Here is a 56,233-nt window from a genome sequence, read left to right as displayed (position 1 = left end):
GGCAAGCCGATGCTGGAGGGCGGGGGAGACCTACTCCTGGCAGGCCACGGCAGGTATATCGGCACGGGCGGCCAGTCGGTGTTCCGGGCGAAGGGCCAGGACTGGCTGGCGTACCACTACTACGACGCGGAGGACGAGGGCACGCCCAAGCTGGGCCTGAACAAACTGCACTGGACGGCCAACGGCTGGCCGATCGCCCTCTAGGGGCGCGGGGCTGTGTCCGATATGCGGCTCCGCCGCGCGGGCGCGACCAGCCCCCACGACCCGCAGCCGCCAACGATTCAGAACCACCCCCTTGGAAAGGCGAACATGCACACCGCCCGTTTCACCCTCGACCCCGCCTTCACCATCGGCGAAGTCAACCCCCGCCTCTTCGGCAGCTTCGTAGAACACCTCGGCCGCTGCGTCTACACCGGCATCTTCGAACCCGACCACCCCACAGCCGACGAGAAGGGCCTGCGCCAAGACGTCCTGAACCTGGTCCGCGAACTCGGCGTCACAGCCATCCGCTACCCCGGTGGCAACTTCGTCTCGGGCTACAAGTGGGAGGACTCGGTAGGCCCCGCAGAAGACCGCCCCCGCCGCCTCGACCTCGCCTGGCACTCGACGGAGTCCAACCGGTTCGGCCTCGCCGAGTACATCGACTTCCTCCGCAAGGTCGGCCCCCAGGCCGAGCCCATGATGGCCATCAACCTCGGCACCCGGGGCGTCGCGGAGGCCCTCGAACTCCAGGAGTACGCCAACCACCCCGAAGGCACGGCCCTCTCCGACCTCCGTGCGGCCCACGGCGACAAGGACCCCTTCGGCATCCGGCTCTGGTGCCTCGGCAACGAGATGGACGGCCCCTGGCAGACCGGCCACAAGACGGCCGAGGAGTACGGCCGTGTCGCCGCCGAGACGGCCCGCGCGATGCGCCAGATGGACCCGAAGGTCGAACTGGTCGCCTGCGGCTCCTCCAGCCAGTCCATGCCGACCTTCGCCGAGTGGGAGGCGACGGTCCTCAAGGAGACGTACGACCTCGTCGACTACGTCTCTCTCCACGCCTACTACTGGCCGGAGAACGGTGACGTCGACTCCTTCCTCGCCTCGGCCGTCGACATGGAGTCCTTCATCGAGAACGTGGTCGCGACCGCGGACCACGTGGGCGCGCGGCTCAAGTCGAAGAAGAAGATCAACCTGTCCTTCGACGAGTGGAACGTCTGGTACCTGCCGGAGTGGGAGGAGCACGCCAAGTCGCTGGAGGACTGGCCGGAGGCCCCCCGGCTCCTGGAGGACAACTACAGCGTCATGGACGCGGTCGTCTTCGGCTCGCTCCTCATCGCGCTGCTGCGCCACGCCGACCGCGTCACCGTCGCCTGCCTCGCGCAGCTCGTCAACGTCATCGCCCCGATCATGACCGAGCCGGGCGGCCCGGCCTGGAGGCAGACGACGTTCTTCCCCTTCGCGCAGGCCGCCAAGTACGGCCGCGGCGAGGTCCTGGACGTCCGGGTGGACTCCCCGACGTACGAGACGAAGAAGTACGGCGAGGCCGACCTGCTGCACGCCACGGCCGTGCGCGCCGAGGACGGCACGGTCACCGTCTTCGCCGTGAACCGCAGCCGCACCGAGGCCCTCCCGCTCGAAGTCGCCCTGAGCGGGCTGGACCTGACGAACATCGTCGAGCACAGCGCCCTCGCGGACGCCGACCCGGACGCCCGCAACACCCTCGACGACCCCGAGCGCGTCACCCCGCACCCGGTCGAGGGCACGGCGCTGAAGGACGGCCGCCTCACCGCCGTACTGGAACCGATGTCCTGGAATGTGATCAGGCTGGGCTGAGGGGTTCTGGAGCGGAGACACGCTTCTCTGAGACGCGCGTCTCTGTATTCGGACACGCTCAGCCCGCCCTCAGTTTGATGCCCTAGAGTCCGGTCCCGTCCAGCCATCCCTACCAACCCGGTAGGAAACCTCGGAAAGACGGGACCGGCCGCATGCGCACGCTGATACTGCTCGCCCTCGCCGGCCTCGGGGCCCAGCTCGTGGACGGCAGCCTCGGTATGGCCTACGGCGTGACGTCGACGACGTTGATGCTGGCCATGGGCACCAACCCGGCCGCCGTCTCGGCCACGGTGCACCTCGCCGAGATCGGTACGACGTTGATGTCGGGCGCCTCGCACTGGCGGTTCGGGAACGTCGACTGGAAGGTCGTGGGGAAGATCGGCGTCCCCGGCGCGATCGGTTCCTTCCTCGGTGCGACCGTCCTGTCGAAGCTGTCGACCGACGTGGCCGCGCCGCTGATGTCCCTGATCCTGCTGGGCCTCGGCGTGTACGTCATGTCCCGGTTCACCTTCCGCGGCCTGCCCAAGGACCGGATGGGCCTGCCCCTGCGGCGCCGCTTCCTGACCCCGCTCGGCCTGGTCGCCGGATTCCTCGACGCGACCGGTGGCGGCGGCTGGGGGCCGGTCGGTACGCCCGCACTGCTCGCCTCCGGGAGGATGGAGCCGCGCAAGGTCATCGGCTCGATCGACACCAGCGAGTTCCTGGTGGCGGTCGCCGCGAGCCTCGGTTTCCTCTTCTCGCTGGGCTCGCAGGGCATCGACTTCACGTGGGTCGCCGCCTTCCTCGTCGGCGGGCTGGTCGCCGCGCCGATCGCCGCATGGCTGGTGCGCATCCTGCCGCCGCGGATCCTGGGCTCGGCGGTCGGCGGCGTCATCCTCGTCACCAACGTCCGCACGCTGCTGAAGAGCGACTGGATCGCGGCGTCGGGAGCCACGTCCGCCGTGGTGTACGTCGTCCTGTACGCGCTGTGGGCCGCCGCCCTGGCGTACTCGATCCGCGCCCACCTGAAGGAAGGGAAGGCGGCCGGGACCGAGGCCGCCGAGGAGCGGCAGCCCGTCAGCGCCTGACCGATCGGTCCGGGGGCTTCGACCGATCGGTGTCAGTCGGTGCTGACGCCCACTGTCAAGGTCGCCTTGTAGCCGTCCGAGACGCTGTCGCCGAGCGCGGTCAGGGTCAGCAGGCCGGAGGACGCGCCGCCGTCGTCGTAGATGCCGTCGTTCTCCAGCAGGGTCTCGGGCGTGGTGTTCTCCGTGTACGGCGAGGTCGCCTGGATCTCCGTGTTGATGTCCTGGTCGAAGAAGAGCTGCCCGGTGTGAATGATCTCGCCGCCTGTGTACGAGTCATCGGTGAGCGTCACGTCCGTGTGCACCCGCATATGGACGTGGACCGCGCGTGAGACGTAGTGCCCCGGCCAGATGGACGTGATGCCGCACTGGCCGCTGTCGTCGGTCATCTGACCGCCGCGCAGGAACTTGCCGTTGTCCTCCTCCTCGTGGCCGTTTCCGCCGACGAAGCCGGAGTACTCGCCGAGGTGGTCGCAGTGCCAGATCTCCAGCAGGGCGTTCGCGAGCGGCGCGCAGTCGTTGGAGACGTCGACGACGGTGAAGGTGTACTGAACCTCGAAGCCCTCCTTGTCCTCCCGGATGTCCTCGCGCACGAGGGCGCCTTCGAGGGAGTACGGACCCTCGGTGACCTCGGCGTTGAGGACGCAGACGCCGTCCGTGGCGGAGGTGGAGGCCTCCGTCGCGGCGGTGGTCGACGTGCCGCTCTCCTGGGTCGTGGTGCCGGTCGTGGTGTCGGCCGACGCGAGGCCGGCGACCGCGAGGCCGCCCACCGCGGCGACGGCGCTACCGCCGATCAGGACGCGCCGGCGCCGGACCCCGGGGTCCTTGCGGTGCCGGCTCGGCTGTTGCTCACTGTGTTCCGAGTGGTGCTCTGTGTTTCCCGTCATGTGAAGGAAATTAGGGGCCTGGCTGAGGAACGGCTTAATGTGCGGCTGTGAATGAGCTGGGGATGGATCGCTCAACTCGGTTGTAAATGGCTGGAGTTCACCCTGGCCGACCCTCATGGGGCTCCCTACGATTCCAACGCCTCCGACCTTCACAGGAACCTCACTCTTTCTTCAAAGATTCAACGAGGCGAGGCAGGCCGAACGGATCGAGGCACAGCCACCCCCCAACCCCAGGGAGAGATCCATGGCGCGTAGATCCATAGCACGTAGACCCATGGCACGTGGGCTCCTGAGATATCTGCTGAGCGGCGGCGCGCTGGCCGCTCTGCTCACCGCCGCGCTGCCCGCGCACGCGGCCCCGTCCTCGGCGGGCGGGTTCGACGACCCGCCGCCGGACAAGATCATCATCAAGGTCGCCACGGTGAACGGCTCCGGCTGTCCGCAGGGCACCACGGCGGTCGCCGTCTCGGAGGACAACACCGCCTTCACGGTTACCTACAGCGACTACCTCGCCCAGGCCGGCGGCAACTCCGATCCCACGGCGTTCCGCAAGAACTGCCAGCTCAGCCTGGTCGTGCACGTCCCTGGCGGCTTCACCTACGCCATCGCCAGCGCCGACTACCGCGGCTTCGCCGCCCTCCAGCCCGGCGCGAGCGCCATCCAGCGAGCCTCGTACTACTTCCAGGGCTCCCCGAACACGCAGTTCCGCAACCACCCCTTCAGTGGCCCCCTCAACGACAACTGGCAGGCCACCGACGAGACCGACTGGGCCCAACTGGTCTGGGCGCCCTGTGGAGTTCAGCGCAACTTCAACATCAACACCGAGCTGCGGGTGAACCTCGGCTCGTCGTCGCCGAGCAAGGTCAGCTTCATGACCATGGACTCGACGGACGGGGACATCAGCACGGTCTACCACATCGCGTGGAAGGAGTGCCCGGGCAAGTAGCCCCTGCGTGCGGGGCGCGTGCGTCGCGGGGCGCATGCGTCGCGGGGCGCATGCGTCGGGCCGCGCCCGCTGGATGGCAGCGGGCGCGGCCTGTTCGTCGCTCCTCGGCGTCAGATCAGTTCTCCACCCCCAGGGTCAGCGTCCCCGCGTAGCCGGCCGACGGTGAACTGCCCAGCGCGGTGAGCGTGAGCAGCCCGGACGCGGCGCCTCCGTCGTCGTAGATCGAGTCCTGGGCGAGGGTGGTGCGGGTGACCGTGTTGGCCGAGTACGGCGACAGCGCGGCGACTCTCGTCGTGATCGCCTCGTCGAAGAAGAGCTGTCCGGTGTGGAGTTCCTGGCCGCCCTCGAAGGAGCCGTCGTCGGTCAGGGTGACGTCCGTGTGCACCTTGATGTGGATGTGGACGCAGCGGCCTCTGTACCACCCCGGGTAGACGGTGGTGATCCTGGCGACGCCGCTGGAGTCGGTCAGGATCCCGCCGCGCAGGAAGGTGCCGTTGTCGGGCTCGTCATGGCCGTTGTTGCCGACGAAGCCGGAGTACTCGCCGAGGGCGTCGGAGTGCCAGATCTCGACGAGGGCGTTGCCGAGCGGAGCGCAGGTGTCGTCGTCGACGACGGTGAGGGTCAGCTCCAGCGGGAATCCCGTCTTGTCCTCGCTGATGTCGGCGCGGACGAGCTGTCCGTCGAGGTAGTAGGGGCCTTCGGTCATCTCCTTCGTGAGGGTGCAGACGGCCGCGGCGGCGACGGGGGCCGTGGTGGCCGCCTCGGCTGTGGGGGCTTCAGGCGCGGCGGCGGCGACGGCGAGGGTGGCGGCCGTGGCGCCGGTGGCGATCAGTACGGTGCGGCGCCTGATCCGGGTGGGGGTTGCTGCCTCTGCTGTGCCTGTTGAAGATGAGTCTGTCATGGACACGGCACCGTAGGGAGGGATGCTGTTGATGGGCTGTCAGTTCGGCAAAGTGAATGTTCGTCAAGTTCGTTGTGCGACATCGTGGGCCCCGGCCTCTTTCCGGACGGGCGCGCGGACCTCGTCGTCTGCAACCCGCCCTGGATTCCGGCCCGGCCCACCTCCAGCGTGGAGCAAGGCGTCCACGACGCGGGCGGCGGCATGCTCCGCACCTTCCTGGACGGACTCACAGCCCATCTCGAACCGGGGGGGGTGAAGGCTGGCTCATCCTGTCGGACCTGGCCGAGCACCTCGGACTCAGGACGCGCGGCGAACTGCTGGCCGGCATCGAAGCGGCGGGCCTGCGCGTGGTGGACAGAACCGACACCAGGCTGCGGCATCCACGAGCGAGGGACACCGCCGATCCGCTGCATGCCGCCCGCGCCGCGGAGATTACGTCGCTGTGGCGTCTCGTCGCGAACTGACGTGACGGTAAGCGTCGATGTTTCGACTCAGATCGAAGGCGGGTGCGGGTGTGGTGCGCGGATCGCAGGCTGGTCGTCGTACGCACGACAACGGGGAAAGGAAGCACCTCATGTCCATCATGCCCCTCCGCACGCGCCGTCTCGGCCTCGGTCTGGCCGCCGTCGTCGGCACCGCCGCCATGCTGGCGATTCCGACGTCCGCCCAGGCGGCCGGGGACCCGGCCACCTGGCCGTGCGACCCGTCCGAGTTCTGCATCTACCACGACGCCCAGGGCGGCGGCGCGCACTACTCGCTGTCGGACGGCGTGTCCAACCTGGGCCAGCTGGCGGGCGGTCTCAATGACCACGTGTGGTCGGTGAAGAACATCTCCGGCGACGACTGGTGCCTGTACCGGGATGCCGACCACGAGAACGAGATCCAGGTGATCCTGGACGGTCAGGCCATCGACCTCGCCTCGCCCGTCCGGGACCAGGTGACCTCCGTCGAGGAGTGCTGAGGGCCCAATTTCGCGCCCCTTGAGCGTCCTTGAGCGCCCCGCCGCACACGGTCGTGCGGCGGGGCGTCGGTCTTGGCGAGCGCCGTGCGTCTGTGGGCGACCCCGTGACTTCTGAGGGTGCCAAGAGGCCGGGAACGCCGCAGCATGTGAGTGCAGACCGAACGGGGATGGCTCATATGGCGGTACGTATTCACTTCACCGACGCAGACCTCGCCCAGATCAGGCTGGCGCCGGCGCCCGATCCCATGTGGGAGGCGCTGCTCAGCATGCACATGCTGCAGACCGACACCGGGGCGGCCGTCTTCGGCGGCTGGCGGCGCAGAATACGCCGCGAACTGCCCGCAGATGTACGCCCGTTGCTCCGACTCGCTCCACCCGTCGGCTACTCGGCGGACTTCCTCACCCCGACGGCCGGCACGGGCGGCCTGGACGCCGGGGTCGGCGCCCTGCTGTCGACGCCCCGGGGACGGTTCCGCGGCGACCTGCTGGAACTGTCCCGCGCGGGCCGGGGCCTGCCACCCTGGGCGAGGCCGCTCGCCGACGGCGACAAGGAGGCCGTCGCCCATCTGGCGCGCTCGTTCCGGGGGTACTTCGAGACGGCGCTGGCGCCCTGGTGGGGCCGGGTGCGGGCCCGCTTCGACGCCGAACGCGCCATCCACAGCCGGTACTTGGCCGACGGCGACCACGGCGACCAAGGTGACCTCGGCGGGTTGTTGAGTACGCTGCACGCCGGTCTGGTCTGGCGGAAGCCGGTCCTGGAGGTCACGGGCGTGGGCGCCGACCGGGACGTACACCTCGACGGGCGCGGACTGCTGGTCCTCCCGTCGTACTTCTGCTGGCGCAAGCCGACGCTGCTGAGGGATCCGGCGCTACCGTGCGTCGTGGTCTACCCGATGACGCACGGGACGATGCTGGGCGGCGGCGCGTCCGGGCTCCGCTCCTTGAACGCCCTCCTCGGACGTACCCGCGCCGGGATCCTCGAACTGGTCGCGGACCACGGGCTGACGACGACCGAGCTCGCCCATGACGCGGGGATCTCACCGGCGACGGCCAGCCATCATGTCGGCGTTCTGCGGAAGGCGGGGTTGCTCAGCACGTGCAAGGCGGGGAAGACCGTACTGCACTCGGTCACGCCGTTGGGGATGGCGCTGCTGGACGGACGTGCGTGAGGAACTCCGTCCAGGTGGTGGGGGAGAGGGTGAGGTGGGGGCCTGCCCGGTGCTTGGAGTCGCGGACGTGGATGGTGTGGGGGCAGGTGGCGACCTCGACGCAGTCGTCGCCGGATGCGCTGCTGTAGCTGCTCTTGAACCAGGTCATCTCGGACGTGCTCATAGGTCTCCTCGCATCCGCTGCAACAGGCTCATGGAGTCCTTCGGGGTGAGAGCCTGTGAACGCATCCTGGCATACCGGCTCTGGAGCACGCTGACCAGTTTCCGGTCGGAGATCAACTGTCCGCTCTCCTGCCCTTCGCAGTAGGCGAACCACTTGTTGTCAGGGGTTTCCAGAAGCCGCATGGGGCCCTGAAGCCCGGCATGCGACTCCTGCACGAGGGGGATGACCTGGATCTCGATGTTCCGTAGCTTGGCGATCTCCAGTACGTGGTCGATGAGTTCGCGCGTCACGTCCACCCCACCTGTGCGCCGTAGGAACAGGTGCTCTTCAAGAATGAAACTGAACGCGGTGTTCGGCCGCTCCCGCAGTAGTTGCTGTCGCTCCGCTCGTGCGGTCCAGCGTTCCTCGATCTGTGCGTCGTTCAACGGCGGCAGTTGGTCGGCGGCCAGGGCCTCCACGTAGGCCTTCGTCTGCAACAGTCCCGGAATCATTCGGCATTCGTACGTGCACAGCGTGACGGCCGTTGTCTCCAGCAGCGCCCACCGCCGAAACCACGCCGCCAACCCCGGCTGCCGAGCCAGATGCTTGGCCGCGTTCCGTACAGCCCCCGTATTCCCCAGCACCCCCTCCGACCGTTCCGGGAACGTCGGATCCGGCATTCGCCGCCCCTGCTCCACCGAAGCCACGGTGTGTTTGGACAGCCCCACCAGATCCCCGAACTCCTCCCGGCTCAGCCCCGCATGCTCCCGCAACGCCTGGACGACCGCCCCGAACGTCCGCAGACTGTCCGACGACTCCGGCTCGCCACCCGTACCCGTACCCACCGCACCATCGACCACAGTCGGCCACCTCCCGCACACATGGTCACGGTCAGTCACGCGTACTGTCCAGCCCGTAACCGCGTACGCTCGCGCAGCGTACGCGCCGCTCACCTGGTGAACTGCCTCCCGCACCCGCCAGATTGGGCCCATGCCCGCACCTCACACCCCCCAACCCCCGCTCACCGTACGTACGTTCACCCAGCGCCTCAGCGCCACCCCGCGCGGCGCCCGCCTCGCCCGGCACCTCGCCCTGACCCAACTCCACGCCTGGGGCATCCCGCACGGCAGCAGGGCCTCCGACGCCGTCGCCGTGATCGTCGCCGAGCTGGCCGCCAATGCCGTCACCCACGGCCGCGTCCCCGGACGGGACTTCGAGCTGCGTCTGTCGCTCCCGACGGGCAGCATCCGTATCGAGGTCAGCGACACCCGCGCCGAGACCTGGCCGCCGAAACCCGGGGACGTACGACCTTCGTGCCCCCTCGACGAACACGGCCGAGGCCTCGTCCTCGTCGAGGCGTTGGCCGACCGGTGGGAGGTGGTGGACCGAGAGACGGCGCCCGGGAAGACCCTCCGTGCCGAGGTGGACTTGCCGGGGTGGCTGTCGCTCAACGGCGTGGGCCAACCGGCTTAGGGCCAGAGCCCGTCCAGCCGCAAGCGCACGGCGTACAGCCCCTCGGGACTTCCCACGACGAGCAGCCCCTCGGGAGTCAGGGCGAGCGCGCCGCAGGAGTGCAGCAGCGGCAGGACGCGCATCCGGCCGGAGAACACATGCCACAGGTGGACCTCCGCGTCGCTCCAGGCGACGGCCAGCACCGGACCGACGGAGGTGTCGGCCGCCGCGAGCGCCGTGGCCAAGGACCCGCGCTGCTCCACGGGGACCGGCATGGGATCGCCCGAGGTCTCCCACAGTCGTACCGAGCCGTCGAGCGCCGCACTGAAGGTGAGCGTCAGATTGTCGGCGGCGATGTGGAGGCAGACGGCGGCGGTGACCGGCCGCTCGTGCACGCGGCAGGAGAGCGGGGTGTCCTGATACTCGCTCAGAGACCATGTGTGGAGGCTGCCGCCTTGGTCGCCGACGATCGCGTACGGGCTCTGCGCGCCGCCGCTGCCGAGTGCGGTGACCTGGGATCCGTCGTCGGCGAGGGCGGCCGAACCGTGGTGCTCCGCGATCTGGTCGAGCATGAACCCGGCGATGGGATCGTCCTCGGGTGCGAGCGGCAGCAGCGCACCGGTCTGGTCGAGCAGCAGCATCGCGTGGGCGTCGCGTGGAGCGACGGAGACGGGGCGGGCGGAGGGCGGTGAGCCGGTCGCTGCGGCTGCGGCTGCGGATGCGGATGCGGTGCCGGTGTCCATGTCGTACGTCCGGATCCGCCCCGTGACGTCGGCCGTCAGCAGGTGTCGTTCGTCGTCGCCCGGCGCCGGTGCCAGCGCGGCGACCGGGAGATCGGGCCGGGCCCACACCGCCGACCACCAGTGGCGTTGGGCGAGGGGGCGCAGGAACTCGGCCAGGGCCGCGTCCGTACCCACGGCGGCGGCGTGCAGCAGGGCGGCGCGCTCGGCGCTGTCGGCGTGATGTGCCGTCAGCTCGGGGGCGGCGCGCTGCCACACCTCGCGGAGGCGGCCGGGGGCCGGGATACGCGTGTCGGCGAGCGTTGCGGTGAGCGCGGTGGCCGAGCCGTGCACCAGGAAACCGGGGTCGGCCAACAGGCCGCGTACGGCGGCTCCTTCGCCGTCGGCGTCGGCTCGCAGGGCTGCGTCGAGGATGTGACGGTGGACGGGGGCGGACGCCTGGGACCAGTCGGGCCGGCCGTCGGGCGTGCGCGGGACGGTCGCGGCAAGCTCCGCGAACGAGTGCTTCCCGGGGCTGGGGCTCTGTTGGCCGCCGGGCACGACGGTGGGGTTGCCGCCGCCCAGGTCGATGATCTCGGCACCGTCTGCCCCGTCTGCGGGCAGCAGCCCGGAGTCGCCGATCTCCACGGCGGCGCGGAGGTGGGGGAGTTCCAGCAAGGGCTCCAACAGCTCGGCGACCAGGGTCGCCGGTGCCGCCGCCGGCAGATCCGCGGGACCCGCCCCGGACCGGTGCAGATCGGCTACGAGCAGCAGCAACGGCCGCTCGTCCCGGCTCACCCGGTCCAGCAGACGCGCGGGGGAGAGGGGGCCGTAGCCGAGCTGGCGTCCCAGTTCCCAGGCGCAGGTCTGGGCGGTGAGTCCCTCGGTCAGGAGGGTGGCGTGGACGGTGGGACCGGCGGTCGTCCGTGGCTGTCCGGTCGCGGTCGACCCGGTCGACCCGGCCAGGAACCAGGCGAGCAGATGGCTCTTGCCGCTGCCCTCGGCACCCCGCACCAGCAACAGCCGGGACCTGGCCCCGCTGTCGTCGGCCGCCCAGGCGAGCAGCTGCTGCCCGGCGGCCCGCTTGTCGTCGTCGAGCGGCGGCCAGCCGGCCATGTCCGGTATGGCGGTGTCTACGGTCATGGTGAGCTGCTCCCCTCTTCTCGCGTCCCGGGTGTCCTACTGCGGCGGCTGCTCGGCCGCCTCGCGCAGCAGCCGGATGCCCTCGGCACGGGAGTCGGCCGTCTCGCCGTAGGGGAAGTTGTGCGTGAGCTGCGCCTCGGGGAAGACCTGCCCGAGCCACAGTGAGCAGTAGTGGCCGGGCATGAAGCAGGCCTCCAACTCGGTGTGGATGCGCAGTACTTGCTCCGGCGCGACACCCGCGGCCCGCAGCCGGTCCCAGAGCCGCTCCTCCGGGTGGATGCCGATGTCGCCGGCCTGCGTGACGATCTGCTTCTCGCCCTGCCCGTCGACGATCTCGAACGCGGTGAACCACTCCGCGCTCGCGGTGTCCCTGATGTCGTCGAGAACGAGCGGCCACCAGTTCTCGCGCCCCGCGAAGGCTTGGGGGTCGATGCCCCGCAACCGTTCCTCCAGCTCGGCGTACGCGGCGGCGGCCTCCCGCGGCTGGTCGGTGCCGACGATCACGGCGAGGGCCCGGTCGAGCGCGGCGAGCGACTCGGCGAACGCCTCCGGAGCCGCGTTCACGAACCTCAACTCCTCGTTCCAGTCGAGGAGTACGGCGTGCACGACGCCCTCGGGGTCGGCGCAGATCTCGAACCCCCGGTCGAAGCCGAGCCGCGCCCACTGCAGGCACTCCTCCCGCACGACCGTACGCCCGACGGACTCCGCGAACTCCTGCAGCAGGACGGCGTCGTCGTGGGCGGTGGCGAAGTACGGCCCGACCTGGACGGGCACGGAGACCTCCGCGAGGCGCCGCACGCTCGGGACCGCACCGGCCGCATCACCGACAGCCTCCTGCCGGAACTGCCGGACGCTGCCTGCGGGGACTGTCATGGGTAACTCCGCCTAACCAATGGACTCGTACACGTTCGAGAGAACAACATCCCACGCGGGCATGCGAGGCGCGTCCTCGGCCTCCCAGTCGAACGCCTCCGACCAGGCGGGCTCCACCCCCTCGAAGGGCAGCGGGTCAGCCCGGGCCATCCGTTCCCGCAGGGACATCGCCACACCCTCCGAGTCGGGGATCTCGTCGGACACGGTGAAGTCGTAGTTGGGGCGCTCGACTTCGAGCAGGTAGATGAAATAGACGAAGGAGTCGAGACTCTGGTTCAGCGGATGTGCCCCGTACTCGCCGTCCGGTAGGCAATACACCATCCCGGACACGGGGTCCAGGGCCACACAGTCGTAGAAGATCGACCCGATGACGAGCCAGTTCTCCCAGCCGTTCGGCATGTTCTCGTAGTCGGAGGAGTAGCGAAGCTCCGCACATCGGCGAAACCGATTCGGGGTCTCTCCCTCGAAGAGCGCTCCGTCGACCAGGAAAAAGGAAGCCCGGTCGTCCGGCAGGCCGACGCCCGTCAGGATCGCGCGGGCCGACTCGTGGAGGCAGGCGGGGAGGCCGTCCTCCTTCACTCTGATGATCTTCCTGGGCGGAAAGACCGATTCCAACATTGAGCGGTTGACGAGCCGATGCATTACCTGTCCATTAACTGCGTGTGGCGGGCTATCACGTCTTGGGATAGGCGACATACTCAAGAATGTTGTGCCAGCGGGAATGGCTCACTCCCAGAGCCTCCGGATCGATCGCGCTCATTTGGTAGATCTGGAACTCGTCCCCCGGAAGGCAGTAAACGACACCCGTGACTCCGTCCAGGGCGATGTCGTCGTAGGGGGATCATCCCGACCCGATCGACTCGTGGACTTCGTGGAGGACGCGCTCCCAGGTCGGCATGGGCGGCGCATCGTCGGCCCACCAGTCGAACGTTTCCGACCAGGCGGGCTCCACCCCTTCGAAGGGAGCGGGATCGGCCTGGATCATCAGCTCTCGCAGATGTACCGCAGCACCGTCGGAGTTGGAAACGTCGCTCGAGACGTCGTAGTCATAGTTGGGGCGCTCCACTTCCAAGAGGTAGAGGAAGTAAGCGAGAGTGTCGAGGTTCTGGTTAAGCACGCGTACTTCTGGGTGACCGTCCGGCAGGCAGTAGAGCGTTCCGGTAGCGGGGTCCAGAACCACGGCGTCGGACAGAATCTCTCCTAGGACAATCAAGTTTTCCGCGCCATCTGGGAGGCTCTCAAAAGGGGTGAGGTCTATATCCCGACCCAGCCTCAAACCGTCGGGTGACTCGCTTTCGATGAACCCGACGTCGATGAGAAACCAGGCACTCCGGACCCTGGGGAGTCCGATCCCGGTCAGGAAAGACTTTGCGGCCCCCTGGAGGTTCGAGGGCAGCCTGTCATCGCTCGCTCTCATGAGCCGCATTGAGGGGAATGCTGATTCCATCATCGCGCGGTCGACGAGCCTGGGCACCTTAGTAAAGCGACTCGTAGACATTGTGCAGAACGCGATCCCAGGTAGGCATGTGCGGCGCATCATTGGCTTCCCAGTCGAACGCCTCCGACCAGCCGGGTTCTACCCCCTCGAAGGAAACCGGATCAATGCGGATCATGCTCTCGCGAAGATGCGCAGCGACCCCCTCCGAGTCAGGAATTTCCTCAGATACCGCGAAATCATAATTTGGGCGTTCGGTCTCGAGTAGGTACAGGAAATAGGCGAAAGAGTCGAGGCTCTGGTTGAGCATGTATACCGTTACGTCATTGTCTGGCAAGCAGTACACTGCCCCGGATGCGGGATCCAGAATCACGCCGTCGTAGGGAACCTCCCCGAGAATTATCCAGTCAGCCCCCTCCTTCGGCATGTTCTTGTAGCGAGAGAGGTGATTGATTTCCCGACACAGCCGTGGTCCGTTAGGTGATTTTTCTTCAATCAGTCCCGGATCCATCATGAACCAGGAGTTCCTCAGGCGCGGGAGACCAACCTCTGTGAGAAACCGGCGGGCGGACTCATGAAGTCCGGAAGGGAGCTTGTCTGCCTTTAGTCGGACAATCTTTTCCGGAGGGAACACAGATTCCATCATCGCGCGGTCGACGAGTCGAGACATGCTTACTCTCTTGTCTGCTTGGCCAGGTTTTCCTGCGACCGTACAGAGTAGCCGAGCGTGTGGCGTACGGTCAATTGTGGCTCCGCTTCTTCGGGTTGAGGCCGTTGAGGTATTGCTCCATCTGTGCGTTCCCTTGTTTCTTCGAATCTTCAGTCGCGCCATATTCAACGGTATGGGAAACTTGCACGCTGTCTGGAAGGTGATGTGACATCCATGCGCTGCAGTCCCTGGCGCCACTCCCTGTTGTGCATGGTTCTCGCTCGGTATAGAGCTCAGTCATTCTGTCGGTTGCGCCAGCATCTAGAAAAGGTATCCCCACCTGTCGCTCTGAATGCTGACCGGGAAACTTACTGCGCCCGACAAGGATGAATCCGTCCTGATCGCCTAGTTGTCCATATCTCGCTGCAGCATAGTTCCGACTGCTGAATTTTCCTTTTCGATACTGTCCATAGTCCCTGTTGGCCTGCCGTGCCAACTGCGTGGCCTGTGACAGATCGGTGCTTCCGAATTCGACCTGCTGTGACGGCTTCTTATGCCGAACTTCCGGCAGTGCATAATTGACTGCCTTCCTGTCCTCGACGAAGCCTTCACTGTCGAGCCGGAGTGGGCCAAGCCGTGCCCGGTCCTCGTCGGTCAGATCCTGGTGTCCCGCAGAGGTGAGGCGCGTAACCCTGCCCTCGTCGTCGACGTGGAAGACAGGGGTGTTCCCATGTGACGTCTTGCTGATGCTCTGCAGCTCGGTCGCGATGTCGTCGTCGTTGGACCGGTGACGCTTGGCCATCTTGTTCAGGCCGTTGGTCATGTTCTCGTCGAGGTGCTTGGCGGACCGCTTGACGCCCTTCTCGATGCCGTCGATGACCTGGTCCAGCATGGCGTTGGCGGCGTCGGCGATCGGGTCCTTGCCCTTGGTGCGGCCGTGTGTGGACTTGGCTCGGGAGAGTTTGCCGCCGGCGCCGTCGCGGATCTTGCCGCCCGCGCCCTTGAGTTGGGTGCCCGCGCGGTCGTAGGAGGCGAGGTCCATGCTGAACTGGCCTCCGCCTCCGCCCAGATCGCCCATGCCGCCACTGGGACCGTTCGCGCTGGCCAGCTGCATTGCCCCGCCCGACTTGGCACTGTCAATGCCCGCGTCCAGGCCGTCCTTGCCCGCCTTTGCGGTCTGGCTGAGGTCGACGCCGTTCTGTACGCCGAGGGCGTTGCCGCCCAACTGGACCACCAGGTCGCCCGCCATGGAGCCGATGGCTTCGTAGACGGGGCCCATCGCGACCTCGATCACCCGTGAGGCGACCTCCTCGCACACCTCCTGGAAGATACGTTTGACCGCGACCCGGGTGACCTGGGTCGCCGCCAGACCACCCAGCGCCGACAGCCCCAGGGTGACCGTGGACGCGGCGATCGCCGCCGCGATCTCGGCCGCCAGGATGCCCAGTTGCGTGATGGCCGCCAGCTTGGCGCCCTCGATCAGGACGGCCACCCCGTCCAGCGCGGTCGCCGCGAGCCGGCCCGCTTCGGCGAGGTTGGACAGGTGGATGTCCTTGACCTTGCTCCAGTGCCGTTCGAGCGCCTGGACGGCCAGGCCCTCGTTGGTCCCGATCAGGTCGGCGATCGCCGCGTGGGCGTCGGCGGCGCCGTCATCGATGTCGGCCGCGAACTCCCGCATGGCCTGGGCCATTTCGCGGTAGTCGTCCTCGTCGACGTTCGGCCAGTTGACGCCTATCAGATCAAGGGCCTCGTCCAGATAGCCCGGAAGAGTGACACCCGCAAGAACCCCCGTTCGAAACCTACTTGAGGGAACGTAACTTCGAACGGCCGGTACCAGCAAGCTCGTTCAGGCGCTCTGGACTTGTTCTGTGACATCAGTGATGCAGGGCACCCGTGTGCGGCGCGGCCGTTGCTGTGTGGGCCATTGACGCGCAAGTGATTCGATTCTACGTTCCCGTCCGAAGTGACGATCGTTGTTCGGTATACGGAACAGGAGCGTCCCCCCATGAGCCGCACGAGCCCCATGAGTTCCACGAGCCGCAAACGCACCGCACTCCTCGCCCTCCCCGCCGCCGTCCTCCTCGCCCTCATCCCGTCCTCGGCGTCGGCCTACCCCAACCCCGGCCGGGTCACCGGCTCCGTCGTCACGCACGACCCGTCGATGATCCGCACCTCGTCCGGGCAGTACCTGCTCTACGCCACCGGCGGCGGCATCGCCAACAAGACGTCGTCGGACCGCACCGCCTTCAGCGCGGGCGCCGACGCCTTCGGTAGCCGCCCCGGCTGGTGGTCGACCTACTCCTCCGTGCCGGAGGCCTGGGCGCCGGACATCTCGTACCAGGGCGGCAAGTACCTGATGTACTACTCCGTCTCGAAGTTCGGCTCGAACACCTCCGCCATCGGTCTCGCCGGCTCCACCACCGGTCAGCCGGGCAGCTGGACCGACTACGGCACCGTCTACACGTCCAGTTCCTCAAGCGACTACAACGCCATCGACCCGAACCTCTTCGTCGACGGCGACGGCAAGTGGTGGCTGTCCTTCGGCAGTTGGTGGACCGGCATCAAGATGATCCAGATCAACCCCTCCACGGGGAAGCAGCTGTCGTCCAACACCACCCGGTACTCGCTCGCCTCCCGCCCGACCGGCACCAAGGCCGTCGAGGCCCCCTTCATCGTCAAGCGCGGCAGCTACTACTACCTCTTCGCCTCGTACGACACCTGCTGCGCGGGCACCAGCAGCACCTACAAGGTGAAGGTCGGCCGCGCCACCAGCGTCACCGGGCCGTATGTCGACAAGAACGGCGTCTCGATGATGAACAACGGCGGGACGCCGGTCCTGGAGTCGCACGGCAGCGTCATCGGCCCCGGCGGGCAGTCGATCATGAATGACGCCGACGGGGACCTGATCGTCTACCACTACTACGACGGCAACGACAACGGCACGCCCAAGCTGGGCATCAACCTTTTGAACTGGAGCACCGGATGGCCCGTCGCCTACTGACCCTGCTGGCGGCCCTGCTGCTGGCCCTGTCGCTCGGGCAGCCGTCCGCGAGCGCGGCGTCCTTCACCAACCCGGTCAAGACGCAGAAGGGCGCCGACCCCTGGATCTCGTACCACAACGGCAACTACTACCTGGTGACGACGAGTTGGACCGACGTCATCACCATCCGCAAGTCCACCACCCTCGCGGGCCTGGCCACCGCGCCCAGCGTCCAGGTGTGGAAGGGCGACGCGGCCTCGCGGTGCTGCAACATCTGGGCCCCGGAACTCCACTTCATCAACGGCCGCTGGTACCTGTACTACGTCGCCGGGCAGAACGTCTCCGACTACATCCCGACCCAGCGCACCCACGTCCTGGAGAGCGCCGGCTCCGACCCCATGGGGCCGTACACCTACAGGAACCAGCTCAACTCGGCCTGGATGCTGGACCCGACGGTCGCCACCATCAACGGCCAGCTCTACCTCTTCGGCAGCGCGAGCGGCGGCACGCAGAACCTCGTCGCGGCCCGGATGTCCAACCCGTACACCCTCGCGACCGGCTTCTCCACCGTCTCCACGCCGACCTACGACTGGGAGCGCAACGGCACGGTCAACGAGGGCCCGGAGATCCTCCAGCGCGGCGGGAAGACCTTCCTCATCTACTCGGGCAGCGGCTGCTGGACACCCGACTACAAGCTGGGCCAGCTCACTCTGACGGGCAGCGACCCGCTCTCCGCCGCCTCCTGGACGAAGAAGTCGACGCCCGTCTTCCAGCGCAATGACGCGAACGGGGTGTACGGGCCCGGCCACAACGGCTTCTTCACCTCACCCGACGGCACAGAGAACTGGATCGTCTACCACGCCAACGACTCCGCCTCCGACGGCTGCGACAACGGCCGTACCGCCCGCGCCCAGAAGTTCACCTGGAACTCCGACGGCACCCCGAACCTCGGCACCCCGGTCCGGCTGGGCGCTGCCCTGACCGGCCCGTCCGGTGAGCCCGCCACCGCCTCCACCACGTACACGATCACCAACCGCAACAGCGGCAAGTGCCTTGACGCGGCCGGGAGTTCGACGGCCGACGGTGCCAACGTCCAGCAGTGGTCCTGCAGCGGCGGCAACAACCAGAAGTGGCGCCTGGAGGACCTCGGCGACGACACCCACCGCCTGGTGAACGTCGCCACCGGCAAGGTCCTCGACACCGAGAACTGCTCGTCCGCCGACGGCGCCGACCTGCGCCAGTGGTCCTGGCTCGACGACACCTGCCAGCGCTTCCGGTTCATCGCCACGGACGGCGGCTACGTCCGTATCGCCAACCAGGCGACAGGCAAGGTGGCCGACGTGGCGGACTGCGGGACGGCGGACGGGGCGGACGTACGCCAGTGGAGCTGGTTGGGCAACAACTGCCAGCAGTGGCGCCTCAACCCGGCGTAGGACAGCAAACCAAGGGGCGCGGGGCCGTATTCGATTTGCGGCTACCGCCGCGTGGGCGCGACCAGCCACAACGAACCCGCAGTCGCCGAAGCACCCGCGCCCTCTACGGCGAGAAGGCGCTACCCGACCTGCCCCATCCCCGCCGCATTGGGCCAGCTCTGACTGTTGGGCCACCCGGTCGCCGGGGCGGGGGTCAGGCCGGGCCCCGTGGTACCCCGAACCTGCGCGGCCGTGAGCCCACCCCGGGCCGGCACGCCCGGCGGCGTGGGGCTGGGCATCGCCGCCGCGGCGGGCGCCATGGGCGACGGGAACGGTGCCGGAGCGGCGGGGGCGGGAGCGGGCATCGGTGCCACCGGAGCCGGCATCGGCGCCACCGGAGCCGGCGCCGGCATCGGTGCCGGAGCGACGGGCATCGGCGCCGGCATCGGCATCTGCGCGGCCGCGGCCGCCGGCTGCGGCTGGGCCGCCGCGGGCATCCCGGCACCGACACCCATGGCCTGAGCGGCGAGGCCCTGCATGCCCGCGCCGTTGGTGGAGCCGACCAGCCGGTCCACGGCCGCCGTACCCGAGCTGTAGTTGGTCCCTGTACCCAGCTCGGGTACGGCGGCTCCCCTCCTGGTCCCGTAGAGCACCTGTTCCAGGCCGGACACCAGGCGACGCACGTCCACCTGGGGGCGCACCACGAGTCGCAGGAAGCGGCTGGACGAACCGATCTTGTTGCCGCACTCGCGGACCAGGATGCGGTGCTCGGTGAGCAGCCGGTCGCGGACCACGGTGCCCTCGGCGCCCACGGGGAGGCGCACGAAGAGGAAGTTGCCCTGGGACGGGTACACCGTCAGACCGGGCAGCGAGGAGAGCTGGCTGGCCATGTCGAGGCGGTCCTTGCGCACCTGATGGAGGCTCTGCGCGTACTCGGCGCCGTGGTTCTTGAGCATGAACACCACGTGCTCGGCGAAGGCGTTGAGGTTCCACTTCGGCAGCATCGAGCGGACCATCCCGGCCAGCGCCGGGTTGGCGACGAGGTAGCCGAAGCGGATGCCGTGCAGGCCGAAGTTCTTGCCGAGGCTGCGGAGCACGATGACGTTAGGGCGCAGCATCGCTTCCTGCACGACCGACGGCTCCTGCTCGGCGTCGGCGAACTCCAGGAACGACTCGTCGATGATGACCAGGTCCAGGTCGGCCATCGCGTCCATGAACTGCACGAGCGCGTGCTTGTGGAGGTAGCCGCCGTCGGGGTTGTTCGGGTTGCAGATGACCGCCACCCGGGTGCCCCTGGCCCGGATGAACTCGGCGTACTGGGCGAGGTCCAGGGCGAATCCGCTGGACTCCTGGAGCGGGAACATGTCGACCCGCTTGCCGGTCTCCATCGGCTGGTCGGTCCAGCGGCCGAACGTGGGGACGGGGATGGCGAGGGACTCCCGGACCATCAGGTGGTCGATCCAGGTGATCAGCTCCGTGGAGCCGTTGCCCATCGCCACGCACTGCGGCGGAAGCTGGAGCAGGCTGCACAGCTCGGACGTGATCGTGTCGGCGCTGCTCGGGTAGTACGTGATGATGTCCCGCAGCCGCGACGCCATGTCCTGGAACATCTCCGGCGTCGGGAAGTACGGGTTGCAGGGGATACAGAAGTCGACCGGACCGGCTCCGTCGCCGCCCTCACGCGTCAGCGCCGCCATCGACGGGCTGTGTGCCGCGGTACTGCGGAACAGCGAGGTGACGTTGTCGGCCATGGAACCTCCGTATGAGGGCGGGCCCGGCGGGGACGACCGGGCCCGTCGTCTTGGGTGGCCCGCGCGGGGGAGCACGGGCCGCCCATACATACGGAGGCTGGGGTGGCGCTGTTCAACCACTGAGAAATCGGTAAGAACTTGTGTGCCACCTGTGAAGAACCGTCAGAAGGGGCGGGTCAAGGGTGTTGCGAGGCCTCAGCGGCTGAACGAGTGCACCGTCGTCGAACGGTACGTCTGCCCAGGTCGCAGTAGCGTCGACGGGAACGACGGCTTGTTCGGCGAGTCCGGGAAGTGCTGCGTCTCCAGGCACAGCGCGTCGCCCTGCCGGTAGGTGCGGCCGGACGGGCCGACGAGGGTGCCGTCGAGGAAGTTGCCGGAGTAGAACTGCAGGCCCGGCTCGGTGGTCGCCATCCGCAGGGTGCGGCCCGAGGACGGGTCCTTCAGGGTCGCGATCCACTCGGGGCGCGGCGAAATGCCCTTGTCGAGCACCCAGTTGTGGTCGATGCCCTTGCCGTACAGCAGCTGCTGGTCGGCTTCCCGCAGGTCCTCGCCTATTCGCTTGGTGCGGCGGAAGTCGAAGGGGGTGCCCGCGACGGGGGCCAGCTCACCGGTGGGGATGAGGCCCGAGTCGACGGGGGTGTAGCGGGACGCGGCGATCTTCAGCTCGTGGTTCTCGATCGTGCCGCTGCCCTCGCCGGCGAGGTTCCAGTACACGTGGCTGGTGAGGTTGACGACCGTGGCCTTGTCGGTGGTGGCCTCGTAGTCGATGCGCCAGTCGCCGTGCCGGGTGAGGGTGTACGTCACCTTCACCTTGAGCGTGCCCGGGTAGCCCATCTCGCCGTCGACCGACGTGTAGTACAGGTACAGGCCGACGTCCGAGCCCTTGGTGAACGGCTCGATGTCCCACACGTGCTTGTCGAAGCCCTTGGCGCCGCCGTGCAGGCTGTTCACGCCGTCGTTGACGTCGACCTGGTAGGCCTTGCCGTCGATGGCGAACTGGCCCTTGCCGATGCGGTTGCCGTACCGGCCGATCAGGGCGCCGAAGTACGGGCTCTTGGCGACGTAGTCCTCGATGTTGTCGAAGCCCAGGGAGACGTTGGCGAGTCGGCCGCGGCGGTCCGGGATCTCCAGCGACTGCACGATGCCGCCGTAGGAGAGGACCTTCATCCGCGTGCCGCCGTTCGCCAGCGACCAGCTGTGGACCTCCGTGCCGTCGGCGAGGGTGCCGAAGAGGGACTTCACCGGCGTATTGCCTCCGTCGCTGAAAAGAACAGGGCCCCGCCTTCCGGCGGGGCCCTCCTGCTGTACTTACGAACCGACCTTGCGCTTGTTCCATACGTCGAACCCGACCGCCGCGAGCAGCACCAGGCCCTTGATGACCTGCTGCCAGTCGGTGCCGATGCCGACGAGGTTCATACCGTTGTTCAGCACGCCCAGGACCAGGCCACCGATGATCGCGCCGAGGACGGTGCCGACGCCGCCGCTCATGGACGCGCCGCCGATGAACGAGGCCGCGATGGCCTCCAGCTCGAAGTTGAGGCCGGCCTTGGGAGAGGCCGCGTTGAAGCGGGCGGCGAAGACCAGACCCGCCAGGGCCGCGAGCATGCCCATGTTCAGGAAGACCAGGAAGGTGACCTTCTTGTCCTTCACACCCGACAGCTTGGCCGCGGGCAGGTTGCCGCCGATCGCGTAGATGTGGCGGCCGATGATCGCGTTGCGCATCACGTAACCGAAGCCCACGAGCAGCACGCCCAGGATGAGCAGCACGATCGGGGCGCCCTTGTAGCTGGCCAGCAGCATCGTCAGCGTGAGGATCGCGGCGCCGAGCGCGATCAGCTTCAGCACGAAGAGCTTGAAGGGCGGGACGTCCAGGGAGAACTCCTGCTGCCGGCGGCGGTCCCGGAACTCCTGGAAGACCACGAACGCGATCATCGCGAAGCCGAGCAGCAGGGTGAGGTTGTGGTAGTTGGTGTTCGGGCCGATCTCGGGCAGGAAGCCGTTGGAGACCTTCTGCAGACCCTCGGGGAACGGGCCGAGCGTCTGGCCCTCCAGGAAGATCTCGGTGAGACCGCGGAAGATCAGCATGCCCGCGAGGGTCACGATGAAGGATGGTATGCCGCCGTACGCGATGAAGAACCCTTGCGCGGCACCCGCGAGGGCGCCCATCGCGAGGCAGAGGATCACGGCGATCGGCCATGGCATGTCGTTCTTGACCATGAACACGGCCGCCATCGAGCCGACGAACGCCGTCAACGAGCCGACGGACAGGTCGATATGGCCCGCGATGATGACCAGCATCATGCCGATCGCGAGGATCAGGATGTAGCTGTTCTGCAGCACCAGGTTGGAGACGTTGCGCGGCAGCAGCAGGTCGCCGTCGGTCCACACGGCGAACAGCACCACGATCAGGCCGAGGGCGATCAGCATGCCGTACTGCCGCATGTTGCGGCGCATACCGTCCAGCACCAGCTGGAGCAGGCCGTCGCCCGTGGCCCCTCCGCTCTTGCCCGGCGGCGCGGGGGCCGGGGTCTTGGCGGTCACATCCGTGCTCATCGGGATACCTCTTTGTCCTTTGTCATCTGACGCATCAGCGATTCCTGCGAGGCCTCGGCCCGCGAGAACTCACCGGTCAGCCGCCCCGCGGCCATCGTGTAGATGCGGTCACACATGCCGAGCAGCTCGGGCAGCTCGGAGGAGATGAAGACGACCGCCTTGCCCTGGGCCGCCAACTGGTCGATGACCGTGTAGATCTCGTACTTGGCACCGACGTCGATGCCACGCGTCGGCTCGTCCAGGATCAGCACGTCCGGACCCGCGAAGATCCACTTGCTGAGGACGACCTTCTGCTGGTTGCCGCCGGACAGCTTGCCCACCGGCTCGAAGACGGTCGGCGCCTTGATGTTCATGGACTTGCGGAAGCCCTCGGCGACCTGCCGCTCCCCGTGCTCGTCGACCACGCCCCGCTTGGCGACCTTGCCCAGCGCGCTGAGCGAGATGTTGCGGTTGATGGTGTCGATGAGGTTGAGGCCGTAGTGCTTGCGGTCCTCGGTGACGTACGCGATGCCGTGCTTGACCGCCTCGGGGACGGACTTCGTACGGATCTCCGTGCCGTCCTTGAGGACCGTGCCGCCCGCGTACCGGCCGTAGGTGCGCCCGAAGACGTTCATCGCGAGCTCGGTGCGGCCGGCGCCCATCAGGCCCGCGATGCCGACGATCTCCCCGCGCCGCACGGACAGCGACACATCGTCGACCACCTTGCGCTGCTGGTCGATCGGGTGGTGCACGGTCCAGTTGCGGATCTCCAGCGCGGGGGCCGCGCCCTTCTCCGGCTCGTGCGGGGTGCGGTCGGGGAAGCGGTGCTCCAGGTCCCGGCCGACCATCCCGCTGATGATCCGGTCCTCGGTGGTCTCCGCGGCCTTCACGTTCAGGGTCTCGATGGTCTGGCCGTCGCGCAGGATCGTCACCGAGTCGGCGACCTTGCGGATCTCGTTGAGCTTGTGGGAGATGATGATCGAGGTGATGCCCTGGTTCTTCAACTCCAGGATCAGATCCAGGAGTTTGTCGCTGTCCTCGTCGTTCAGGGCCGCGGTCGGCTCATCCAGGATGAGCAGCTTCACCTTCTTCGACAGCGCCTTCGCGATCTCCACGAGCTGCTGCTTGCCCACGCCGATGTCGGCGACGCGGGTGTCCGGGTGGTCGGACAGGCCGACCCGGCGCAGCAGTTCGGTGGCGTGCCGCAGGGTCTCCCGCCAGTCGATGAACCCGCCCTTGGCGTGCTCGTTGCCGAGGAAGATGTTCTCCGCGAGGGAGAGGTAGGGCGACAGCGCCAGTTCCTGGTGGATGATGACGATGCCGCGGTGCTCGCTCGCGCGGATGTCCTTGAACTCGCAGACTTCGCCCTCGAAGAGGATGTCCCCTTCGTAGGTGCCGTGCGGGTGGACGCCGGAGAGGACCTTCATCAGGGTCGACTTACCGGCGCCGTTCTCCCCGCAGATGGCGTGGACCTCGCCCTGCTGGACGGTCAGCGTGACGTCCGACAGCGCCTTGACGCCGGGAAAGGTCTTGACGATCGAGCGCATTTCCAGGACGGGTCCCGCCATGGTCGTGCCTTCCAATCAGAGTGGGCCGGCGGTTACTTGAGGTCGCTTTCCTTGATGTAGCCGGAGTCGACCACCGTCTTCTGGTAGTTGGTCTTGTCGACGCTGACCGGCGTGAGCAGGTAGGCGGGGACGACCTTGGAACCGTTGTCGTAGGTCTTGGTGTCGTTGACCTCGGGCTTCTTCTTGTTGAGCACCGCGTCGACCATGTTCGAGGCCACCTTGGCGAGCTCACGGGTGTCCTTGTAGACGGTCATCGACTGCTCGTCGGCGATGATCGACTTCACCGAGGCGACCTCGGCGTCCTGGCCGGTGACGATCGGCAGCGGCTTGCTCTTGGAGCCGTAGTCGTCCGACTTCAGCGCCGAGAGGATGCCGATGGAGATGCCGTCGTACGGCGAGAGGACCGCGTCGACCCGGCCCGAGCGGTACTTCGAGGTCAGGATGTCGTCCATGCGCTTCTGGGCGGTGCCGCCGTCCCAGCGCAGGGTGGTGACCTGGTTCAGCGCGGTCTGGCCGGACTTGACGACGAGCTGCTTCTTGTCGATGTACGGCTGCAGGACGTTCATCGCGCCCTGGAAGAAGTAGCGCGTGTTGTTGTCGTCGTTGGAGCCGGCGAACAGCTCGATGTTGAACGGGCCCTTCTTGGAGCCGTCCTTCAGGCCGAGCTTCTCGACGATGTAGCTGCCCTGGAGCTCGCCGACCTTCTCGTTGTCGAACGACGCGTAGTAGTCGACGTTCTTGGTGCCGAGGATGAGGCGGTCGTAGGAGATCACCGGGATGTTGGCGTCGGCGGCCTGCTGGAGCACGTTGTTCATCGACTTGTTGTCGATGGCCGCGACGATCAGCGCCTTCACGCCCTGCGTGATCAGGTTCTCGATCTGACCGACCTGCTGGTCCGGGTCGTCCTCGCCGAAGACCAGCTTGGTCTTGTAGCCCTTGGACTCCAGGTCCGCGACGACGTTCTTGCCGTCGGCGATCCAGCGCTCCGAGGACTTGGTCGGCATCGCGATGCCGATGGTCGCGCCTTCGGTGCTGCCCGAGTCCTCCTTGGAGCCGCCCTCGCCGCTCTGGCCGCAGGCGGACAGGGTCAGGGCGAGCGAGGCGGCGGAGGCTATGGCGGCGAGTGCGGCTCTGCGAGTACGCATGGTCATCATCCTTGATGTGTGTGTGGCAGGGCTCGGTCTGGCGATGCGAAGACGCTGCCGCGAGGGCTGTGCTGGTTGACCGAGGGTGTGTCGGATTGTGTTCGACTGCGTCGTCTTCTGTGAAGAGGGTTTGTCCGGAACGTTATGCGGGAGTTTCGAAACGCTTCAGCGTCCCGGGCAGCCGTGAACCGAGAGGCGCCATGTCGCCGTCAGCTCCGTGCCGTGCGAGCAGGTCCAGTGCCAGGCGGCCGCGCCGGACGCGTTCCTTGGCGGTGGCCAGCGTCAGGTCCCGCATGTGGTGGCCGTACGGGTAGATGCCGGGGGCCTTGGAGAGCCCGAACTTCAGGTAGAGCGGTGCGCCGCGCCGGATCAGCTCGGCGACCTCGTACATCCGGATGTAGCCGCCGAGATCGTCGGGGGCCTCGATGTACATGTCCATGGGGGCGGCGGAGACGCGGCGGATCTCGGTGAGGTGATCCAGCGTCAGATCGCTGGGCACGTTGATCGAGTCGCCACCGAGGTTCTCGTACACGGCGTACGCCGTCGGGTTGACCGGACCGATCAGCGCCGACACCTTGAGCGTCGTGTCGGCCGGCAGGATCCCCTCGACCCGCGCCCGGTGCAGCGTCCACAGCACACCCTCGTCGGCGACGAGGAGGCACTTCACGCCCAGCTCCGTGGCGCGTACGGCGTCCTCGACGCACCCGGCGACCGCGTCGTGGCCCCGGGCGCGCAGTCCGGCGCCCTTGGAGTCGGTACGGGTGGAGCCGCCGATGTCCCAGGTGCCGCGCGGGCCGGTGAACAGGCAGAGCTCGATGTCGCGCTCGGCGGTCGCCTCTACCATCTCGGTGATCTCGGCGTCGGTGAGCATCCAGATGCCGCTGCCCTGGCTGATCCGGTGGATCGGCACATCGAGCCGCGAGGACTCCTTGAGGACCACGGCGAGCGCCTCGGGGCCCTCCACGGAGGGCACCTCGGTGCGCCAGCGGCCACCGCCGGGGAAGGTGTGCGGAGAGGCGTCGGAGGGATCGAGGGCGGGCGCCCCCAGGCCGAGTGCGGCGAGAGCCTGCTCGCCGGGTCGGCGTGGCGTCGGAGCGGTGGTGTCGGTCACAAGCTGTCCTTATGTTCGATATTTCGGACGACGGTCGCGGCTCTGGTCGTGCGGGGCTTTGGGTGTACGCCGGTACGAAGTCGTCAGGTACCCCGTACCGGCGTACGGCTCAGGGGTGTGTCACGGCCGCAGCAGGACCTTTCCGACCTTCGGGTCGCCGGACCCCACCAACTCGATGGCCTGCGCGAACTCCGCCAGCGGCAGCTCGTGCGTGACCAGCGGCAGCGGGTCGAGGAGTCCCGCCCCGAAGACCCGCACGGTGTGTGCCCAGGCCTCCGGCGCCGCGCCGAACACGGTCTGCACCTCCAGCTGCCGTACGACGAGATCGGTCGGGTCGAGCCCGTCCGCGCCCGGCGCCGGGATGCCCGTCAGGACCAGCCGTCCACCGCGGCGCAGCAGGGCGGCGGCGGTGCGCGCCGCGTCCGCGGACCCGGCGGTCTCGATGACGACGTCGAAGTCGTCGGGGAGTTGCTCGTCCTTGGTGCGGAAGTCCGTGGCGCCGAACCGCCTGGACAGCTCGGCCCGGTCCGGACGCGTCCCCACGACGAGCAGCTCGGCCGGCGAGCCCGCCTTCAGGAACTGAACGGCGAACATGCCGAGCGTCCCCGTGCCCACCACGGCCACCCGTTCGCCCGGCACCGCGTTCGCCTTGAGCGCGGCGGCCGCGATGCACGCGGCCGGCTCCAGCAGCGCCGCCGCCGTCAGATCCGCGTCGTCCGGCAGTACGTGCAGCAGCCGGGCCGGAAGCGTGAGTGTGGTGGCCATGGCGCCCGGCTGGGTGAAGCCGGTCTCCTCGTAGCCCGCCGTGCACAGTGTGGTCTCGCCCGCGTGGCAGCGGTCGCAGACCTGGCAGTTCCGGAAGCCCTCGCCCACGACCTTGCGGCCCACCAGGCTCGAAGGGACGCCGTCACCGACCGCCGTCACCGTCCCGGACCACTCGTGGCCCGGCGTGAGCGGATAACGGACGTACCCCTCCGGCCGGTTGCCCTGGAAGACCTCGCGGTCACTGCCGCAGATCCCCGAGGCGTGCACCCGGACCAGGGCCTCGCCCGCTTCCGGCTGCCGGGGCTCGTGCGGGACGAGCCGATGCTCGCCCGGAGCCTCGATCACGACGGCGGTGCTCACTGGGTCCTCCCGATGCCGGGCCGGCGGGTGTGGGCGCTCACTCAGTGCCCTTGGGCTTGCGCTGCTCCCAGCCGTCGGCCCACAGGTCGAACCGGGCCTGCTGCTGCGGGAACTCCGCGGCGGCGTCGACGTCCAGCTCCACACCGAGACCGGGCTCGTGGGAAAGGTGGAAGCAGCCGTCCTCGGGGTTCACCTGGGGGGCGCCCTTGACGACCTTCTTGATCTCCGCGTCCGCGAAGTCGTTGAAGTGCTCAAGGATTTTGAAGTTGGGGGCGGTGAAGCCGACCTGGAGGGAGGCGGCGGTCAGCACGGGCCCGCCCACGTTGTGAGGCGCGACCAGCATGTAGTGCGTCTCCGCGGTGGCGGCCAGCTTACGGGTCTCCCAGATGCCGCCGATGTGGCCGACGTCCGGCTGGATGATGTCCACGGCCTGGCTCTCGAAGAGCTCCCGGAACTCGATGCGATCGTGGATGCGCTCACCCGTGGCGACCGGCATGTCGACCTTGGCGGCGACCTTCTCCAGCGCCTTCAGGTTCTCCGGCGGCACCGGCTCCTCCAGCCACGCGGGCTTGAAGGGCGCCAGCTCCTTGGCCAGGCGGACGGCCGTGGCGGGGGAGAACCGGCCGTGCATCTCCAGCATCAGCTCGGCGTCCGGGCCGATGGCGTCGCGTACGGCCTCGATCAGGGAGACCGCGTAGAGGCTCTGCTTGTGGTCGAGCTCGAAGTGGCCCGTTCCGAACGGGTCGATCTTGAGCGCCCGGTAACCGCGCTCCATGACCCCCTGGGCCGCCTTGTGGTACGCCTCGGGCGTCCGCTCGGTGGTGTACCAGCCGTTGGCGTACGCCTTGACCTTGTCGGTGACCTTGCCGCCGAGCAGCTGCCAGACCGGCACGCCGAGCGCCTTGCCCTTGATGTCCCAGCAGGCCATCTCGATCACGGCGATGCCGGACATCACGATTTCGCCGGCCCGGCCGTAGTCTCCGTACTTCATCCGCTTGACGAGATCCTCGACAGCGAACGGGTCGGAGCCGAGAATGTGATTGTTCTTCGCCTCGTGCAGATAGCCGAGCAGCGCGTCGGTGTGGCCCAGCATGCGGGTCTCGCCGACGCCGGTGAGTCCCTCGTCGGTGTGCACCTGGACGTAGGTCAGGTTCCGCCACGGCGTCCCTACCACGTGCGTGCTGATTCCCGTGATGCGCACGGTACTCCCTGTCCTCTTCGATCCGTTCGAAATATCGTCACTCGTTCGAAATGCTGGTCGCGACAGTAGGGACGACCACATGCGAGTGTCAATGGGTCTACAAACAACGGTTTCGACGCGTCGGCGGAGACGGCCGGCGAGGCGGATGCGACGGGGTGTGCCACGAGGGTCGCCGGGCTCTTCGAGGGTGCGTGCATGCCTCCCATGGTGGTACTCGGAGGGCTCTTGACCAGGTGAAACGCCCTCGACCCCGCAACCTCCGCCGCCCGTCGCGTTATTCAACCGTGACGACTTCTCTGACGCAGCACTCTTGACCGGCATGAATTGTTAGCGCTCACAATGACGTCCGCATTCACCAGTCGGCCCCGACGGCATGCAAGGAGGTGTGAGCGTCGTGTCAGCAGTGCTTCAACTCGCCTTCCCGCCTCATGCCGTTGGCCCTTCCGGAACACCGGCATGACGCCGCCGGAGCCGAACCATCGGCCCTCGGTACAGGTCTTATCGGCAGACGACCGCCAAGGAGGTGCGGCTGTGACCCACGCGCAGCTTCGGCCGCCCACCATGGCCGACGTGGCACGCCAGGCCGGTGTGTCCCACCAGACCGTGTCCCGCGTGCTGGGGGGCCACCCCAATGTGAGGGACGAGACACGGGCCAAGGTGCTGCGCGCGATCGAGGAGATGGGCTACCGCCGTAACTTCTCCGCACGGGCCCTGGCGACCCGGCGCACCCGGACCCTGGGTGTGGTCGCCTCCAACACCACGCTCTACGGTCCGGCCAGTACGTTGTTCGCGCTGGAGGAGGCGGCGCGTGCCGAGGGCTATCTGGTCTCGACGGTCAGTCTGCGCAGGCTGACGGTGGAGACGCTGTCCGAGGCCCTGGACCGCCTCAGCGAGGGCGGGGTGGAGGGGGTCATCGCCATCGCCCCGCAGCGGTCGGCGGTCGAGGCCCTCGCCGAACTCCGCCACCCGTTCCCGGTGGTGGCCGTGGGCACCGGCTCGGGCGCCGGGGTCCCCAGCGTCAACGTGGATCAGAATCTGGGCGCACGGCTGGCCACCGGCCATCTGCTCGCCGCAGGCCACCGCAGGGTCTGGCATCTCGCCGGGCCCGAGGACTGGCAGGAGGCGGTGGACCGGGTCGACGGCTGGCGGGCGACCCTCGAAGAGGCGGACGTGGAACCACCGATGCTGCTGCGGGGGGACTGGAGCCCGCTGTCGGGGTACCGGGCCGGCCAGGAACTGGCGGGCTGGGTGGGGCGCGGCCTGACCGCCGTCTTCGTGGCCAACGACCAGATGGCGCTGGGGGTGTTGCGGGCGCTGCGTGAGGCGGGCGTGCGTACGCCCCAGGACGTCGCGGTGGCCGGCTTCGACGACATTCCGGAGTCGGAGTTCTTCGCCCCGCCGCTCACCACCGTCCGGCAGGACTTCGCGACGGTGGGCAAGCGGAGCATCGCCCTGCTGCTGGACCTGATCGAGGGCCGTACCCCCTCCGGGGCGTCCCAGGTCTCCATCGAACCCCAACTCGTCGTCCGCGCAAGCACGTTCCCGTACCTTCCTCAGCCGGGACCCGCTCCCGGCTGACACCGCACCACCCCGGTCGCCGTTCGCCCTTCGGGCAAGCATGACCGATATTTCGAACAATGATCGACAGGTTGGACGCAGCGCAGCCGGTCCACACGAGTACCAGACGAGTACCAGCGGTCCATCCCCGGGCCGGCTCTTCAAAGGAGAAGAACATGCTCAACAGACGGAACTTCCTCACCGCGGCGGTCGGCGTCGCGGCCACGGCCGGTCTGGCGGCCTGCGCCAAGGAGGACGGCTCCTCCTCCAGCTCCTCCTCCGGCGGCAGCAAGACGATCACCCTCGGCTTCTCCCAGGTCGGCTCCGAGAGCGGCTGGCGCAGCGCCAACACCGACTCGGTGAAGTCGGCCGCCAAGGAGGCGGGCTACAAGCTGCAGTTCTCCGACGCGCAGCAGAAGCAGGAGAACCAGATCTCCGCGATCCGCAGCTTCATCGCGCAGAAGGTGGACGTCATCGCCTTCTCGCCGGTGGTCGTCACCGGCTGGGACGCCGTGCTCAAGGAGGCCCAGTCGGCGAAGATCCCGGTCGTCCTGACCGACCGGTCCGTCGAGAGCGACGAGTCCCTGTTCGCCACCCTGGTCGGCTCCGACTTCACCGACGAGGGCCGCCGCGCCGCCAAGATCCTTCAGAAGGTCCTGGAGAAGGCCGGCCACAAGGGCAAGGTGAAGATCGCCCAGCTGGAGGGCACCACCGGTGCCGCCCCCGCGATCGAGCGCGCCAAGGGCTTCAAGGAGGTCATGGACGCGGAGCACAAGGACGACTGGGAGATCGTCGCCAGCCAGACCGGTGACTTCACCCGGGCCGGCGGCAAGCAGGTCATGGCGGCCTTCCTGCAGTCCAACCCGGACATCAACGTCCTCTACGCGCACAACGACGACATGGGCCTCGGCGCCATCCAGGCCATCGAGGCGGCCGGCAAGAAGCCCGGCAAGGACATCCTCATCGTCACGGTCGACGGTGTGAAGGACGGCTTCATCGCCATGTCCGAAGGCAAGATCAACGCGATCGTCGAGTGCAACCCGCTGCTCGGCCCCCAGCTGATGGAGGTCGTGAAGACGGTCCACGAGGGCGGCAAGGTCGAGCGCTGGATCAAGACCGAGGAGAGCGACTTCATGCAGGACCAGGCCAAGGACGCGCTCCCCACCCGTCAGTACTGACCGACCGCACCCACCGGCAGGGAGCCTCCGGCCGACCGGCGACCATCCGGTCCCGGGAGGCTCCCTGCGGGCCTGAACCATTTCAATGAGGAGCGCTGCCATGGCAGAGCCGCGGCCCGTCCTGGAGATGACGGGCATTGTCAAGGAGTTTCCGGGGGTACGGGCTCTGTCGGGCGTCGACTTCCGGCTCTTCCCCGGCGAGATCCACGCCCTCATGGGCGAGAACGGGGCCGGGAAGTCCACCCTCATCAAGGTGCTGACCGGGGTCCATTCCCTGGACGGCGGCACGATCACCCTCGACGGCAAGGCCGTACGGATCGGCAGCCCGCTGCAGGCGCAGCACGCCGGCATCAGCACGGTCTACCAGGAGGTCAACCTCTGCCCCAACCTCTCGGTGGCGGAGAACATCTTCATCGGCCGTGAACCCACCCGCGCGGGCCGCATCCAGTGGAAGCAGCTGCGCAAGGACGCCGCGAAGATGGTCGACCGGCTCGGCCTCGACATCGACGTGACGGCGCCGCTGTCCTCGTACCCGCTGGCCGTGCAGCAACTGGTCGCGATCGTACGGTCGGTGGGCCACGGCGACAGCGACGGCGAGGGCTCCGGCACCAAGGTGCTCGTCCTGGACGAGCCCACCTCCAGCCTCGACCGCGACGAGGTCCTCGAACTGTTCCGCCTGATGCGGCGGCTGCGGGACGAGGGCGTCGCGATCCTCTTCGTGTCGCACTTCCTCGACCAGATCTACGAGATCTGCGACCGCATGACCGTGCTGCGCAACGGCACCCTGGTCGGCGAGCACATGGTGGCCGACCTCGACCAGGTCGGGCTGATCGAGCTGATGATCGGCAAGGCCCTGGACCAGCTGGAGGAGCTGCACGAGCACCAGCTGCGCTCCGACGTCGGCGAGACGCTCGTCAAGGCCGAGGGCCTCGGCCGCACCGGCGGTATCGCCCCCTTCGACCTGGAGATCAAGAAGGGCGAGGTGCTCGGCCTCGCCGGACTGCTCGGCTCGGGCCGCACCGAACTGGCCCGGCTGCTGTTCGGCGCCGACCAGCCCGACAGCGGCAAGGTGACCGTCGCCGGCAAGCAGGTCTCGATGAGCGCCCCCAACGACGCCATCGGCGCCGGTGTCGCGTTCTGCTCGGAGAACCGCAAGACCGAGGGCCTCGTCCCCGACCTCACGGTGCGCGAGAACATCATCCTCGCCCTCCAGGCGTCCCGCGGCTGGACCCGGCCCATCCCGGCATCCCAGCGCGACGAACTCGTCGCCAAGTACATCAAGGCCCTCGACATCCGCCCCGCCAACCCCGAGGCCCGCGTCGGCCAGTTGAGCGGCGGCAACCAGCAGAAGGTGCTGCTCGCCCGCTGGCTGATCACCCAGCCGAAGCTGCTGATCCTCGACGAGCCCACGCGCGGCATCGACGTCGGCGCCAAGGCCGAGATCCAGAAGCTCGTGGTCTCCCTCTCCGAGGACGGCATGTCCGTGCTGTACATCGCGGCCGAACTGGAGGAGGTGCTCCGGCTCAGCCACACCATCGGAGTGCTGCGCGACCGCAAGCTCGTGGCACAGCTGACCAACGGGCCGGAGATCACCACCAGCAAGATCCTGGAGACCATCGCGAGCGGAGAGCACCAGTGACTACCCCGGCAGTGACCACCCCCTCCCGCTGGCGAACACTGACGCACCACCACCTGTTCTGGCCGGTCGCGGTCCTGATCGCCCTGCTGCTCGTCAACGTCCCCTTCACACCCGACTTCTTCGCGATCCGGATGGCGGACGGCCACCTCTACGGCAGCCTCGTCTCGATCGTGCTGTTCGGCTCGCCGCTGATCCTCGTGGCGGTCGGCATGACCCTGGTCATCGCCACCGGCGGCATCGACCTCTCCGTCGGCGCCGTGGTCGCCATCACCGGCGCCCTGACCTGTTCGTACATCAGCGACCAGGCCGACCAGAACGCGCTGGCGGGGGTCTTCCTCGCCATGGGCATCGGCCTGGTGGCGGCAGTGGTCTGTGGCCTGTGGAACGGCTTCCTGGTCGCCCGGATGGGCATCCAGCCCATCATCGCGACCCTCATCATCATGGTCGCCGGACGCGGTGTCGCCCAGCTGATCACCGACGGCCAGATCATCACCATCAACAGCGAGCCGTACAAGCTCATCGGCGGCGGCTACTGGCTGACCCTGCCCTTCTCCATCTTCGTGGTGGCCGCGGTCGTCGCCATCACGGTGGCGCTGACCCGTAAGACGGCGCTCGGCCTGCTCGTCGAGTCGGTCGGCGGCAACGCCGAGGCCAGCCGCCTGGTCGGCATCCGCTCCCGGCGCATCAAGATCATGGTGTACATGTTCTGCGCCCTGTGCGCGGGCATCGCCGGCCTGATGATCAGCTCCAACACCTCTGCCGCGGACGGCAACAACGCCGGCCTGTGGATCGAGCTGGACGCGATCCTCGCGGTCGTCATCGGCGGCACCTCGCTGCTCGGCGGCCGGTTCTCCATCGGCGGCACCGTGATCGGCGCCCTCGTCATCCAGACCCTGACCACCACGATCTACACCATCGGCGTGCCCACCCAGACCAACCTGGTCTTCAAGGCCGTCGTCGTCATCGTCGTCTGCCTGCTGCAGTCCCCGAAGTTCCGGGCCAAGGTCTTCGGCGCGAAGGGACGCGCCCGGACCATCGCCCCGGCGGAGCCCGCCACCCCGGCCGACGCCGCCCCGAAGATGGAGGTGTCGCGATGAGCGCGACCACCAAGACCCGTACGGCAGCGGAAGGCCGTACGCCGTCCACGCCGGCCCAGGCGTCCAAGGCCGCGCGCCTGCTCGGAGACCGGCGGCTGCCCGTCCTGGTCACGGCCGGACTGTTCCTCGCGATGTACATCGGCGGTCTCAGCCGCTACCAGAACTACGGTTTCGGTGAACCGCAGGTCTTCCTCAACCTGTTCATCGACAACGGCTATCTGCTGGTCGCCGCCGTCGGCGCCACCTTTGTCATCCTGTCCGGCGGCATCGACCTGTCCGTCGGTTCGCTGATCGGCTTCACCACCATGTTCACGGCGTGGCTGGTGGAGCGCCAGGGCCTGCCGCTGATGCTGGTCATCCCGCTCGCCCTGGGTGTGGGCGCGTTCGGCGGCTTCCTCATGGGCTATGTGATCCACAACTTCGAGATCCAGCCGTTCATCGTGACCCTCGCCGGCCTCTTCCTCTTCCGGGGCCTGTGCCTGGTCATCAGCAAGGAGTCCATCTCCATCAGCGACTCCACGGTGAGCAGCATGGCCCAGACCCGGGTGTCGATCGGACTGGGGGAGCTGTCGATCGGCGCCCTCGTCGCCCTGGTCGTCCTCGCCGCCGCCTTCTACATACTCCACTACACGCGCTTCGGCCGCCGGGTGTACGCGGTCGGCGGCAACGAGCAGTCGGCGCTGCTGATGGGGCTTCCGCTGGGCGGCACGAAGATCGCCGTGTACACGGTGAGCGGCTTCTGCTCGGCGCTGGCCGGCCTGCTGTTCATGCTGTACATCCAGTCCGGTGACCCGCTGCACGCCGTCGGCATGGAACTCGACGCGATCGCCGCGGTCGTCATCGGCGGCACGCTGCTGACGGGCGGCTCCGGTTACGTCCTGGGCACGCTGTTCGGTGTCCTCGTGCTGGGCCTGATCAAGAGCATCATCCAGTTCGAGGGCACGCTCAGCTCCTGGTGGACGAAGATCGCCACGGGTGTGCTGCTGTGCGCGTTCATCCTGATCCAGCGGGCGATGACGACGCGCAAGCAAACATAGGACGGACCTGGGCACTTGGGCCGACGCGGCCCGTCGCACGGCGAACCTGCGACGGGCCGCGTGACGTTGCCGTAGGCACCCGGCGCGGAGGATCGCGCCGAATGGTCGGGCTTGACCCCCACCGACCAAACTGGAAAGGCCAGTTCCGCACACAACCTTCACAGCAGCCGCTAGGAAAGGCGTGGGTCGGTTCCTTAGTCTTCCCGCGTCATGGACTACTGCCACCCGTGCCGACGGCACCTGAATGGCGCCCTCGCCTGCCCGGGGTGCGGCGCCACGGTCGAACAGCTACGTGTGCACGCGGGCGCGGGTGACGCGTATCCGCAGATGCCGCCCATGGCCCAGCAGATACCCGCCCAGACGTACGCGGGGCAGTACGACGGGCAGTACGACGGGCAGTACGGGGGTGCCGCGTACGGCGACGGCGGTGCCTACGCCGGTGGCGAGCACGGCGGCGGTGACTACGGCGGTCCTCTCTACCGGGACGAGTACGCCGCCCCCGAGGTGGAGTACCGGGACGACGCGGGCGCCCAGGACGGCCACGACGACGCGCGCGACGGCCAGCGCGACGGCCCGCGTGGGCGCGACGACGAGCGTGCTGACGACCGTGATGGCGACCACGCTGACGACCGTGATGGCGACGACTGGGACGACGACGAGTCCGAGGGCGGAGTCAGCCGTCGCGATCGCAAGGCCGCCGCGCATCGGCGCCGCCGTCGCCGGGCCCTGCTGATCGCTGCGGGGTTCGTCCTGGCCGCGGGCGGTCTGAGCCTGGCGGAGCTCGGTATGGACGCGCCGGGCAGCAGCCCGAAGCCGGCCGCGGCCGGGGACGAGTCCGCGGAGGGCGCGGCGTCGGAGGAGGTGTCCGCGTCCCCGGACGTGACGGACGGGGCGACGCGGACGGACGGGGACTCGCCGTCGCCGGATCCGTCGAAGTCTCCCTCGGCTTCGAAGTCGCCGAAGGACAAGGACGACAAGAAGGGCGAGGACAAGACCCCCGACGAAAACTCCCAGTCGGCGACGACGGGCGGCGGCGGTTCCGGTTCCTCCGACCCGGGCCCCACGGCCACCTCCGATCCGCAGACCCAGGAGCCGACGGCGGACCCGACCACGTCGGACCCGACCCCGGACCCGTCGCCGTCGGAGACCTGCAACCGGTTCCTCTGGTGGTGCACCTGACCCGTTGGCGGTGTACCTGATCCGTCGGTGGTGCACCTGACTCGTTCGCCTTCGCGAATCTCAGGGGGTGCGAGGGTCGGCGGGACGACCGGCGGGACGGGACCGGGGGAACGCCAGCCGCCCCAGGCTCCGCCAGTCCATCCGCGGCTTCGCCCCGGGCACTCCGGGCCGCTTGCGCGGCACCCGCACGCGCAGGGCGCCGGGTGAGATACGGCAGGTGACCGGCGTGGGCAGCAGGAGGGCCTCGCCGTCGACGCCGACCGGGATGTCGGGGGCGTCGGAGTCGACCACCACCTCGGTCTCGGCCAGCAGGGTGAGCCCGCGCGCCTGCCGGCCCCGCAGCAGCCCGGCCGCCTGAGCCGCGTTGTCGACCTTGACGCCGGCCACGCCCAGGACCCCGGAGTCCAGCCGGGGACGGCGGCCGAGTCCGGCGGCGTCGCCGAGCTGGTAGGCGTTGTTGCTGATCAGGACCCCTTGGGGAGCGTCCATGAGCACGTCGCCCGCGCGGACGGTCAGGCGTGGCCCGACCTGATGGGTCAGCAGGTCCGGAAGCTCCCGGAGGATGGTGTGCACCTTGTCGTCGCGGTAGGCGGGGCTCTGCACGACCGCCGCGTACACGCCGAAGGACGCGTTGTTGACGAAGACGCGCTCACCGATGAGGCCCAGGTCGATGCGGAGTTCGACCCCGTCGGTGAGGGCGTCGAGGCAGGTCGACGGGTCGGCCCGGTCGAGGCCGAGGTCCATGGCGAAGTGGTTGCGGGTGCCGGCGGAGATCACCACGAACGGCAGCCCGTGCCGCGCCGCCACACCCGCCACCAGCGCCTGCGTGCCGTCGCCCCCGGCGACCCCCAGCAGATCCGCGCCCCGCGCCACGCCCCCTCGGGCGAGCTCGGCGACGTCCTGCGGGTGGGCCGGATCGAGTACGGCGACCTCGGCGCCCAGTGCCCGCGCCTTGGCCACGAGGTCGAATCTGCCGACCTTTCCGCCCCCTGAGCGCGGATTCATGATCAGGAACGGTGCGGCGGGCGCCGGGGTCGGATGCTCCCGGGGGCCGCTCCGCCCGGCGTCCGCGGCGAGGGCGGCCCGCCCGATCAGCATCGCCGCGAGCCACAGCGCGAGGGCGGACAGCGCTGCCCACAGCAGGCCCACCGCCGCGTAGTTCAGCAGCACCGCCAGCGGCAGCAGCGCGGCGAGGGCGGCGGCCAGCGCCCGGGCCAGGCCGCGTCGGGAGAGGGCCCACCACAGCGCGGCCGCGGTGGCGACGAGCCCGGCCAGGCCGACGGCCAGCAGCCCGAGGCTCCTGACTCCGGCGGCGGCCAGCAGCAGGGCGACCGCGCCGACCGCGACCAGGAGTGCCAGGCGCGCCGCCCACCGCTGTGCCGCCGCATCGGGACGACCGGCCGTGCCGGACGTCCGCGCGGGCATCCGCGTACCGCCCACGGGGGCATCCCACCGCCCGGACCCCGGCCCCACATCACCTGTTACGGGTGATCCGGCCGGGGGCGCCCGGCTGTGACCCTGCGGGCAAGGAGGTCCGGTCATGGCCACGATGCACGACGCTCCGAGTTCCCCGACGCAGGACGATCCGTTCTCCGCGATGAGCAGCGGCCCGCTCTCCCCGGCCGAGCGCGCGGCACTCGGCAAGGAGGCACGCGCGCACATGCCGCGTTCCGCCCACGCCGCCTACGAGCCCGACGAGAAACGGCCGGACCCCGTCGACATCATCGAGCGGCAGTCCGCCGACCGCGTCCCCGAACTGGTCCCCGTCCGCTACGGCCGGATGCTCGAATCGCCGTTCCGCTTCTACCGGGGAGCCGCGTCGATCATGGCGTCCGACCTCGGCGCCGGACCGCACACCGGGCTGTACGTCCAGCTGTGCGGCGACGCGCACCTGCTGAACTTCCGGCTCCTCGCCTCCCCGGAGCGCCATCTCGTCTTCGACATCAACGACTTCGACGAGACCCTGCCCGGCCCCTTCGAGTGGGACGTCAAGCGGCTCTCCGCGAGCCTGGTGATCGCCGGCCGGGCCAACGGGTTCCCGGCGAAGCAGTGCGACACCCTCGTGCGGGCCGGAGTGCAGGGCTACCGCGAGCGCATGCGGGAGTTCGCCGAGCTGCGCACCCTCGACATCTGGTACGCGCGGGACGACCTGGACCAGCTCACGGCGCTGCTGCCCGAACGGCCGGGCAAGGAGGACAGGCAGCGGGTCTCCCAGGCGGCGGCGAAGGCCCGTACCCGCACCAGCCTCCAGGCGGCCGCCAAGCTGACCCGGGTCGTGGACGGCACCCACCGGATCATCTCGGATCCCCCGTTGATCACCCCCCTCGCCGAACTGATGCCAGGCACGGAGGGCGAGGAACTGACGCAGAACCTGCGGGACCTGGTCACCGAGTACACCCACACCCTGTCGACGGAGCGGCGGCATCTGCTGCGCCGGTTCCACGTGACCGACATGGCGCGCAAGGTCGTCGGCGTGGGCAGCGTCGGCACCCGCTGCTGGATCATCCTGCTGCTCGGCCGCGACGACCAGGACCCGCTCCTCCTCCAGGCCAAGGAGGCGGGCACCTCGGTCCTCGCCCCCTACTGCGGTGCAAGCCCCTACGAGAACCAGGGCGAGCGGGTGGTGGCCGGGCAGCGGCTCATGCAGGCCGCCAGCGACATCTTCCTCGGCTGGCAGCACGTCACGGGGTTCGACGGCCGTGAACGCGACTTCTACGTACGGCAGTTGCGGGACTGGAAGGGCATCGCCCGCCCCGAGACCATGGACGCCGGCACGCTGGGTCTCTTCGCCCGGCTGTGCGGCGCCTCGCTGGCCCGGTCCCACGCCCGCTCGGGCGACCCGATCGCCATCGCCGCCTACCTCGGCCGCGGCGACGGCTTCGACCGGGCCCTGGTGGAGTTCGCCCGGTCCTACGCCGACCAGAACGAACGCGACCACCAGGCGCTCACCGACGCGGTGGCCGAAGGACGCGTCATGGCCCGGACCGACCTGACGGCGTGACACCGGCCCCTTCCGGCACGGACGCCCCTTCCCGCAACCCGCGCCCACCGGCGGCGGCCGAGGCACGCGCATACCAGCGGCCGTACCACTTGGCGAGCGGCGCGGCCGAGACACCCTCCAGCAGGATGCTGAGGGCGACGGTGACGGCGACCACCCGGCCCAGCGTCTCGGCTCCCGGCACATGCTCCTCGACCACGAGCAGCGCCAGGACGATGGAGGCGAGACCGCGCGGCCCGAACCAGCCGATGTAAGCCACCGTCGGCCACCGCAGGCCGCTCCCGGCCAAGGCGACGGCCACGGGGAGCATCCGTACGACCGTCAGGCTGAGCCCGGCGTACAGGACGATCTCCCAGGTCAGGTGCTGCAGTGCCGGGCCGAGCAGCACCGCCCCGAAGACCATCACGCTGATCGCTGCCAGCAGCCCGCCGAGGATTTCGGCGAACTCGGGCGTGCGGTCCGGGCCCTGCGGCATGCCGACGGGCTGGTGGCGCCGCACGGCGTGTCCGAAGGCGAATCCGGCGACCCAGGCCGCGATGAAGCCGCTGCCCTCGGTGAGCACGGCCAGTTCATACGCGGATACGGCGACCCCGAGCACATACACCTGCGCCCAGTCCCGGGCGATCCAGCCGCGCGCCCGGGCCGCCCGCAGCAGCCGCCCGCCGAGGTCGCCGGCCAGCAGGCCCAGGGCGGTGCTGAGCAGCAGGGAGCGCCAGAAGGCGCCCGCGATGCCTTCCTGGGCATAGGACGTGCCGGGGACGCCGGCGGCGAAGACGATGAAGAACGGCAGGATCAGGCCGTCGTTCAGGCCGCTCTCCACGTTGAGACCGTGGCGGACGAGCGGCGGCACGGAGGGCTCGGACACGGCCGTCTTGCCCACGGCGGCGTCGGTCGGCGCGAGGATCGCAGCCACCAGGGCCAGCTCCCACACGGTCAGCCCGGGCAGCAGCGGCCACGCCAGCAGCCAGCCCGCGGCGATGGAGAGCGGGAGGCCGATGCCGAGCAGCCGGCCGGGCATGAAGCCGCCCGTATCAAGGTCGCGACGCCGGACGGCCATGGCGTCGGTGAACAGGACCAGGGTCAGGGCGGCTTCCATCAGAGCCGTGATCGGGGCGGCGTAGTGCTCGATGTCCACGACGTCGAGGAGGGCGGGACCGATGAGCAGGCCGCTCCCCGTGAACACGATCGCCGACGTGGCCGGCGTGCCCGACAGCCGACGCGATCCGAGGGCGTAGGCGGCGGTGACACCCGCCACCGCCAGCCCCGCCCAGGCACCACCGCTCATCGCGTCGACCTCCTCGGGCCCCGGCGCCCGGGTCCCAGTGATCCATGGCAGCAGGGCGGCGCCCGGCGCGTCCTCACCCTTCGAGGGTGACGACGGGCGCGGCCGTCGTGGATCAGGCTCGGTGGTGTACGGCTGCGCGCCGCAGCCCGGTGAGGAAAGGAGGCCGGCCATGGCCACCAGCGCTCGTCCCCAGCAGCGTGCGGGGACGCAGGCGGCCGCAAGCGGCCTGACGCTGTTCGCCGGAGTGATGCTGTTCATCTCCGGGATCCTCGACGTCTTCCGCGGGATCATGGCGATCGCCGAGGACGACGTGTACGTCTCCACCCCCAACTACGTCTTCAAGTTCGACCTGACCAGCTGGGGCTGGATCCACCTGCTGTTCGGGGCCATCGCCGTGGTCGTGAGCTTCGGTCTGTTCGCGGCCAAGCCGTGGGCGAGGGTTGTCGGCGTCGGCATCGCGGCCCTGCTGATCATCGCCAACTTCCTGTCCATCCCGTACTACCCGGTCTGGTCGCTCACACTGATCGCGCTGTACGCGTTCATCATCTGGGCGCTGTGCGTGGTGAAGCGGGACCCACTGGGCTAGGACCCGGGCAACGCGCTGCTCGCGGCCTGCTGCCGGGTCGGGACGTCGTCGGCCACCCGTGAGGGGTGATGCCGGACGGAACGGCCCGGCGCACCGTGAAGGCCTCGGGATCCCACCTGCCGCCGGAGGCGACCATGGACTACCCCCTGCTCGACGTCTTCCTCACCATGCTCTGGTTCTTCCTGTGGGTCATGTGGATCATGCTGCTGGTCCGCGTGGTCGTGGACATCTTCCGGGACGACACGCTCAGCGGCTGGGGGAAGGCGGGCTGGACGCTGATGGTGTGCGCGCTTCCGTTCCTCGGCGTCTTCGTCTACCTGGTCGCCCGCGGGCGCGGCATGGGCGAGCGCGAACTGCGCCACGCCCGGGACCGCGAGCGGGCGTTCCGCGCCTACGTCCAGGAGGCCGCAGCACCGGCCCCGAAGGCGCCGGGCGCCAAGGCGGACGAGCTGGGCAGGCTGGCCGCGCTGCACGACCAGGGCGCCATCACCGACGGTGAGTACGAGCAGGCCAAGTCCAAGGTGCTGGCCGGCTGAGAGCCGCTGCCATATCCCCGACGCGCAGTCAGGGCGCGTCCTCGGCCGATGCCGAGGGCGCGCCGTTCGCTTGCGGTTCCCGCGGCAGCAGTTCCGCGGCGACGAGGCCGGCGATGCCCAAGGCTCCCAGGGTGATCAGCGCGACGGCGTAGGCGCCGCGGGTGAGTCCGGAGATGAGGATCGTGCCCGCGATCGCCGTACCGAAGGACGAGCCGAGGTTGGACACGCTGCGGGACAGGCCGGAGATCTCGCCCTGCTGCTCCTCGGGGAAGCTCGACTGGACGACGTTGACCGACGGGGTGAGCATCACGCCCAGGCCGAGCCCGATCAGCAGGAGCCCGGGGGCGTAGACCCAGGGGTTGGTGAAGCTGCCGGCCAGGGCGATCAGGACCGCGATGCCGACGATGGCCAGGAAGAAGCCGCTGATGATGAGCGTGCGCTGCGGCCGCAGGCGGGCGAGGCGCTCGGCGGCCAGGGACGAGGCGAGCAACCCGAGCGTGGCGGCCGTGAAGATGACCCCGGTCTCGATGGCGTTGTAGCCGCGGACGACCTGGAGGTAGGCGGCCACCGTGAACGACGTGCCCATGAGCAGCAGCCACTGGACGTTCTGGGTGACGAGTCCGAGGTTGGACGTGCGGTTGCGGAACAGGCTGAGGGACAGCAGCGGCTCCCGGCCGGACGCCTCCTCGGCGCGGGTCCGGCGGAAGAACCACCACAGCACGGGGGCGCCCGCGGCGATCATGCCGATCATCAGCCACACGTTGTTGTCCGCCGCCAGGATGCCCATCACGATCAGGACCAGGCCGGCGGCGGAGAGGACCGCCCCGACGGTGTCGAAGGAGCGGCTCGGATCCGGGGGCAGCGGGTCCTCGATCCCGCGGCTGAGGACGACGATCACCGCGATGACCAGCGCCTGGAAGACGAAGGCCGCCCGCCAGCTGATCCCCGTGGTGATGAGTCCGCCGATCAGCGGTCCGGCAGCTGCCCCGATGCCGCCCAGCCCCATGATCACTCCGAAGGCACGGGCCCGGGACGTCATGTCCGGGTAGAGGAGCGTGGCGAGGATGTAGACGGGAGGGATGAGCAGGGCGGTGCCGATGCCCTCCAGGATCGAGTTGCCGAGGATCAGCACGCCGAGGCCCGGGGCGACGGCGCACAGCAGGGCGCCGACGGCGTAGACGACCAGGCCCGCCAGGAAGCAGCGTTTACGGCCGTAGAGGTCGGTGAGCTTGCCGCCGGGGATCATCAGCGCGGCCATGACCAGCAGGAAGAGCGTGATCGACACCTGCACGCCCTGCACGGTGGTGTCCAGGTCCTCGCTGATGTCGTTGATCATCACGTTCATGTTGGAGCCGGCGAAGCTGCAGATGAACTGGGCCAGTGCGAGAGCGGCGAGGACGCTTCCGTGCCCGCTGTGCGACCGCTGCTCCAGGTCGGTGTCACTCACCGTCGTCGCCTCCGACCGCCGCCGGGGCGCCAGGTACCCGGTGATCAGGATCACCGCTGAAACGGCTCACCCTCATCGTTCGGGAGCGCCCGCGAGGGGGCTTCACCCCTGACAGGTGAGCTCTCCGGCGGCGGGCTTGCGGCGGGCCCGAGCGGGACTCCCGCCGCGCCGTGCCCCGGAGGGCGGCACCCCACCCGCTCCGGGTGATGCCCTCCGCGCCCGGCAGGCGCAGCGTGGACACATCAGGCTCCGAGTACCGCCGTGGCGCCACGGCGGCCGGCATGTGGAGGCAACAGTGGACGACTATCCGCTGCTCAACGCGTTCCTGACCATGCTCTGGTTCTTCCTGTGGGTCCTGTGGTTCGTGATGCTGTTCCGAGTCTTCGGTGACATCTTCCGGGACCACGAGCTGAGCGGATGGGCCAAGGCGGGCTGGACGCTCTTCGTCTGTGTGCTGCCGTTCCTCGGCATCTTCGTCTACCTCATCGCCCGAGGCCGCGGCATGGGCGAACGCGACGTACGCCAGATGCAGCGGCAGGAGGAGCAGTTCCGCTCCTACGTCCAGGAGGCGGCGGTCGGGGCCCCGGCGACCGGGCCGACCCACGTGGACGAGCTGACGAAGCTCGCCGGACTGCACGACCACGGCGACATCACCGACGCCGAGTACGAGCGGGCCAAGGCGAAGGTGCTCGCGGGGTGAGCCGTACGACGCCTGCGACCGCCGGCCGCTCATTCCGGGAGCCGGCGGAACTCCACGATGTGCAGGCCCAGCGACTGGAACCGAATCAACAGGCCGTACAGATGCGCCTCGTCGTTGACCTGGCCGTACAGCACGGTCTGATGAGGGACGACGAAGCTGTCCAGCTCGGGGAACGCCGTGGTCAGCTCGTTCGACATCTGCCCGTCGACGCGGATCTCGTAGAGCATGTCCTCATGCTGGGGGGCCGGGGGACCGGTGGCATCACCCGAGCGAGGTGACAGGCCCGGGCCGAAGCGGACGCGCTCGGAACAGCTCCGCTCGCGTCAGAGCAGCCCCAGTTCGCGGGCCCGGCGGACCGCCTCGCCACGCCGGGTGGCGGCGAGCTTGCGGTAGATGCTCTTGAGGTGGGTCTTCACCGTGTTGACCGACAGATGCAGATCGGCGGCGATCTCCTCGGTCGACATCAGCTGGGCCAACCGCTCCAGGACGTCCCGCTCCCGCGCGCTGAGCGGCTCCGGGCGCGGGCTCGCCGACTCCTCCCGCGGCTCCCGCCGCTGCCCGTCGACGGCCCGCCGTGAGAGCCGGTCGGTCAGCCAGGTGTGCTCCCGGGCGAGCGCGGGCCGCTGGAGCAGCAGCCGTCCGACCCACGGCCCGGCCTCCAGGAACGGTCGCCGCAGGTGATGCGGGCGGGCGGCGGCCAGCGCCTTCAGCAGCAGGCTCTGCGCGGTGGCGGAGTCGCCGAGCGCGTCGACGGCCTGCGCGCGGGTCAGCAGGGCCCACACGTCGATGACCGGTCCCCGGTCGTGCTGGTCGGGGAGTGCGTCGAGGATCCGCAGCGCCCGTTCGCCCTCGCCCGCGGCCGCCCTCGCCCGGGCCTCGGCCACCAGGCTCTCCGGGCCGTGCGCCGGCTGTTCCTCGAAGACCTTCACCGCGGCCCGCGGATCGCCGTCGGCCAACCGCACCGTGGCCGTGGCCATGGCGATGCGGTCGCTCACCCACGGGGAGGGCTCGACGGAGACCAGAGGCTGCTCCGCCATGTCGTCCAGGGCCAGGAGCGCCGACCGCGCGTCCCCGCGCGCGCAGAGCAGCCGGGAACGCAGGATCGCCAGCTCCACGGCCACGAGGGGATCGCGGGCGGCACCGGAGGTCGCGGCCGCCAGATCGAGATGGCCCCGCGCATCCGCCAGATCGTCGCGGTCGATCGCTACGGCGGCCAGCACCAGCTGCGCCATCCCGGTCCGGCCGGACAGCGGCAGCCCCGAGTGCTCCGCCTCCGCGATCGCGCCCCGGGCGTGCGTCTCGGCCCGGCCGGGACGGCCGTACAGGAAGTCGATCAGTGCCAGCCGGCTGAGCGCCTCGTGCCGGGGGAGGGCCGTCGAGGGACCCTGGGCGGACCGGACGGCGTCGGACAGCGTGGCGCGGGCGGCGTCGAAGCGGCCCGCCCACAACTGGGCCGAGCCGAGGTCGGTGAGCATGAGGGCCGTCAGCTCCGGACACCGCTCCAGCCGGTCGGCGGGCAGGGAGCGCTCCGCCTCCACCGCGGCCCGCGCCGCCGTCTCCGCCAGGTCCGCCGAGCCCGCCACCCGGGCGGCCAGCACCCGCAGCACCGCACAGCTCAGCCGGACCGCAGCCGCGTCGCCGCCCGGCAGGTGCTCCTCCGCACGCCGCAGATAGATCACACCCCGGTCGACGTCGTGGCGGGCCAGTTCCCGCGCCGCGCGCACCAGGTCGGGGGCGGGGCCGGACGCCTCGGGCGCCATCCTGGCGAACAGGCCGTCCAGCCGCTCGGCGGCCAGCCCCGTCAGCAGCCGGCCGATCGCCAGATGGTCGATGAACTCGGCGGCGGCCAGCTCCCAGTCACCCGCGTCCGCCGCGTGCGGCAGGGCCTCGTCGAGCAGGCCCGCCCGGATCAGCCACCGGGCGGCCGTACGGTGCAGCTCGGGCTCCAGGCCGGGATGGCGGACGCCCAGATGCACCCGCAGGATCTCGGCGAAGAGCGGGTGCAGCCGGTACCACGAGTGCCCGATGGGCTCGACGAACGCGTTCGCCCGCTGCAACTCCTCCAGGATCGGCTCCGCGTCGTCCCGCCCGGTGAGGGCGTTGGCCAGATCGGGGTGCGTCTCCTCCAGGATGCTGGTGCGCAGCAGCAGGTCCTGGGTCTCGGCGGGGTGGGCGCGCAGCACCTCGCCCAGCAGGAAGTCGGCGACCGTGCTGTGCCCCGGCTCGAACTCCTTCAGGAAGCTCTCCGGATCACCGGCCCGCTGCGCGGCCAGGGTGCACAGCCGCAGCCCCGCCGCCCAGCCCCCGGTGCGGTCGGTCAGCACCCGCGCGGCCTCCGCCGAGAGTGGCAGCCCGTGCCGGTCGACCAGGGCGGCCGTCTCCTCGGCGCGGAAGGCCAGGTCGTCGGCGCGGATGTCGACGAGTTCACCGGCGGCCCGATAGCGGTGCAGCGGCAGCAGCGGCTCCGTACGGCTGATGACCACCAGGCGCAGTCCCTCGCCGGCGTGGCGCAGCACGAACTGGAGCCCGTCTGCCACCTCCGCGCAGCCGGCCACCCGGTCGAACTCGTCCAGGACGAGGACCACCCGGGTCTCCCGCCCGTTCAGCCAGGCCGCGAGCCGGGCCAGCAGCGAGTGGTCCACCTCGCCGGGGCGGGCCGGGCTGCCGATGGACTCGGGGAGGTCGACCCCGTGGTGCCGGAAGGCATGCAGGACGTAGGCCCAGAAGACGCCGGGCGCGCTGTCCTCCGGCTCCACCGTCAGCCAGGCGACGTCCCCCGGCGCGCAGGCCGCGATCCAGTCGGCGACCAGCAGCGTCTTGCCCGCCCCCGCAGGGCCGTTGACCAGCGTCAGCGGACTGCGCGCACCCTCGGTGAGCTGCTCGACGAGCCGCTCCCGGCGTACGAACGTCCCGGGGACCGTCGGCACGGTGAGCCGTGCGGCGAGCACCGGATCGCCATTCGGGGCCAACGCCGTCACGCTGGGATCGCCGTGGCCCTCTCCGACGGAGTACGACATCACGCCCATCACAGACCTTATGGATGCCCGAGCATGGGGGTCCGGGGGTTAGCCCCCGGGGGAACGCAGCACACCCACGCTCTGATCCTCGCCTCGGACCAGGAAGCCCGCAAGTGACGCCTCAGCCGTCAGACCGGACCCGGGTCCGCGCCCAGCATCCGCCGCAGCAGATCCCGCAGCGCCTGCCGTTCCTCCTCGGACAGCCCCGCGAGGGGTTCCCGGGCGAACCGCAGGGAGTCGCGCAGGCTGCGGGCCACCCGACGGCCCTCCTCGGTGGCCGCCGCCAGCTTCACCCGCCGGTCCGCCGGGTCCGGGCGGCGCTCCACCAGGCCCCGGGACTCCAGCCGGTCCACGATGCCGGTCACGTTCGACGGCTCGCACCGCAGCTTCTGCGCCAGCTTCCGCATGGGCAGCGGCTCCAGCGACAGCAGGCTCAGCAGCCGGGCCTGCGCGCCGGTGAGGGTGTGGTCGGCGGCGGCCTCGTCGTACTCCTCGTGGTAGCGGGCCACGACCGAGCCGATGAGGTCGACGACCTCAAGGGTCAGCTCATCGGGGCGGTGGGTGTTCTGTGGAGTGGCCATGCTCTCAGGGTAACCCCGTTACTTGACATCATGAAATATTCAGGAGCATGGTTGTTTCAGGTACTGAAGTAAAAACGCGCTGCGAAGCGCGAACCCGCGAAGCGTGAACCGGAAAGGCGCACCCCCCATGAGCAACCGCGAATGGCACCTCCTCTCCCGCCCCGTCGGCTGGCCCAAGGACGAGGACTTCGCCCTGGTCGAGGCCGAGATGCCGGCCCCCGGCGAGGGTCAGGTGCTGGTCCGGAACAAGTACCTCTCCGTCGACCCGTACATGCGCGGCCGCATGTCGGCGGCCAAGTCCTACGTCGCCCCCTTCGAGCTCGGCAAGGTCATGCAGGGCGGCGCGGTGGGTGAGGTCGTCGAGTCCAACGCCGAGGGCATCGCCGTCGGCGACCACGTCCTGCACTTCTTCGGCTGGCGCGAGTTCGCCGCGGTGGACGCGAAGACCGCCGTCAAGGTCGACCCGGAGGCGGCGCCGCTCTCCACGTACCTCGGCGTCCTCGGCATGACCGGCCTCACCGCCTACGCCGGCCTCCTGCGCACCGCCGCCTTCAAGGAGGGCGACTCGGTCTTCGTGTCCGGCGCCGCGGGTGCCGTCGGCAGCCAGGTCGGCCAGATCGCCAAGCTCAAGGGCGCCTCCCGGGTCATCGGCTCCGCCGGGTCCGACGAGAAGGTCAAGCTCCTGGTGGAGGAGTACGGCTTCGACGCCGCGTTCAACTACAAGAACGGCTCGGTGAACGAGCAGCTGCGCGAGGCCGCCCCCGACGGCATCGACGTCTACTTCGACAACGTCGGCGGCGACCACCTGGAGGCCGCCATCGGGCAGCTCAACCTCCACGGCCGGATCGCCATCTGCGGCATGATCTCGGTCTACAACAACACCGAGCCCGCCCCCGGCCCGAAGAACCTCGCCCGCCTCATCGCGACCCGCGGTCGCATCGAGGGCCTCCTCGTCGGCGACCACTACGACCTCCAGCCCCAGTTCGTCCAGGAGGTCGGCCCCTGGGTCGCCTCGGGTCAGCTCAAGTACCGCGAGACGGTCGTCGAGGGCATCGAGAACAACCTGGAGGCGTTCCTCGGGGTTCTGCGCGGCGACAACACCGGAAAGATGATCGTCAAGCTCTGAGGTCATCGACCGGTCTCCTCCTGGCCTTCTGCGGCTTTCCGGTATGCGGTAACTTCTTTCCGAAACCGTCGTCGATCGTGGGCGCGAGTCGCGCGGCGGACCGAGGAGGAGAAGACACCGCATGTCCATCCAGCAGACCGACGTCCTCTACACCGCTGTAGCCACCGCCGAGAACGGCCGCGACGGCCGGGTCGCCACCGACGACGGCAAGCTCGACGTCGTCGTCAACCCGCCCAAGGAGATGGGCGGCAGCGGCGCCGGCACCAACCCGGAGCAGCTGTTCGCGGCCGGCTACAGCGCCTGCTTCCAGGGCGCCCTGGGCGTGGTCGCCCGCCAGGAGCAGGCCGACATCTCCGGCTCGACGGTGACCGCGAAGGTCGGCATCGGCAAGAACGACGACGGTTTCGGGATCATCGTGGAGATCTCGGCACAGATCCCGAACGTCGACGCGCAGACTGCCCGGGACCTGCTTGAGAAGGCCCACCAGGTCTGCCCGTACTCGAAGGCGACGCGCGGCAACATCAGCGTGACGCTGGTCTGACACCGCTCGTTGCACACAGCGGAGGCCGCACCCCTGGACGTGGGGTGCGGCCTTTGCGCTGATGGCTCGGTCGCCTCCGGGGCGCCGCATGCCGGTGTCGTCGGCCCAGCGAGGTTGGTGGGCCGTTGCTCTTGGCTCTTGTCCACCTTCAGCTCAGGCCCCGGGCCTGCACTGTGCTCAGCTCGCCAGCGCCGCCCGATGCGCTGCCCTCACCAGCCGTACGTTCTCCGGGGCCGCCCCGCCGGGGAAGGAGCAGCGGCGGCGGGTGTAGCCGTAGGTCAGGCCGCTGCGGGGGTCCGCGAAGGCCTGGGAGCCGCCTGCTCCGCTGTGGCCGAAGGCGCCGGCGCCCAGGTACGGGTACACGTAGTCGGAGACCGCCTGGAAGCCGAGGCCGAAGGACTTGTGCGTGCGGGCCACCAGGTCGTAGCCGGTCGAGTGGATCTGGCCGACCTCGGCGATGGTGTCCGGTTTCAGGAGCGGCGGGCGGCCGTCCACTTCACTGATGGTCGCCGCGTACATTCCGGCCAGCCCGCGCGCCGCCGCGACCCCACCCGCCGACGCGGGCCCCTTCGCGCGCACCGCGCGGGAGTTGGGGTAGTCCGCCAGCTCGCCCGGATTCGGCACATGGGTGTTGAACGCGATCGACGCCAGGGTGTGCGGACCCGTCGGCTCCGAGTCCAGTACGGCCTGCTGCTCCGGTGTCGGGGCCATCGGCTGCACCGGGCGGTAGCGGGGCTCCAGTTCCTCGGGGAGGCCGAGGTGGAAGTCGAGGCCGTATGGCGCCCGCACCCGCTCCTCGTACACCTCCTGGAGCCTGCGCCCGGTAGCCCGTCGTACGACCTCGCCGGTGAGCGCGCCGATGGTGAACGCGTGGTAGCCGTAGGCCGTGCCGGGGCGCCAGAACGGCCGCTGGTCCGCGAGCCGCTCGGCGACGGCCTGGTCGTCGGCCAGCTCGTCCCCGGTGAACCCGGCGTCGACGCCGACCAGCCCCGCACGGTGTGCGATCAGGTCACGCAGGGTCAGGCCGCCCTTGCCCTCGACCCCGAACTCCGGCCAGTAGTACGTCACCTTGCGGTCCAGCTCCAGCGTGCCCTCCTGCACGAGGAGCGCGACCACGAGGTGAGCGGCGCCCTTGGTGGAGGAGTACACGCCGTAGAGGGAGTCGGCCTCGCAGCCGTCACCGGTCCACAGGTCGACGACCTTCCGGCCGTGCACGTAGGCACACAACTGTCCCTCGTAGTCGGGGAGTTCCCGCCCCACGAACGCGGCGAACTCCTCGCGCACCTCCGCGAAGCCGTCCGCGACGGTGCCGTGGATCCCTTGCGTCATCCGCTCTCCTCAATCTGAGCCGCTTGCGAGTGCCATGGTGAACAATGCCCGCCCCACCTGCGCGAATTCCCCCTTCGGGTGGTCCCGGAAGAGTGGTTCGGTGCCGAAGAGCACCGCGCGCGGGCCGCTGACCACCGAGGCCTGCCCCGCCGCGTCCGCCGGACCGCCGGAGCCGTCCTGCGAGGGCCGCCAGTGCCCGGAGACCAGCGGGTTCCCGGTCGCGTACGACTGCTCCACCCGGACCGCGGGCCCGAGATCCGTGAACCACACCGGCGCGTACACGAAGCCGTGGTCCGGGGCGCCGGACATCACAGCACTGCGCGAGTTCACGACCCGCACCACACCGTTGGCGTCCCCGTTGCCCTCGACCGGCTTCGCGGCCAGCAGGTCGGTCGCCGAGCTGAGCCCGGCACCTGTGGCACCACGGCCGACCAGACCATGCCGGTCGAGGAAGGCGTCGAGGGCGGTAAGGGCGCCGGGCGTCAGATCGCCGTGATCGAGCCCCGTCGACACGAACAGCACGTCCACCGACGACCAGTCGAACCCGGCGTTCAACACGTCCGTCGAGACCGGCGTGACCTCGAAGTTCATCTCCCGCAGCGCGAACAGCTCACCCGACGTGACGGCGGCGGCGACACGGGTGCGGTGCAGCGGGGCGGTGCCGGTGAGCTTGGTCGCCTGGAAGACGACGTCATACGTACGGGCGGCCTCCGCGGCCTGGCGCCGCGCCGAGCCCGGCACGATCGCACTGCCGTCGGCGGCGCGGCGCGCCTCGACGCCCTTGCGCAGCAGCGAGTTGAGAGCGGCGATCTCGTTCGGGTCGTCGAGCCGCAGCCGCAGGTCACCGCGCGGGGCGACGTAGGCGACGGGGGCCGCCGCACGGACGGGACGCAGGACGCCGTACGGCACACCCGGCAGCGTTCCGACGGACGCGCCCCACAGCCGGCCGAGGCTCCAGCCCGAGATGTCGTACATCACCGAGACCTTGTCGCTGATGTCCCGCCCGTCCGCGAGCAGCACGTTCGCGAGCCCGCGCTTGGGCTGGCGCATGTCGACGACGTACGACCCCTTGGCGTACGTCCTGCCGCCGAGCCGGAAGGAGTGTGCCGCGCGGGTGACCCTGACGTCATTGGCGAGGAGATGGTCGACGAGCCGGGCGGCGGCGGTGGCGGAGCGCTGGGCGCCTGTGCCGGTTGCGGCCGGGATGACGTACGCGCGGGGGAAGCGGGTCGTGTAGACGTCCTCGGGGCCGATGCCGGGGACGCCCGGGACGGTCTCCTCGGACACCGGCACCTGCGCGGCGCCCGCGGCTCCCCGCCGGAAGACCTCGATCTGGTCGGCGACCAGCGAGGTGCGCCTCGTCTGCACGAAGTCGAGGGTGGCGCGCAGGGCGGCTCCGGCGACGTCCACGTTGATCGCGGACCGGCGGCGCAGCTCGGCGGTGGGCAGGGTGTCGTACTCCTCGTTGTTCACCGCCATCGGGATCTCCACCGTGTGCGCGGCGACCGTGCCGTGGAAGGCCGCGTACTGCGGGGTGAAGATCGGCGGCCAGTCGTCCCAGCCCTCCTCCTGGTCCCGGAACGGGATCTGCGCGGGCTCGACGCCGTCCTTCGCGGGCGTGTATCCGAGGCCGTTGACGGCGGCCTCCATGCCGAGGGCGTTGGCGTAGGTGTTCTTCAGGAAGAGGTCGTACTCGTAGTTCTCGCCGTGCGGGGGAGTGGTGGGCTCGATGAGGGTGCCGTTGACATAGCCGTGCAGGTCGAGCATGACGGCCGGCTGCTTGTCGATCTGGATCTGCCGCATCGCCCGCACCTCGGGCTGCGAGGCGGTCACGAAGTCCCGGTTCATGTCGAAGCCGTTGGCATTCGTCCGCGTGCCCGCGATACGGCCGTCCGGATTGGCGGTGATGTTGAAGTAGAGGCGGCTGTGGGCGAGCAGATCGCGCGTCCTGCCGTCGTCGGCTTTGGCGAGCCGCTCGATGAGCTTGAGGGAGGCGTCGGTGCCCTCCCACTCGTTGCCGTGGATGTTGTTGTTGAAGAAGACGGGGGCTTTGTACGCCTTCTTGATCTCCGGGGACTTGGCGGCGAGGGCGGGAGCGCTCTCGATGAGCTCGCGCATCCTCGCCTGGGCGCGGGTCTGACGGGCCGTCTCCGGGGCGGTGACGGTGACGAGATAGAGCCGGTGCCCGCCGGCCGAGCGGCCCGCGACCTCGACGCTCACCCGGTCGCCGAGGGCCTGGAGGGCGTTCAGCTTCGGCGCGATGGCGTGGTACGGGGTGAGGCCCAGCTTGATCGACTTGTCGGCCGGGTTCTCGGGGTCCGGGGTGAGGACCTGGCGGCGGGGATAGCCGCGGCTGTCGTCACCGATCGCCTCGGAGGCGGCACCGGCGCCGGTCAGGGCCCGCTGGGCGGCGCTCGTGGGCGTCAGAGCCGCGTGCCGGTCGAGCGCGGCCTCGCGGTGCGGGGGTTCGGGCCGGGCGACGGCGGCGTGCGGGGTGAGCAGCAGGGAGCCGGCCGTGGCGAGGGCGAGGGTGGTGATCAGAACGGGTCTCGCAGGAACGGTTCTCGTCGTGCGCACGCGTACCTCCTTCTGAGGTTCCAAAGATCGGTACGGCGAGGTCTACCTGTTCGACTCAACGGCAACAAGAGGGAGTTGGCGTCACGGATGCCTCGGACGGCCCATATGGGGGCATCCGGAGGCGGCATGCTGTGAGTGGCACAGGCGGCGGCAGGACCAACGGCTCAACGACGAGGAGAGCCCTCATGGCCACGATCCCCACGCTCCCCATCCTCCCCAGCAGGGACGACGTACTCCGCATGGCACGCAGCACGACCGACATCACGGGCCAACTCCTGGACACGGCCGGGAACATCACCCGTATCGCGATCAACACCTTCGACCCCAGAGACGGTTCCGGCGCCGAGGTCCTGCGCGTACTGCGGCAGACCACCGCCGAACTGGCCGAGGCGAGCGCGTCGCCGCAGGCCCAGGAGGCGTTCTACCGCATAGTCGAGACCCTCACCCGCCTCGGCACCAGCGGCGCGCCCCTGGCGGTCCACCCGGTGAGCGAACCGGCGCACGCCCTGCTCACGGCGCTGGGCGACAGCCTGCTGCCGGTGCTGGACGCGGTGGAGCCGGCGGTCGAGGAGTTCGCGGCGGCACTCGGCGAGTTGGTCGAGGCGACCTCGCCCCTCCTCCCGGCGACGGCGGGCGTGGCGGCGGGTGTGCTGCTGGCCCTGACCCCGCTGCTGCGCTCCGCGGCCGAGGTACTGCGCGAGTCGTCCCCGGAACTCCGCCGCATGGCCGAGGCGTTGACGGCCGCTCTCGCCCCGCTGATGCCCCTCCAGGTGGCCCTGGCCGAACGCGCGGCCGCCGCAGGCGCGAACGTCGTCCGGGCGACCCTCCCACCCCTCGCCGACCTCACGGAGGCAGCGGCGGCGACCACGAAGGCGGCCCGCCCGGCCCTGATCGCCGGCGAGGAGTTCCTGGTGGCCGCCCTGGAACGCCTGCAGCCCCTCCTGCTGACCGGGGCGTCGCGCGCGGGGCGGGTGGCACGGGAGGTGGCGGTACGGGTGTCGGCGGCGGTGAGTCCGGCGGCGGAGCAGGGGGTGGTGGTGGCGGTCACTCCCGCGTGAGGCGGTGGCCGGTCACCGGTGACCGGGCTCCGAAACGACCGTGACTCCCGTGTGACACGCCCCGACTAGAGTTCCCCCATGCGCGATCTTGGTGCCGGTTTCAGATATCTCCTCAAGGGCCAGCGATGGGTGGCCCGGCACGGCAAGCAGTACGGCTTCGGGCTGATCCCGGGCCTGATCACCCTGGTGCTCTACGCGGCCGCGCTGGTCGCGCTCGCGCTCTGGGGCCAGGACTTCGTGGCCTGGTCGACGCCGTTCGCCGACGACTGGTCGAGCCCCTGGCAGGGCCTGTTCCGTGGCTTCCTCACGGCCGTCCTGTTCGTCCTGGGCCTGCTCCTCTCGGTCGTCACCTTCACCGCCGTGACGCTCCTGATCGGCCAGCCCTTCTACGAGAACCTCTCCGAGAAGGTCGACCGGGACGTCTCCCCCGACGGCACGGCCCCCGAGTCCGGCCTGCCGCTCTGGCGCGAGCTGTGGATCTCGGGCCGCGACAGCCTGCGCATCGTGCTGCGCGCCGCGGTCTGGGGCGTGCTGCTCTTCGCCCTCGGCTTCATCCCGGTCATCGGCCAGACGGTCGTACCGGTCGTCGGCGTCATCGTCACCGGCTTCTTCCTCACCGAGGAACTCACGGCGGTCGCCCTACAACGCCGCCGAGTGGAAGCCCGCGACCGCCTCACCCTCCTCCGCTCCCGAAAGCCCCTGATCTGGGGCTTCGGCACGCCCCTCGCCGCGGCCTTCCTGGTGCCGTTCGTCGCGGTGTTCCTGATGCCGGGGGCGGTGGCCGGGGCGACGCTGATGGCGCGGGAGCTGATGGGGGAGGAGACCAAGGAGGGGCAGGACGGGCAGGAGGGGCGTTCGCTTCCAGATGCCGGTCCAGGCAATTTCAGCGCGTCCGGCGTTTGAGGACGGGCGAGGCAGGGCGATCACTCCCGACGCCGGCCACGTTACTCAGCCTGTCCGGCGTTTGAGGACGAGGCCCTTTCGGGGCCGAAGCGGGGGTCCGGGGGCGGCAGCCCCCGGGGACGGGACGGGTAGGGGCGGCGGGGGCGAAAACCTCTCGACGCCCACACCACCCCCGCGCACCTACGACCCCGACGCCGCACCCACCGCCGTCGCCACAATCGCCCGCACCTGCCCCACGATGTCCCCCCGATTCCGCACGAACTCCGGATCCGTCACCACCCCCGTAGCCGGATCCGTGTTCCCCACCCCGAACTGCAGCACAGGCGTGTGCACATGCCCACCCGGCAACGCATCGTGCAGCCCCAGCCGATCCCGCAGCAGCGTGGCCCGGTAGGCGATCTCGTTGGAGAGATAGTCCCCACCACCCCCGGCCCGCGCGGTGGACCCCGCCGTCGGCCCGCCCGGCCGCACGACCGCCTCCGTCCCGCCCGCCGGAATCTCGGTCACGCTCGTGTTGTCGTACACGGGAAACCGCCCGGTGCTCGCGGCGACGATCGACGCGTACGGCAGCGTCGTCGACGTCCACTGCGGCTGCGAGGCCGGATCGGCGACCGGCACGGTCTCGGTACGCGAGACGTTCTCGTTGTCGGGGAAACCACCCCGCCAGGCCCCGTTGGTCCGCTCGATGTCGAACCTCCCGACCCGCCCCTGGCTCACGGTCGTGAACAGATCGACCTGCTTCAGATACGGCCGAAGCGTCCGCTCCACCGTCCCCTCCGCGAAGTCCTGCCACCGCACGGGGAACACGGCGGTCTCCACCCGCGCAGGCCCGTCCGCCGTCTCGATCACCGTGCCGTCGAGGGCGAGCGCGGTGGCCC

Annotated in this window: 49 protein-coding genes and 2 pseudogenes (2 of these 51 running past the window's edge); 24 read left to right on the top strand and 27 right to left on the bottom strand. The window is 69.5% G+C overall.

Annotated elements, in window-relative coordinates:
- From ACIA8X_RS40380 to ACIA8X_RS40370, 3 genes are all read left to right on the top strand, one after another.
- Positions 1-204, top strand: partial view of an arabinan endo-1,5-alpha-L-arabinosidase gene (locus ACIA8X_RS40380; RefSeq protein WP_393441707.1) — the final stretch only. 771 nt of this gene lie to the left of the window's left edge; only the last 204 of its 975 coding nucleotides appear in the window; the start codon falls outside the window, past its left edge; its stop codon occupies positions 202-204.
- Positions 205-309: 105 nt separating this feature from the next.
- Positions 310-1,818, top strand: coding sequence for an alpha-N-arabinofuranosidase (locus ACIA8X_RS40375; RefSeq protein WP_399460396.1), 1,509 nt, complete (start codon positions 310-312; stop codon positions 1,816-1,818).
- A 152-nt stretch (positions 1,819-1,970) separates the two neighbouring features.
- The gene (locus ACIA8X_RS40370) at positions 1,971-2,885 is read left to right on the top strand and encodes a sulfite exporter TauE/SafE family protein (protein ID WP_399460395.1); all 915 of its coding nucleotides are present in this window, start codon (positions 1,971-1,973) and stop codon (positions 2,883-2,885) included.
- 32 nt (positions 2,886-2,917) lie between these two features.
- On the opposite strand, the gene ACIA8X_RS40365 is transcribed toward ACIA8X_RS40370, so the two are convergent.
- Entirely contained in the window at positions 2,918-3,769 is an 852-nt protein-coding gene (locus tag ACIA8X_RS40365; RefSeq protein WP_399460394.1) for an intradiol ring-cleavage dioxygenase, read from the bottom strand.
- Between the two features lie 274 nt (positions 3,770-4,043).
- On the opposite strand from ACIA8X_RS40365, the gene ACIA8X_RS40360 reads away from it, so the two are divergent.
- Entirely contained in the window at positions 4,044-4,715 is a 672-nt protein-coding gene (locus tag ACIA8X_RS40360) for a DUF4360 domain-containing protein (RefSeq protein ID WP_393441715.1), read from the top strand.
- Positions 4,716-4,830: 115 nt separating this feature from the next.
- Here ACIA8X_RS40360 and ACIA8X_RS40355 read toward each other — a convergent pair whose 3' ends face one another.
- A complete protein-coding gene (locus tag ACIA8X_RS40355; RefSeq protein WP_393441718.1) occupies positions 4,831-5,616 on the bottom strand; it encodes an intradiol ring-cleavage dioxygenase in 786 nt (261 codons plus the stop codon).
- 90 nt (positions 5,617-5,706) lie between these two features.
- On the opposite strand from ACIA8X_RS40355, the pseudogene ACIA8X_RS40350 reads away from it, so the two are divergent.
- From ACIA8X_RS40350 to ACIA8X_RS40340, 3 genes and pseudogenes are all read left to right on the top strand, one after another.
- Positions 5,707-6,080, top strand: a pseudogene (locus ACIA8X_RS40350) (methyltransferase); the annotation flags it as partial.
- A 110-nt stretch (positions 6,081-6,190) separates the two neighbouring features.
- On the top strand, positions 6,191-6,577 hold the full coding sequence (locus ACIA8X_RS40345; RefSeq protein ID WP_393441720.1) for a peptidase inhibitor family I36 protein: 387 nt from the start codon (positions 6,191-6,193) through the stop codon (positions 6,575-6,577).
- 176 nt (positions 6,578-6,753) lie between these two features.
- A complete protein-coding gene (locus ACIA8X_RS40340; protein WP_399460393.1) occupies positions 6,754-7,746 on the top strand; it encodes a winged helix-turn-helix domain-containing protein in 993 nt (330 codons plus the stop codon).
- Here ACIA8X_RS40340 and ACIA8X_RS40335 read toward each other — a convergent pair.
- Positions 7,706-7,909 carry a DUF397 domain-containing protein gene (locus tag ACIA8X_RS40335; RefSeq protein ID WP_399460392.1) on the bottom strand — a complete coding sequence of 68 codons (204 nt, stop codon included), beginning with the start codon at positions 7,907-7,909 and terminating at the stop codon, positions 7,706-7,708. The genes ACIA8X_RS40340 and ACIA8X_RS40335 overlap by 41 nt on opposite strands.
- Positions 7,906-8,748: a Scr1 family TA system antitoxin-like transcriptional regulator gene (locus ACIA8X_RS40330; protein WP_393441725.1), complete on the bottom strand. Its 843-nt coding sequence runs from the start codon at positions 8,746-8,748 to the stop codon at positions 7,906-7,908. Before ACIA8X_RS40330 ends, ACIA8X_RS40335 begins: the two co-directional genes overlap by 4 nt.
- Positions 8,749-8,878: 130 nt before the next feature.
- Here ACIA8X_RS40330 and ACIA8X_RS40325 point away from each other — a divergent pair, with 130 nt between their 5' ends.
- The gene (locus tag ACIA8X_RS40325) at positions 8,879-9,361 is read left to right on the top strand and encodes an ATP-binding protein (RefSeq protein ID WP_399460391.1); all 483 of its coding nucleotides are present in this window, start codon (positions 8,879-8,881) and stop codon (positions 9,359-9,361) included.
- Here ACIA8X_RS40325 and ACIA8X_RS40320 read toward each other — a convergent pair.
- The 6 genes from ACIA8X_RS40320 to ACIA8X_RS40295 all read right to left on the bottom strand — a co-directional run bounded on the left by ACIA8X_RS40320 (position 9,358) and on the right by ACIA8X_RS40295 (position 15,849).
- Positions 9,358-11,202, bottom strand: coding sequence for a hypothetical protein (locus tag ACIA8X_RS40320; RefSeq protein WP_399460390.1), 1,845 nt, complete (start codon positions 11,200-11,202; stop codon positions 9,358-9,360). The genes ACIA8X_RS40325 and ACIA8X_RS40320 overlap by 4 nt on opposite strands.
- Positions 11,203-11,238: 36 nt before the next feature.
- Positions 11,239-12,075 (bottom strand): nucleic acid/nucleotide deaminase domain-containing protein, encoded by an 837-nt coding sequence (locus ACIA8X_RS40315; protein ID WP_399460389.1) that lies wholly within the window; start codon positions 12,073-12,075, stop codon positions 11,239-11,241.
- Positions 12,076-12,087: 12 nt separating this feature from the next.
- Positions 12,088-12,693 (bottom strand): SUKH-4 family immunity protein, encoded by a 606-nt coding sequence (locus ACIA8X_RS40310; RefSeq protein WP_399460388.1) that lies wholly within the window; start codon positions 12,691-12,693, stop codon positions 12,088-12,090.
- Between the two features lie 223 nt (positions 12,694-12,916).
- Entirely contained in the window at positions 12,917-13,549 is a 633-nt protein-coding gene (locus ACIA8X_RS40305; RefSeq protein ID WP_393441736.1) for an SUKH-4 family immunity protein, read from the bottom strand.
- A 1-nt stretch (position 13,550) separates the two neighbouring features.
- Entirely contained in the window at positions 13,551-14,180 is a 630-nt protein-coding gene (locus ACIA8X_RS40300) for an SUKH-4 family immunity protein (RefSeq protein ID WP_393441738.1), read from the bottom strand.
- 70 nt (positions 14,181-14,250) lie between these two features.
- Positions 14,251-15,849, bottom strand: a complete 1,599-nt coding sequence (locus tag ACIA8X_RS40295) for a nucleic acid/nucleotide deaminase domain-containing protein (protein WP_393441740.1) — start codon at positions 15,847-15,849, stop codon at positions 14,251-14,253.
- A 315-nt stretch (positions 15,850-16,164) separates the two neighbouring features.
- Here ACIA8X_RS40295 and ACIA8X_RS40290 point away from each other — a divergent pair, with 315 nt between their 5' ends.
- Positions 16,165-17,160: an arabinan endo-1,5-alpha-L-arabinosidase gene (locus ACIA8X_RS40290; protein WP_393441742.1), complete on the top strand. Its 996-nt coding sequence runs from the start codon at positions 16,165-16,167 to the stop codon at positions 17,158-17,160.
- Positions 17,142-18,572: a family 43 glycosylhydrolase gene (locus ACIA8X_RS40285; RefSeq protein ID WP_399460387.1), complete on the top strand. Its 1,431-nt coding sequence runs from the start codon at positions 17,142-17,144 to the stop codon at positions 18,570-18,572. The genes ACIA8X_RS40290 and ACIA8X_RS40285 overlap by 19 nt, the downstream gene beginning before the upstream one ends.
- 119 nt (positions 18,573-18,691) lie before the next feature.
- Here the strand turns inward: ACIA8X_RS40285 and ACIA8X_RS40280 are convergent, their stop codons facing one another.
- The 8 genes and pseudogenes from ACIA8X_RS40280 to ACIA8X_RS40245 all read right to left on the bottom strand — a co-directional run bounded on the left by ACIA8X_RS40280 (position 18,692) and on the right by ACIA8X_RS40245 (position 28,984).
- Positions 18,692-20,302, bottom strand: coding sequence for a pyridoxal phosphate-dependent aminotransferase (locus ACIA8X_RS40280; RefSeq protein WP_393441746.1), 1,611 nt, complete (start codon positions 20,300-20,302; stop codon positions 18,692-18,694).
- 195 nt (positions 20,303-20,497) lie between these two features.
- Positions 20,498-21,559, bottom strand: a pseudogene (locus ACIA8X_RS40275) (aldose epimerase family protein); the annotation flags it as partial.
- A 51-nt stretch (positions 21,560-21,610) separates the two neighbouring features.
- Positions 21,611-22,855 carry a multiple monosaccharide ABC transporter permease gene (mmsB, locus tag ACIA8X_RS40270; RefSeq protein WP_393441748.1) on the bottom strand — a complete coding sequence of 415 codons (1,245 nt, stop codon included), beginning with the start codon at positions 22,853-22,855 and terminating at the stop codon, positions 21,611-21,613.
- Positions 22,852-24,402 carry a multiple monosaccharide ABC transporter ATP-binding protein gene (gene mmsA / locus ACIA8X_RS40265; RefSeq protein WP_399460386.1) on the bottom strand — a complete coding sequence of 517 codons (1,551 nt, stop codon included), beginning with the start codon at positions 24,400-24,402 and terminating at the stop codon, positions 22,852-22,854. Before mmsA ends, mmsB begins: the two co-directional genes overlap by 4 nt.
- A gap of 32 nt (positions 24,403-24,434) precedes the next feature.
- Positions 24,435-25,547, bottom strand: coding sequence for a multiple monosaccharide ABC transporter substrate-binding protein (gene chvE / locus ACIA8X_RS40260; RefSeq protein ID WP_393441752.1), 1,113 nt, complete (start codon positions 25,545-25,547; stop codon positions 24,435-24,437).
- A gap of 142 nt (positions 25,548-25,689) precedes the next feature.
- Positions 25,690-26,658 (bottom strand): hypothetical protein, encoded by a 969-nt coding sequence (locus ACIA8X_RS40255; RefSeq protein WP_399460385.1) that lies wholly within the window; start codon positions 26,656-26,658, stop codon positions 25,690-25,692.
- Between the two features lie 120 nt (positions 26,659-26,778).
- Positions 26,779-27,783: a zinc-binding dehydrogenase gene (locus tag ACIA8X_RS40250; RefSeq protein WP_393441755.1), complete on the bottom strand. Its 1,005-nt coding sequence runs from the start codon at positions 27,781-27,783 to the stop codon at positions 26,779-26,781.
- Between the two features lie 37 nt (positions 27,784-27,820).
- Entirely contained in the window at positions 27,821-28,984 is a 1,164-nt protein-coding gene (locus ACIA8X_RS40245; protein WP_393441757.1) for a mandelate racemase/muconate lactonizing enzyme family protein, read from the bottom strand.
- A 531-nt stretch (positions 28,985-29,515) separates the two neighbouring features.
- Between ACIA8X_RS40245 and ACIA8X_RS40240 the strand changes: the two genes are divergently transcribed.
- From ACIA8X_RS40240 to ACIA8X_RS40215, 6 genes are all read left to right on the top strand, one after another.
- Positions 29,516-30,562 (top strand): LacI family DNA-binding transcriptional regulator, encoded by a 1,047-nt coding sequence (locus ACIA8X_RS40240; RefSeq protein ID WP_393441759.1) that lies wholly within the window; start codon positions 29,516-29,518, stop codon positions 30,560-30,562.
- Between the two features lie 155 nt (positions 30,563-30,717).
- Entirely contained in the window at positions 30,718-31,719 is a 1,002-nt protein-coding gene (locus ACIA8X_RS40235; RefSeq protein ID WP_399460384.1) for an ABC transporter substrate-binding protein, read from the top strand.
- A gap of 100 nt (positions 31,720-31,819) precedes the next feature.
- Positions 31,820-33,358 (top strand): sugar ABC transporter ATP-binding protein, encoded by a 1,539-nt coding sequence (locus ACIA8X_RS40230; protein WP_399460383.1) that lies wholly within the window; start codon positions 31,820-31,822, stop codon positions 33,356-33,358.
- A gap of 11 nt (positions 33,359-33,369) precedes the next feature.
- The gene (locus ACIA8X_RS40225) at positions 33,370-34,455 is read left to right on the top strand and encodes an ABC transporter permease (protein ID WP_399460406.1); all 1,086 of its coding nucleotides are present in this window, start codon (positions 33,370-33,372) and stop codon (positions 34,453-34,455) included.
- Positions 34,452-35,492: a galactofuranose ABC transporter, permease protein YjfF gene (yjfF, locus tag ACIA8X_RS40220; protein WP_393441765.1), complete on the top strand. Its 1,041-nt coding sequence runs from the start codon at positions 34,452-34,454 to the stop codon at positions 35,490-35,492. Before ACIA8X_RS40225 ends, yjfF begins: the two co-directional genes overlap by 4 nt.
- A 336-nt stretch (positions 35,493-35,828) precedes the next feature.
- Positions 35,829-36,671, top strand: a complete 843-nt coding sequence (locus ACIA8X_RS40215; RefSeq protein ID WP_399460382.1) for a hypothetical protein — start codon at positions 35,829-35,831, stop codon at positions 36,669-36,671.
- Between the two features lie 60 nt (positions 36,672-36,731).
- Here ACIA8X_RS40215 and ACIA8X_RS40210 read toward each other — a convergent pair whose 3' ends face one another.
- Positions 36,732-38,096, bottom strand: a complete 1,365-nt coding sequence (locus ACIA8X_RS40210) for a diacylglycerol/lipid kinase family protein (RefSeq protein WP_393443189.1) — start codon at positions 38,094-38,096, stop codon at positions 36,732-36,734.
- A gap of 172 nt (positions 38,097-38,268) precedes the next feature.
- Between ACIA8X_RS40210 and ACIA8X_RS40205 the strand changes: the two genes are divergently transcribed.
- Complete coding sequence (locus tag ACIA8X_RS40205; protein WP_393443191.1) at positions 38,269-39,672, top strand: DUF2252 domain-containing protein; 1,404 nt, start codon at positions 38,269-38,271, stop codon at positions 39,670-39,672.
- Here the strand turns inward: ACIA8X_RS40205 and ACIA8X_RS40200 are convergent.
- Entirely contained in the window at positions 39,644-40,954 is a 1,311-nt protein-coding gene (locus ACIA8X_RS40200) for a cation:proton antiporter (RefSeq protein ID WP_393441770.1), read from the bottom strand. The genes ACIA8X_RS40205 and ACIA8X_RS40200 overlap by 29 nt on opposite strands.
- Positions 40,955-41,123: 169 nt before the next feature.
- On the opposite strand from ACIA8X_RS40200, the gene ACIA8X_RS40195 reads away from it, so the two are divergent.
- Both ACIA8X_RS40195 and ACIA8X_RS40190 read left to right on the top strand, forming a co-directional pair.
- Positions 41,124-41,540 carry a hypothetical protein gene (locus tag ACIA8X_RS40195; protein WP_393441773.1) on the top strand — a complete coding sequence of 139 codons (417 nt, stop codon included), beginning with the start codon at positions 41,124-41,126 and terminating at the stop codon, positions 41,538-41,540.
- Between the two features lie 134 nt (positions 41,541-41,674).
- Positions 41,675-42,076 (top strand): SHOCT domain-containing protein, encoded by a 402-nt coding sequence (locus ACIA8X_RS40190; protein ID WP_393443193.1) that lies wholly within the window; start codon positions 41,675-41,677, stop codon positions 42,074-42,076.
- 28 nt (positions 42,077-42,104) lie between these two features.
- Here the strand turns inward: ACIA8X_RS40190 and ACIA8X_RS40185 are convergent, their stop codons facing one another.
- Positions 42,105-43,523 carry an MFS transporter gene (locus ACIA8X_RS40185; RefSeq protein WP_399460381.1) on the bottom strand — a complete coding sequence of 473 codons (1,419 nt, stop codon included), beginning with the start codon at positions 43,521-43,523 and terminating at the stop codon, positions 42,105-42,107.
- A gap of 295 nt (positions 43,524-43,818) precedes the next feature.
- Here ACIA8X_RS40185 and ACIA8X_RS40180 point away from each other — a divergent pair, with 295 nt between their 5' ends.
- Positions 43,819-44,223 (top strand): SHOCT domain-containing protein, encoded by a 405-nt coding sequence (locus ACIA8X_RS40180; protein WP_399460380.1) that lies wholly within the window; start codon positions 43,819-43,821, stop codon positions 44,221-44,223.
- Between the two features lie 29 nt (positions 44,224-44,252).
- Here the strand turns inward: ACIA8X_RS40180 and ACIA8X_RS40175 are convergent, their stop codons facing one another.
- From ACIA8X_RS40175 to ACIA8X_RS40165, 3 genes are all read right to left on the bottom strand, one after another.
- Positions 44,253-44,450 carry a hypothetical protein gene (locus ACIA8X_RS40175; RefSeq protein WP_093907849.1) on the bottom strand — a complete coding sequence of 66 codons (198 nt, stop codon included), beginning with the start codon at positions 44,448-44,450 and terminating at the stop codon, positions 44,253-44,255.
- 96 nt (positions 44,451-44,546) lie between these two features.
- Positions 44,547-47,240 (bottom strand): LuxR C-terminal-related transcriptional regulator, encoded by a 2,694-nt coding sequence (locus tag ACIA8X_RS40170; RefSeq protein WP_399460379.1) that lies wholly within the window; start codon positions 47,238-47,240, stop codon positions 44,547-44,549.
- 128 nt (positions 47,241-47,368) lie between these two features.
- Positions 47,369-47,821, bottom strand: a complete 453-nt coding sequence (locus ACIA8X_RS40165) for a MarR family winged helix-turn-helix transcriptional regulator (protein ID WP_393441783.1) — start codon at positions 47,819-47,821, stop codon at positions 47,369-47,371.
- A gap of 127 nt (positions 47,822-47,948) precedes the next feature.
- Between ACIA8X_RS40165 and ACIA8X_RS40160 the strand changes: the two genes are divergently transcribed.
- Positions 47,949-48,947, top strand: a complete 999-nt coding sequence (locus ACIA8X_RS40160; protein WP_393441785.1) for an NADP-dependent oxidoreductase — start codon at positions 47,949-47,951, stop codon at positions 48,945-48,947.
- A 121-nt stretch (positions 48,948-49,068) separates the two neighbouring features.
- Positions 49,069-49,488 (top strand): organic hydroperoxide resistance protein, encoded by a 420-nt coding sequence (locus ACIA8X_RS40155; protein ID WP_393441787.1) that lies wholly within the window; start codon positions 49,069-49,071, stop codon positions 49,486-49,488.
- A 177-nt stretch (positions 49,489-49,665) separates the two neighbouring features.
- On the opposite strand, the gene ACIA8X_RS40150 is transcribed toward ACIA8X_RS40155, so the two are convergent.
- Together ACIA8X_RS40150 and ACIA8X_RS40145 are read right to left on the bottom strand one after the other, a co-directional pair.
- Positions 49,666-50,817 carry a serine hydrolase domain-containing protein gene (locus ACIA8X_RS40150; RefSeq protein WP_399460378.1) on the bottom strand — a complete coding sequence of 384 codons (1,152 nt, stop codon included), beginning with the start codon at positions 50,815-50,817 and terminating at the stop codon, positions 49,666-49,668.
- Positions 50,818-50,826: 9 nt separating this feature from the next.
- Positions 50,827-53,394 (bottom strand): M14 family zinc carboxypeptidase, encoded by a 2,568-nt coding sequence (locus ACIA8X_RS40145; RefSeq protein WP_393441792.1) that lies wholly within the window; start codon positions 53,392-53,394, stop codon positions 50,827-50,829.
- 185 nt (positions 53,395-53,579) lie between these two features.
- Here ACIA8X_RS40145 and ACIA8X_RS40140 point away from each other — a divergent pair, with 185 nt between their 5' ends.
- Positions 53,580-54,452, top strand: a complete 873-nt coding sequence (locus tag ACIA8X_RS40140) for a hypothetical protein (RefSeq protein ID WP_393441795.1) — start codon at positions 53,580-53,582, stop codon at positions 54,450-54,452.
- A 78-nt stretch (positions 54,453-54,530) separates the two neighbouring features.
- Positions 54,531-55,355 (top strand): EI24 domain-containing protein, encoded by an 825-nt coding sequence (locus ACIA8X_RS40135; RefSeq protein WP_393441797.1) that lies wholly within the window; start codon positions 54,531-54,533, stop codon positions 55,353-55,355.
- 180 nt (positions 55,356-55,535) lie between these two features.
- Here ACIA8X_RS40135 and ACIA8X_RS40130 read toward each other — a convergent pair whose 3' ends face one another.
- Positions 55,536-56,233: the 3' portion of a pyroglutamyl peptidase gene (locus tag ACIA8X_RS40130; RefSeq protein WP_393441799.1), read on the bottom strand. The gene runs 598 nt beyond the window's last position; 698 of the gene's 1,296 nt are visible here — the last part of the coding sequence; the start codon falls outside the window, past its right edge; it ends in the stop codon at positions 55,536-55,538.

This window comes from Streptomyces sp. NPDC051738 (genome assembly GCF_044453205.1).
In the GTDB taxonomy this organism is placed as follows: Bacteria; Actinomycetota; Actinomycetes; order Streptomycetales; family Streptomycetaceae; genus Streptomyces.
Note: the sequence above shows the minus strand (reverse complement) of the source record. Positions and strands in the feature narration are given on the sequence as shown.

Excerpts from the sequence above, each read along its gene's own strand:
- ACIA8X_RS40355 (WP_393441718.1), bottom strand. The coding sequence starts at position 5,616 with ATGACAGACTCATCTTCAACAGGCACAGCAGAGGCAGCAACCCCCACC.
- ACIA8X_RS40365 (WP_399460394.1), bottom strand. The coding sequence starts at position 3,769 with ATGACGGGAAACACAGAGCACCACTCGGAACACAGTGAGCAACAGCCG.
- yjfF (WP_393441765.1), top strand. The coding sequence starts at position 34,452 with ATGAGCGCGACCACCAAGACCCGTACGGCAGCGGAAGGCCGTACGCCG.
- ACIA8X_RS40235 (WP_399460384.1), top strand. The coding sequence starts at position 30,718 with ATGCTCAACAGACGGAACTTCCTCACCGCGGCGGTCGGCGTCGCGGCC.
- ACIA8X_RS40340 (WP_399460393.1), top strand. The coding sequence starts at position 6,754 with ATGGCGGTACGTATTCACTTCACCGACGCAGACCTCGCCCAGATCAGG.
- ACIA8X_RS40290 (WP_393441742.1), top strand. The coding sequence starts at position 16,165 with ATGAGCCGCACGAGCCCCATGAGTTCCACGAGCCGCAAACGCACCGCA.
- ACIA8X_RS40195 (WP_393441773.1), top strand. The coding sequence starts at position 41,124 with ATGGCCACCAGCGCTCGTCCCCAGCAGCGTGCGGGGACGCAGGCGGCC.
- ACIA8X_RS40165 (WP_393441783.1), bottom strand. The coding sequence starts at position 47,821 with ATGGCCACTCCACAGAACACCCACCGCCCCGATGAGCTGACCCTTGAG.
- ACIA8X_RS40360 (WP_393441715.1), top strand. The coding sequence starts at position 4,044 with ATGGCACGTGGGCTCCTGAGATATCTGCTGAGCGGCGGCGCGCTGGCC.
- ACIA8X_RS40285 (WP_399460387.1), top strand. The coding sequence starts at position 17,142 with ATGGCCCGTCGCCTACTGACCCTGCTGGCGGCCCTGCTGCTGGCCCTG.
- ACIA8X_RS40160 (WP_393441785.1), top strand. The coding sequence starts at position 47,949 with ATGAGCAACCGCGAATGGCACCTCCTCTCCCGCCCCGTCGGCTGGCCC.
- ACIA8X_RS40320 (WP_399460390.1), bottom strand. The coding sequence starts at position 11,202 with ATGACCGTAGACACCGCCATACCGGACATGGCCGGCTGGCCGCCGCTC.
- ACIA8X_RS40280 (WP_393441746.1), bottom strand. The coding sequence starts at position 20,302 with ATGGCCGACAACGTCACCTCGCTGTTCCGCAGTACCGCGGCACACAGC.
- ACIA8X_RS40175 (WP_093907849.1), bottom strand. The coding sequence starts at position 44,450 with ATGCTCTACGAGATCCGCGTCGACGGGCAGATGTCGAACGAGCTGACC.
- chvE (WP_393441752.1), bottom strand. The coding sequence starts at position 25,547 with ATGCGTACTCGCAGAGCCGCACTCGCCGCCATAGCCTCCGCCGCCTCG.
- ACIA8X_RS40205 (WP_393443191.1), top strand. The coding sequence starts at position 38,269 with ATGAGCAGCGGCCCGCTCTCCCCGGCCGAGCGCGCGGCACTCGGCAAG.
- ACIA8X_RS40370 (WP_399460395.1), top strand. The coding sequence starts at position 1,971 with ATGCGCACGCTGATACTGCTCGCCCTCGCCGGCCTCGGGGCCCAGCTC.
- ACIA8X_RS40190 (WP_393443193.1), top strand. The coding sequence starts at position 41,675 with ATGGACTACCCCCTGCTCGACGTCTTCCTCACCATGCTCTGGTTCTTC.
- ACIA8X_RS40375 (WP_399460396.1), top strand. The coding sequence starts at position 310 with ATGCACACCGCCCGTTTCACCCTCGACCCCGCCTTCACCATCGGCGAA.
- ACIA8X_RS40215 (WP_399460382.1), top strand. The coding sequence starts at position 35,829 with ATGGCCCAGCAGATACCCGCCCAGACGTACGCGGGGCAGTACGACGGG.
- ACIA8X_RS40150 (WP_399460378.1), bottom strand. The coding sequence starts at position 50,817 with ATGACGCAAGGGATCCACGGCACCGTCGCGGACGGCTTCGCGGAGGTG.
- mmsA (WP_399460386.1), bottom strand. The coding sequence starts at position 24,402 with ATGGCGGGACCCGTCCTGGAAATGCGCTCGATCGTCAAGACCTTTCCC.
- ACIA8X_RS40170 (WP_399460379.1), bottom strand. The coding sequence starts at position 47,240 with ATGTCGTACTCCGTCGGAGAGGGCCACGGCGATCCCAGCGTGACGGCG.
- ACIA8X_RS40300 (WP_393441738.1), bottom strand. The coding sequence starts at position 14,180 with ATGTCTCGACTCGTCGACCGCGCGATGATGGAATCTGTGTTCCCTCCG.
- ACIA8X_RS40325 (WP_399460391.1), top strand. The coding sequence starts at position 8,879 with ATGCCCGCACCTCACACCCCCCAACCCCCGCTCACCGTACGTACGTTC.
- ACIA8X_RS40335 (WP_399460392.1), bottom strand. The coding sequence starts at position 7,909 with ATGAGCACGTCCGAGATGACCTGGTTCAAGAGCAGCTACAGCAGCGCA.
- ACIA8X_RS40295 (WP_393441740.1), bottom strand. The coding sequence starts at position 15,849 with ATGGCCCAGGCCATGCGGGAGTTCGCGGCCGACATCGATGACGGCGCC.
- ACIA8X_RS40315 (WP_399460389.1), bottom strand. The coding sequence starts at position 12,075 with ATGACAGTCCCCGCAGGCAGCGTCCGGCAGTTCCGGCAGGAGGCTGTC.
- ACIA8X_RS40140 (WP_393441795.1), top strand. The coding sequence starts at position 53,580 with ATGGCCACGATCCCCACGCTCCCCATCCTCCCCAGCAGGGACGACGTA.
- ACIA8X_RS40210 (WP_393443189.1), bottom strand. The coding sequence starts at position 38,096 with ATGCCCGCGCGGACGTCCGGCACGGCCGGTCGTCCCGATGCGGCGGCA.
- ACIA8X_RS40230 (WP_399460383.1), top strand. The coding sequence starts at position 31,820 with ATGGCAGAGCCGCGGCCCGTCCTGGAGATGACGGGCATTGTCAAGGAG.
- ACIA8X_RS40155 (WP_393441787.1), top strand. The coding sequence starts at position 49,069 with ATGTCCATCCAGCAGACCGACGTCCTCTACACCGCTGTAGCCACCGCC.
- ACIA8X_RS40345 (WP_393441720.1), top strand. The coding sequence starts at position 6,191 with ATGTCCATCATGCCCCTCCGCACGCGCCGTCTCGGCCTCGGTCTGGCC.
- ACIA8X_RS40135 (WP_393441797.1), top strand. The coding sequence starts at position 54,531 with ATGCGCGATCTTGGTGCCGGTTTCAGATATCTCCTCAAGGGCCAGCGA.
- ACIA8X_RS40200 (WP_393441770.1), bottom strand. The coding sequence starts at position 40,954 with ATGAGCGGTGGTGCCTGGGCGGGGCTGGCGGTGGCGGGTGTCACCGCC.
- mmsB (WP_393441748.1), bottom strand. The coding sequence starts at position 22,855 with ATGAGCACGGATGTGACCGCCAAGACCCCGGCCCCCGCGCCGCCGGGC.
- ACIA8X_RS40310 (WP_399460388.1), bottom strand. The coding sequence starts at position 12,693 with ATGTTGGAATCGGTCTTTCCGCCCAGGAAGATCATCAGAGTGAAGGAG.